Here is a 57,671-nt window from a genome sequence, read left to right on the forward strand (position 1 = left end):
AATTTGAGTTATTCTACAGTCAAATAGAAGTGTTGCACTTTTATCTGGCCAAAAATTACTCATGATGTCACTCCCTTTGGGCAGAGAAAAATCTCCGCATTGGGGGGTGACTCCCCCTCACACAAAGACCACCGTCGTAGTGATTTTAGAGCAATTTTTTTCAACTGACCGCAGTTTTTGTAATTTTCCAGATCAGTATTGAGATTTAGGTAGATTAGTTTAATTTCAGTAGTCATTTCAGCAAAAGGAAAATTATGTCACCTGTAAAGCGTACGATCTTGGTAACGGGAGGGGCTGGATATATCGGTTCTCATGCCGTACTTGCCTTATTACAGGCTGGTTATGAAGTAATAATTCTTGATAATCTCGTATACGGACACCGAGATTTAGTAGAAAAAGTTTTACAAGCGGAACTCATAGTTGGTGATACAAGCGATCGCCCTTTGTTAGATAAGTTATTTCAAAGCTATGACATTGCAGCAGTCATGCATTTTTCTGCCTATGCTTATGTAGGAGAATCGGTTACGAATCCTGCCAAGTACTATCGCAATAATGTTTTGGGAACTCTCACTTTACTAGAAGCGATGTTAGAAGCTTCTGTAAAGAAATTTGTATTTTCTTCTACTTGTGCAACCTATGGAGTTCCACAGACAATACCAATTCCCGAAAACCATCCTCAAGATCCGATTAATCCCTATGGTTTTACCAAGCTGATTGTAGAGAGGATGCTATCTGATTTTGGTCACGCCTATGATTTTAAATCAGTTATTTTCCGCTATTTTAATGCTGCTGGCGCTGATCCTAGTGGCAAGTTAGGAGAAGACCATAATCCGGAAACCCATTTAATTCCTTTAGTACTACAAACAGCTTTGGGTAAACGCGAATCAATTTCTGTTTTTGGTACCGATTATCCCACAGCCGATGGAACTTGTATAAGAGACTATATTCACGTCAGTGATTTAGCAAATGCTCATGTTTTAGGCTTGGAATATTTATTAAGAGGTGGTGACAGCGAAATTTTCAATTTAGGAAATGGTAGCGGTTTCTCTGTCAAAGAAGTCATTGAGGCAGCTAAGTCGATAACAGGTTGTGATATTAAAGTTGTAGAATGCGATCGCCGCCCTGGTGATCCACCTGCTTTGATAGGCAGTAGCGACAAAGCCAGAAAAATCTTAAACTGGCAACCACAATATTCATCCCTAGAACAAATTATCACCCACGCTTGGCAGTGGCATAACCAGAGACACAAGTGAACGGGAATTGGGGATTGGGGAAGGTAGGGGTCCCCTTTGGGGATAAGGGGCAGGTGGGGTCCCCTCTGGGGATAAGGGGTAACGGGGATCGGGAATTGGGGAGAAGGGAGAAGGGAGCAGGGAGCGTGGTAAGAGACTTGTTAAATAATTACCCCTTGTCCTCCTTGTCTCCTTTGTCCCCCGATCTCCTTTCCCCGATCCCTAATCCTTATTGACTCGCTGTAGCACAAACAACAACATACCCATGCTAAAAAAACCTAATGCTGCGATCGCCCAAATGGGTATTGCTTGTTCTGGTTTTTCACTAATATTTTGATTGACGTTTTTCACAACTTGTGCATTTTGTTGTGTCTGTCCTACTCCAACCGCGACAGTAACTCTATACTTCAGCTTAAACGGTTTAAATTTTGAACCTGCTGTTGGTTTTCCAACTAGCAGCAGTTGATAACTACCTGGTCTGGGAAAGCTAATTTCTGCCCCAGGTATTCCTTTATAGCGTTCTGCCGATACTGATTTTAAACTTGGCTCCAGTAGGGGCGGTTCTCCAGAAGCATGTGGTTCGGCATAAATCAGCAATTGACAATCACACTGAGCTAGTGGAATCACCTTACCACCTTTGCGCGTCAGAGCAAACCAGGCTCTTGTGGCTTCTCCAGCACGAGGAGTATCATTTGGTTCGATGTGTAGAGTTGCACCTACGTCTGCTGTTGTTTTGACTTTGTGAGCAAAGGCAGGTTGAATTCCTGAAATAAAATTAACAAAAATAAACAATAATAATAAGTAATTAGACATGACTTAGCGAAAAACAGCAAGAAGCCCGTAGCTCATAGCAAAAGTCGCCTGAAGACAACTTCATAAAACAAATAGTCTGCTTAAGATTTCAATCGCAGGCGGGACAGAAGCATCCCAATTTTTTCAATATACCGCTAAGGATTTACCTTAATGCTGGGGTCCCCTACACCCTTATACCCCTATTCTCCTACACCCTTATACCCCTATTCCCCTACACCCCTAGTTACGGTTTATTTCTCCGTCTTCTTCGTAAAGGTATCACGTCTGCTTCACTACTTTCCCTGGCTACCCTAATTAACAATCCAGCTGCTAGTAAAGTGGCAATCATCGAATTACCACCATAACTAAACATCGGTAATGGTAAACCAGTGGTTGGTAAAGCGCCTGTGGCAACACCAATGTGAAGTAATGATTGTCCTACCATCAAAATTGTTACACCGATCGCCACTAATCGATGTATGGGATGAGTCGTTTTCAGGGCAACTATTAACCCTAAGGTTGCAAATAAACCCAACATTAGTAGCAGCACCATACTACCGACAAAACCAAATTCTTCAGCAAATACAGCAAAGATAAAATCTGTGTCCTGAATTGGCAAATAAAATAATTTTTGTTGAGAAAGTCCAAAACCAGCGCCCCAATTACCACCAGAACCCACTGCGAGTAAACTTTGAACTAGTTGATAACCATCTCCAGTGGCGTCAGCCCAAGGATTAAGGAAGGACATCACACGTTTACGCTGATACTCTTTAATACTAATACTCAGTAATGCCAACAAGAATCCCCCAACTGCTGTTGCTCCCAAATATCTATAAGGTAAGCCAGCAGCTAAAGCAATTAACCAAATAGTCATCCCACATAGTGCAGTTGTACTCAAGTTGGGTTGCGCCAATATCCCTAAAATCACAAGACCGAAAATACCCAACCAAGTCAAACGAACACGCCAACTCAGTTGTTCCCATTGTCCAAAAACCCTAGCACTTTGCAACACCAAAAAGGGTTTAATCAATTCAGAAGGTTGAATAGGAATTGGCCCTAAAGCAATCCAACGAGATGCATCAAAAGCTTTTTTTCCCAATCCTGGTACAAGGGTGAGAAAAATTAACCCTAGTAGCAGGAAAATAAACCAATGGGATACCCCGACAACTTTACGTAAGGGTAAGTTCACAACAATGTTGAACAGTATTAAAGCAACTAATACCCAAACAAGTTGACGTTTGAAGTAATACAATCCATCATCCTGACGAACATCAGCAACAGGATAAGACGCTGAAAACAACATGATTAAGCCTACGAACAGCCAAACCAGTGTCAACCAACGTAACAAACGTGCCTCTAATGCCCACTCAGACACTGAGTCATCAAATAATGGAATTAAACGGCGTAGATTCACGACTTCGATATTTTTAAATAATGTAATTATTTTATAGGTCGAAATCTTGGGACGATGTATCTAAATCAAAACGCCGAGTGTACAGATTCGTCCGTGCAGATGGACTATGTGTAGCGCCGAATTCTATTCGTCATACCATTTTGGATTTTAGATTTTAGATTTTGGATTGGGAAATTCTTTGTGCATAAGAGTTCTATGAATCTATCTGTCGCATTCTTTTTTAAATAGGTGTCAGGTATTTGTGCCAAATCTGATGCTCCCAACACAGAAACACGGTTGTTGATGTATAGCAGGATTTTAAGAAAAGCAATAAAAAAGAGGTCTATTTGACCCCTTCACAACTCCCTACAATCAATCAATAATTTGGTCAATTAGGAATTAAATTAAGCTAAACCTGTATTTGTACCTTGTTTGCCAGTAGCTAATTCTACTTTAACAATTTTGCCACCCATTTTTTGAATACGTTGCTGTTCGCGGAACCAGTTTTCATAAGGAACTAGCTTGGTAAAGTAAGTGTTTTGCAACTCCCGTTGGGTGCGAATTCTAGTTTGGCTGGGAACGCAAGCAGTAATTTTAAACATTCTCATGGTGTTAAATCTCCAGTAGCAAAGGTGAAAACTTTTTTATTTCAAAATTCTGAGTGCAAAACAATGCTTTATTTACTCCAAGTCTGGAAATCAAGCGTCAATACCAGACCTTTAACACTCATCATTCATCAGTTTAGCTTGATAAGCGATTAAACGTCTTAGCACTCACGATCGATCTCCAGACCTTACTGCACCTAAACCATTAAGCGCAAACTAGCTTCTAGCTTAAGCCAGAGCTGATGTAGTCTAAGTAAACACCCATTTCTTTACCAGCGTCTGGACCAACCAAGCTAGCAGTTACTTCTTTGATTGATTGGATAGCTTGTACGGTAGCACCGATGGGTACACCCAAAGAGTTGTAGGTTTCTTTCAAACCATTCAATACGCGCTCGTCAAGAATGGAAGGATCGCCAGCTAACATAGCGTAGGTAGCATAACGCAGGTAGTAATCCAAGTCACGGATACAAGCTGCGTAGCGGCGGGTGGTGTACATGTTACCACCGGGGCGGGTGATATCAGAGTACAACAAAGACTTAGCTACAGCTTCTTTAACGATCGCAGCAGCATTAGCAGCGATGGTGCTAGCAGCACGCACACGTAGTTCACCAGTGGAGAAATAGCCTTTGAGCTTTTCTAGAGCTGCGGTGTCGAGGTACTTACCTTGAACGTCTGCAGAATTAATGACAGCGGTAATAGCGTCTTGAGCCATGTTGTTAATTCCTTATTTCCAACGTTATTGCAATACTTCTGTTTGAGTAGGCAAACAGCTTTAACCTACGCCAAAGCACCGACGACGTAATCGAAGTAAGCGCCAGCTTCAGCAGCGTCTTCAGCAGACAGCAAAGAAGCAGCAACGTTTTTCAAGCCACCAACACCAGCAGCAACAGCATCGATAGGTGTTCCGAGAGACTTGTACATTTCACGGACGCCGACAATACCGATTTCTTCGATCGGAGTAACGTCACCAGCAACTACACCGTAGGTAACGAGACGGAGGTAATAGTCTAAGTCACGCAGACAGGTAGCAGTCAATTCTGTACCGTAAGCGTTACCACCGGGAGAAACAACATCAGGGCGCTTTTGGAACAGTTGATCACCAGCTTGCTTAACAATCCGTTCGCGATTGTCTGTTAGGACTTGAGCAATGCGAAGGCGGCGATCGCCACCTGCAACAAAGCTCTTGATCCGATCCAATTCGCCAGGGCTGAGGTAGCGAGCTTCTGCGTCAGCATTCACGATAGCTTTCGTGACGATACTCATTAATGGATTCCTCCAGTACTAATGAAACCAGAATTTTAGATTACACTGGTGCGACTTTACGCGTTGGTAGTAGCTTTGTTTTCTCGTTTTGCCAGGTTTAGTAATCCCATGAATACTGAAACTGTTTAATTTCGAGTTTGCCTGAGTCATCACACATACTCAAGCTTTGAAACTTAGCTACCTCCCGGATTTATTTTCGGGCATTATGTTGAGCATATATGACTCGTCTTAACAGTTTGTAACATTCCTTTTCATGTTTGCTTCGATTTTCACAATCTGAAAACAATGTTACGAAAGATTGCTTTAGCTCTCCACGCTTTGGAAAACGTAAGCTCATACCACTTTATTGGGCATGGGGCATGTGGCATGGGGCATGGGGCATGGGGCATGGGACATTGGGCATTGGAAAGAGACTTGTGAAATAATTCCCCTTCCATTCCCAATCCCTGATCCCCAATCCCCGATCCCCAATTCCCGATCCCCTCAAGAGTAGAACTTAACCCCCCTGGGTGTAACGCCCGGTGAGTACAGAAGGTGACAAGCTAGACCAAGATTGTTTTACCAAGTCAGCTGCTGCTTTCACGCTACCGAGATAGTTACCCGCAGGTAGGGACGGGAAGCGCTGGTAAGGTACCACATCTTCACCAAAGTAACGGGCATACTCTGGGCTATTGACTATAGCCTCTACAGCCGCTTTCAAACCGCTATCAGCCAGTATTTTGTTGTACTGACGAATTTCAGCTTGAGTTGCTGGCGCACGTCCCAACAGATGACGGAAGAGGAATTCTATGACCTTGGTGTTGGGATAAGGAGTGTAGAAGCGCTTGCGATAAATTTCGCAACTAGCCAATTCACGCACAAACTCGTGTACAGAAATTTCTCCGTTCCGTAGTTTGCTTTCGAGGTCTGTACGCCGGAAGTATTCAGGAATTTGACCGCTAAACACATCCATTACCTGAACGTAGATAGCATTGATTACCTGTTGGATTTCGGCTTGATTTGCCCCTACTGTTAGGCGGTAAATACGTGCTGGTTTGCGGCGACTAGTACCGACACCAACTTCTACAGATTGCCCACGGCCATCGTTGTAGGAACGACCAAGTTCCACAAACAGGGGTTTGCTCTTGTCGATCGCCTTCGCTTGTGCTGCTATGTCTGCGATCGCCTTCGCCATAATTGGCATTTGGGCAACATTCATCCGCGACTTAGTCGGCTCAAAACTTGGGACAACAATATCCTTGCTTTGCTTGGTCAGCTGGTTATACAGTTTTTGACTGTTGGGGAAGTTTGCCGCCGGGAAGGTCGCAAAGCGGTTATAAGGTACTGTATCCTCACCAAAGGCTTGGAGATACTCTTGAGTACTTACCAGCGTTCGGATGAAAGCGCGAATACCTTGAGTTGCCAAAATCTGGTTATACTTCCTGATTTCCGCTTGATCTAAGGGGGCGCGTCCCAGGAAATGCTTAGTTCCCAGTTCAATTACTTTCGTGTTGGGGTATGGTGTATAAAACTCTTTCAGGTATAAGCCAGAACAGCCTAAACCTTCTATGAATTCCTTCACAGTGATTTCACCATTACCCAGCTTGCTTTCCAGGACTTTGAATTCTCTAGAAGAAGCGACGTATGGTGCAACATCCCGCTCAAAAATCTGCCGATAGGCGGCGCTGATCACACTTTGTACAGCGACCTTGTCGTCAGTTCCCGCAACCAACTTGAAGATTTTTCTTTGGTCACGTTTTTTGCTGACACCTTGATTAATCCGGAATTGGATATCAGGTTCAGTCCGCATTTCGGTGACTGTACCCAATTCTACAAACTTAGGTGTTTCTTGCTTCTCGACTTTTGCACCAACATCTTCACGGATGCTACCAACACGCAGTTTCCGCAATGCTACACCACTGGGAGTCAAGTAGCGTTCGTAAGGAACCGTATCTTCACCAAACGCCTGACTGTATTCCTCGGTATCAAGAATCGCGTCAACTACCCCATAGAATCCTTTCTTCGAGGCGATGTCAAAGTATTTGTTATTTTCTTGACGACCGTAGGTGGGACGACCCAACAAGCGACGGTGGATGTACTCGATCGCCTTACAAACATAATAGGGTGTCCAGTAAAGCTTACGGAATAAATCCGACTTCGCTAAAGCCCGAACAAACTCCCGTACCGAAATTTCGCCGTTTTCCAGCTTAATTTCTTGGACTTTTAAGCGCTGACCTTCGTAGACATCTCGACCAAATACTTGTAGGTAAGCTCCACGAATTACAGCTTGAGTAGAACTTTCAGAGAATTTTACACTTGCTCCCTTACCAGTTCCCTTACTCAAGGTTCTGGGAATTTGATCCAAGCGGAAAACTTTTGGTCCGAGAGTTCCAGGAAACTCACCACGCGCAGAAGGATTACCAGTTTGGTTATTAATTCCCGGCCCTTGGTGAATCAAAATACGTCTTGTATCCTTACCAAAAGGAGCAGGACTGCTGCTGGGGTTGCGAGTTTCTTTCGGGAAAATCGCTCCAAATTGAATTTCTAGTGGGTCGTTACCAGAACCATAAACATGCTGGTCGGGTAGCGGCTGGTTATATTTTGCAAAAGTTGTAATAAACTGAGGTACTTTGCGGAAAGGCGCACTGTATTTAAACAGGTCTTGCTGTGGTCCCCAGTTACGACACTCTTGAGCTTCTTGACCCAGACCCCGAATATAGGGTACTGTTTCCTCGCCGAAGTAGTCTGAGTATTCATCAGAATCTACCAGAGCATCAACTAATGCTGATAAACCCCCACGGGAAACAATATCAAAGTACTTTTGTACTTCTTCCCGGCTGCTTGGTCCCCGTCCTAAAATGTGACGGAAAGCAAGTTCTAAAGCGCGGCTATTAATAAATGGTTCGTAAAATTGTTTCCGGTAAAGTGGAGATTTAGCAAGGCGACGGACAAACTCTTTCATTGAGATGTCGCCATTTTTCACCTGAGATTCTAAATTAGATATTGACAAGCTGTAAGCGCGGGTGATATCACGCTCAAAAATTTGCCGATAAGCAGCTTTGACAACTTCGGTTTTCTCAGCAGCAGACAAACCAGGCTTCATGACAAACTTTGGTCGCCGTTCTGCCGCATTAAAGTAAATTTGAGGCAGTTGTAAACCTTGTTGATCACCAGAAGGACGTTGCCGTAGTTTATTAGAAGGACTGGGTGCTTTGAATTCTGTAATCAAAACATCCATATACTGAGACACAATATCTGCTGCTTCAGTGTCTTGACGGAAATAAGAAAGTGCAGCCGCTTTCAATTCCTGTAAAGCCACAATTGTCGCTTCACCGGAGCAAGCGTTTTCAATTATTTCTCGCAAACCGCGTGTGTTGACAGCGATGATGTTAGGATCACCTGCCACGATCGCATAAGTAGCGTAACGCAAGAACCATGATAAGTCCCGCAAGCTCTTCGCCATGTTGGCTGGACCATAACGGGCGATGTTAATTGGTCGGAAACCGGGTGGGATCGGACCACTAGGCGAAGAGTTAAAAATCGAACGTAAGTTTTCTAGGAACCCACCACGAGTTTCCACGTAGGTGACAGTTCCGAGTCTCATTGTATCTCTAACATCCGCAGTGGATGCAGCTGCTGCTACCGCCATTGCCAATTCTGGCTCTCTGGGTTTTTCCAAAAAAGCCATTGGCGAACCACCAACAAAAATTCTGTTGGCAGCTCGAGAAACAATAATTTCGGAATTGTCCGTGAGCGCCTGGGCGATTTCTAAACGTTTTGCACCAGATGCAAAATAACTTGCCAGTTCATTTAATTCTCCGGCTCCCAAAAAGCGGTCTTGCTGCTCCGCTTGGGAAATTGTTGATACAGCTAGGGTTTGATATAGTTGCGGACGCGCAACTGAGCTTCCACCACTTGCCTTAACACTCATCGGATTTGTAAAACTCCCATCATATGCGTTTATGTGTTAAGTCTGGGTTACTTTAGGGCTTGACACTTAGGTATTTTCATGCTGACCCCGTGCCGCCTGCTAAGTTGCCAGAAAAAATTAACCCAGTCAGCTTTTAGATTAGAACGTTTTGGGATTTATCAGGGGATTTATTAAGAAGTATGTAGAAACTGTAGCGTTGATGTCTCGGTTCTTGAATGGCGATGCTTTAGGTTTCTGAGAAAAAATCTAAGTTTTGTATAGATTTGATTACAAAAACACCACATAAACATTTTGCCTGAGAGGCACACAGGAGGTTTATAAGGAAAATGCCGCAGCAATAGGCAGAAAAAGGGTGACGGTAGTTCCTTGTCTTAGCTTACTTTCAATCTGTAGGCTACCTCCTTGCATCTGACAAACTTGGTGGGCGATCGCCAACCCCAAACCTAATCCACCCCTTGGCCGAGCATTATCCCCCCGGTAAAAGCGCTCTGTAACTTGGCCCAACATGTTAGGTGTCATACCCTGCCCAAAGTCCTGCACTTGCAAGGGAAGGTAGTTATGTTCGTTTTTTTGCACAGGCGGGAGGATAGAAACATCGATGAAATTAGTATTGGGGGAGTACTTGATGGCGTTGTCAAGCAAATTAAGAATGACTTGTCCGGTCAGTTCCGGATCAACCCAGATTGTGATTATAGGGGTAGCGACAGATAACTTTAGCTCTATACCTGCTTGCATCGCAGAGGGCTGCATCCGGAAAATACATTCTTGAGCGATCGCCACTGCGGAAACTGCTTGGGGCTGAATTTGGAGTTGACCTGCATGGATTGGATTTGCTTGTTCTGGGACTAACGCCTAATCAGGAGTATGGATTGTATCTCGTAGGTAATGAGCCGCCAGAAATGATTACTGCTTTACGCACCGATGCTAAGGGAAACGGAATGGGACAAGCCACTGGAACACTAAAGGAACGACTTTTGTCTTCAATTTCCTCAAAAGCAAAGTTATCCCAGTTGGTAGTTGCACCCAGAAATGCTCAAAATCCTGTTAAGGAAGCAGTCTTGGTTGTACTTGAGCCTTGCTGTTAATATAGGCATTTTCAGTAAACAAAGGTACACAATCGCTCACATTTAAAGCGGCGGCAATTTCTACATCTGATTCAAACCCACGAGCAATTAACTCTTTTCCAGAACTAGATTTTTTGAAATACGCCAACAAATTTTTGTTAACAGCATGAAAAGCAGACACAGCAATTTCTGCTTCTGGTGAAAAACTACCATGTAAATAGCTAAGAATTGCCCCAGCACCAATCAAATCTTCACATGCAGGTCGTAAAGTCCCATCTTCCCATCTTTCGCCTGCGGGAATAACTGCGATTTTGGAACCATATTTTTGAGCAAATTCCGCCACAGCTTGGTAATTTCGCAAGCAACCAGCTAAAGTTGGTGTTTTCCCAGTTTGCAAAGTCAGGGAAGAACCATTGGGTGATGGTAAAACCAGTTTAGTTTTTGCTGGGATTTTAGTTAGTGATGTGGGTGAGAGAGAATAGCTGTTTTTGGAAGTGCGATCGCCTGCCAATTCTGCCTCTAAAGACTTAGCATAATCAAGGGCTGATTTATTTTTCCATTGGTAGGGAAAAATTATCGCACCGTTGCTAGTGGCAATTTCCACAGAGGTCGAAAAAGACAAAACATCAACTACCACAATCACATCGCTAATGGGAGCAAGTTGAGTGATACCACGATCTCCCCATTCGCAGCGCAGGTCAAATTCCGATTGGTTAAAGATCATACTTTTTGCCATAAACTCAAAAATACTGCCATGAAAGCTTGTTATGTCCGACTCCCAAACTGTTAGTACTGCTGTTGCTAAACTCTACGATACCTATCCTTTTCCGCCAGAACCATTGCTGGATGAACCACCCCCCGGCTACAATTGGCGCTGGAATTGGTTAGCAGCCTACAATTTTTGTACTGGGCAAAAACCCCAAAAACAAGACATCCGGATTTTAGATGCTGGTTGTGGGACAGGAGTAGGAACAGAGTATTTAGTTCACCTTAATCCTCATGCTTCTGTAGTCGGAATTGACCTGAGTGCAGGTGCATTGGAGGTTGCTAAGGAACGCTGTCAACGTTCCGGTGCAAACCGCGTCGAATTTCATCACCTTAGCCTTTACGACGTGGCACAACTTCCGGGTGAGTTTGATTTAATTAATTGTGTAGGGGTACTGCATCACTTAGGCGACCCAATTCGCGGTATTCAAGCCTTGTCCAAGAAATTAGCCCCAGGTGGCTTAATGCACATTTTTGTTTATGGAGAGTTGGGACGCTGGGAAATTCAACTCATGCAAAAAGCGATCGCTCTGATCCAAGGTGAGCAACGCGGTGATTATCGCGATGGGGTCCAAGTTGGGCGACAAATATTTGCATCGCTATCAGAAAAAAACAGAATTGTCAAGAAAGAAAAAGAGCGTTGGTCTTTAGAAAATCAGCGAGATGAATGCTTTGCTGACATGTATGTCCATCCCCAAGAAATTGATTACAATATAGACACGCTGTTTGAACTCATCGACGCTTCCGGATTAGAGTTTATCGGCTTCTCAAATCCTGGTTTCTGGCAATTAGACCGACTTTTGGCTAAAGCGCCGGAATTGATGGTAAGGGCAGGTGAGTTAAGCGATCGCCAGCGTTACCGTCTAATAGAATTATTAGACCCAGAAGTCGCCCACTACGAATTTTTTCTTGGTCGTCTACCCATCACCAAAGCCGACTGGTCAAGCGATGAAGCTTTAATGACAGCGATAGCTGAACGTAATCCCTGTATAGATGGTTTTCCGAGCCAGTGTGTATTCAATTACGATTACCAGATAATACATTTGTCGGCAGCCGAATTAGAATTTCTGCAAGCCTGCGAGGGGAAGAAAACAGTAGCAGAAATTTTGCGGGAGAATGTACAGCTAGAGTTAAAGCAAGTGCGATCGCTCCTAAATCAGCAATTGATGATGTTAACACCAAGCTGAAAAATCAAGGATCGGGGAAAAGGGATCGGGGATCGGGGATCGGGGATCAGGAAATATGTGGGAATTATGGACAGCTAATTTCCTTATTCCCCAATCCCTATTCCCCGATCTCTTTTCCCCAATCCCCGATCCCCGATCCCTTTTCCCCGATCCCCAATGACTAAGTTAATTGTTTTTTTCTAAAGTATTGTTACCTCAGCGTGATATGATTTAGCTGGCTGAATGTGCAGTCAACATAATTAGCTGTACTGGTTTCAAGTCCCGTGAGCTTGTCTGATCAATCAACTGATCCCACACCGACAACACAACAAGATTCAAGCCCTGGTTTTGAGGACACAGAACCAGTAGACTCTATGAAAGAGTTTTATCAACTCTACCAGGAGTTTTTGCTAATCACGCTTGTCTTGACGGGGATTGTTTTTATCTCTGTGTGGATTTTTTATTCCCTAAATATTGCCCTTAATTATCTTCTTGGGGCATTTACGGGTATGCTTTACATGAGGATGTTGGCAAAAGATGTTGAGCGCTTAGGCCCACAAAAACGGCAACTGAATAAAAATCGGTTCGCCCTGTTAGTAGTAATAATTCTGCTGGCATCTCGGTGGAATGAACTGCAAATTTTGCCCATATTTTTGGGATTTTTGACATATAAAGCCACGCTCATTTTCTATGTAGTTAGAGAAGCTTTTATCTCTGGCTTGCCAAATATTCCAAAACCTTAACAAGGCTTAATGTGAGTTTGCCTTCAAGTAAATCCACACCAGGCTTCTAGTTCTTTTTCTCCAGCTTAAGATTGGAGAATTAGTTGATTTGGGAAGAAAATGCTCCATCTCCTGAACTTCTTCAATTCTGTTACTCTTGCCGAATTAGAAGTAGGAAATCATTTCTACTGGCAATTGGGTAATCTCAAAGTACATGGACAAGTTTTTCTTACCTCTTGGTTCGTGATTGCTATTTTAGTAGTGGCTTCAATAGCCGCTACTCGCAATGCCCAAAGAATTCCCAGTGGCATACAGAATTTTATGGAATATGCCCTGGAATTTATTCGGGATTTGACGAAAAACCAACTAGGTGAGAAAGAATATCGTCCTTGGGTGCCTTTTATCGGCACACTGTTCCTGTTTATCTTTGTATCCAATTGGTCGGGCGCTTTAATTCCTTGGAAGCTCATCAAACTCCCATCTGGCGAATTAGCAGCTCCGACGAATGACATCAATACGACAGTAGCACTGGCGTTATTGACTTCTTTAGCTTACTTTTACGCAGGTTTTAGCAAACGCGGTTTGGGTTACTTTAAGAAGTATATCGAGCCAACGCCGGTTCTATTACCAATCGCGATTCTAGAAGATTTCACCAAACCTCTTTCCCTAAGCTTCCGTCTTTTTGGCAACATTTTGGCGGATGAATTAGTGGTGGCGGTACTAGTTCTATTAGTCCCTCTATTTGTTCCTCTTCCTGTAATGGCTCTTGGCTTGTTTACTAGCGCCATTCAAGCCCTGGTTTTTGCTACCCTTGCAGGGGCTTATATTCACGAGGCCATGGAGGGACATGGTGATGAAGGACATGAGGAACATTAGAGTCCTCAGTTGATGTAGTTTTAGATTTTGTCACTGGATATTTGATTCAGTAACAAATCTAAAAAGCAAAATCGCAAACCGTTAGTTTTGTACTCAAGGTAAGGAAAATCAACATGGATCCATTGGTTTCTGCTGCTTCAGTTCTCGCTGCTGCTTTAGCAATTGGTTTAGCTGCAATTGGCCCTGGTATTGGTCAAGGTAACGCCGCAGGTCAAGCAGTAGAAGGTATCGCCCGTCAGCCAGAGGCAGAAGGAAAAATTCGCGGTACATTGCTGTTAACTTTGGCGTTCATGGAATCACTGACAATCTATGGTTTGGTGATTGCACTAGTATTGCTGTTTGCTAACCCATTCTCTTAGAATCTCCAAAACTTTTTCTTTTGAGAGACGTGATGACTCATAGCAATTTTGGATTTTAGATTTGAGATTTTGGATTAAAAGCTTTTCCAAGAAGGCTGTTTAATTCGTTTCAAAATAATCCTAATTATCCTCATTTGGTATCACGTCTCTGAGACAGGATTTAACCTTCATTAAAGGTAAATCAAAATTGCTAGCCACAAAAACTGCTGTTACAGCCAAAGAGGAGAGAAATGTTTGATTTCGATGCTACCTTGCCCTTAATGGCATTGCAGTTCCTGCTGTTGGCAGCTGTTTTAAATGTGATTTTCTACAAGCCATTGACCAAGGTACTAGACGATCGCGATAATTACATCCGAACGAATAACCTTGAAGCTCGCGAACGCTTGGCTAAAGCCGAGCGATTGACCAAGGAATATGAGCAACAGCTAGCAGAAGCACGTAGGCAATCTCAAAATGTCATTGCCCAAGCTCAGACTGAAGCTCAAAAAATTACTGCCGAGAAAATCGCTGAAGCCCAAAAAGAAGCTCAGGCGCAACGAGAACAAGTGGCTCAAGAAATAGAACAGCAAAAGCAGGAAGCTTTACGTTCCTTGGAGCAACAGGTAGATGCCTTCAGCAGGCAGATTCTGGAAAAACTCTTGGGACCTTCTTTAGTCAAATAGTCAAAAATAGTGACTGTTGATAGCTCACAACATCGGTTCCAAAAAGTATTTGCGCTGCGGGGCATTCGTCCGGTGAGCGCTGAATTAAGTGTCACGTATTGACACTTTTTTCCTTTAGGGAAAGTTCTAACTTACGATTCGCAAGGGAGCAGCGCAGTTGTAGATGGGTATTGTAGGAACAGTCTTATTATTAGCCACAGAGGCGGCAGCAGAAGCAGAATCGCCAGGCGGTTTTGGTCTAGACTTCAACATTCTTGAAACCAATATAATTAACCTGGCAATTCTAGTTGGTGTTTTATTTTACTTTGGGCGTAAAGTTATCAGTAACACCCTCAGCGAGCGACGCTCAAATATTGAAACTGCAATTCGGGAAGCTGAAGAGCGTGCTAAAGAAGCAGCAGCCCAACTTTCCGACGTGCAACAAAATTTGACCCAGGCACAAGCAGAAGCGCAACAAATCCGCAAAGCTGCCGAAGAAAATGCTCGTTCAGCTCGTGAAGCAATTTTGGCACGGGCGGCAGAGGAAGTGGAACGAATGAAAGAAACTGCTGCCCGCGATTTAGACACAGAAAGAGAGCGAGCCTTTGCCGAACTGCGGCAACGGGTAGTAGCCATGGCATTGCAAAAAGCCGAATCGGAACTCCGCAGTGGAATTGGCGACGATGCTCAACAAGCATTGATTGATCGTAGTATCGCGCTACTGGGAGGCTAGAAATGACAAGCAATGCAGGATTATCAGAAGTAGCCCTGCCTTATGCAGAGGCTTTAATGTCGGTAGCGCAATCAAATAATTTGACAGAAGAGTTCGGCGAAGACATTCGTGCTTTGCTGAACTTGTTGTCTAACAGTGAGGAACTACAACAGTTTCTCAATAACCCATTTATCCAGACAGAGGATAGAAAAGCAGTTCTCAACCGGATTTTGGGTGAAGGTGCTAACACTTACTTCCGTAATTTTTTAATGCTGTTGGTAGATAGACGACGCATTATGTTATTGGAAGATGTTTGCCGACAATATTTAGCACTGTTGCGGCAACTCAAACAAACAGTGTTAGCAGAAGTAGTTTCTGCTGTTCCTCTGAGCGAAGACCAGTCCGCAGCAGTCAGACAAAAGGTTATCGCCATGACCAATGCTCGCGAAGTAGAGCTGGAAACCAGAATCGACCCTGACATTATTGGTGGTGTCATTATTAAAGTAGGTTCTCAGGTAATTGACGCTAGTTTGCGGGGTCAACTGCGTCGCCTGTCTTTGCGCTTAACGAGCGCCTAAACTAATTTTGGATTACCCTGCGGGAAGCCGCAGAAGCGTCTATGGATTTTGGATTTTGGATTGGTGATTTTTAGTAGTTATTTGTTGGTTAAAGAAAACGATCATTAACTACTAACTCTAAAACCTAAAATTCTTCTTCACTCCTGTTGTCTCACCAAAAAGCAAGATAGACAAATGGCAATTAGCATCAGACCTGACGAAATTAGCAGCATTATTCAGCAACAAATCGAGCAATACGACCAACAAGTCAAAGTTGCTAACGTTGGTACAGTTCTTAGTATCGGTGATGGTATTTCCCGTGTTTATGGTCTAGAAAAGGCCATGGCTGGGGAATTGTTAGAATTTGAAGATGGTACAGTCGGCATCGCCCTCAACTTAGAAGAAGACAATGTTGGTGCGGTGTTGATGGGTGAAGGTCACTCAATTCAAGAAGGTAGCACCGTCACCGCTACCGGTAAAATCGCTCAGATTCCTGTAGGGGAAGACTTGGTTGGACGCGTAGTTGATGCTTTGGGTCGGGCAATTGATGGTAAAGGTGAAATCAAGACATCAGAAAGCCGTTTACTTGAATCTCCTGCACCTGGTATTGTTGCTCGTCGCTCAGTACACGAACCGATGCAAACTGGAATCACCGCTATCGACGCGATGATTCCCATCGGTCGCGGTCAACGGGAATTGATTATTGGCGACCGTCAGACTGGAAAAACAGCGATCGCAATTGACACGATCATCAACCAAAAAGAAGAAGATGTAATTTGTGTTTACGTAGCGATCGGTCAAAAAGCTTCTACTGTTGCCAACGTTGTCCAGACTCTGCAAGAGAAAGGCGCACTAGATTACACCGTCGTTGTTGCTGCTAATGCCAGTGAACCCGCATCTCTACAATACCTGGCTCCTTATACTGGGGCGTCAATTGCTGAGTACTTCATGTACAAGGGCAAAGCTACCCTAGTAATTTACGATGACCTCTCCAAACAAGCCGCAGCTTATCGGCAAATGTCCTTGCTGTTGCGTCGTCCACCCGGACGGGAAGCTTATCCTGGAGACGTATTTTACCTCCACTCCCGCTTGTTGGAACGAGCAGCAAAACTAAGTGACGAATTGGGTAAAGGTAGCATGACCGCCCTCCCAATCATCGAAACTCAAGCCGGTGACGTATCTGCTTACATTCCCACCAATGTGATTTCGATCACTGACGGTCAGATCTTCTTATCTTCTGACTTGTTCAACGCTGGTATTCGTCCGGCTATTAACCCTGGTATTTCCGTATCCCGTGTGGGTTCTGCGGCTCAAACCAAGGCAATGAAGAAAGTTGCTGGTAAGTTGAAGCTAGAATTGGCTCAATTTGACGAATTACAAGCTTTCTCTCAATTTGCTTCTGACCTTGATAAAACCACTCAAGACCAGTTGGCACGAGGTCAGCGTTTACGGGAACTCCTCAAACAGCCCCAAAACTCGCCCTTATCAGTGTACGAGCAAGTAGCCATTCTCTATGCTGGTCTAAATGGTTATTTAGACGACATTCCTACCGATAAAGTTACTACCTTCGCTAAGGGTCTGCGGGAATACCTCAAGACCAGCAAACCTCAGTACGTCCAAGGTGTACAAACACAAAAAGCACTAGGTGACAACGAAGAAGCAGCTTTAAAAGAAGCGATCAACGAATACAAGAAGACCTTCTTGGCAACAGCATAAGTAGTCAAGAGTCAAGAGTCCAGGGTCAAGAGTCAAGACTCTTAACTCTGGACTCTGGACTTTTGACCATTGAGTAATGACTAAGGACAAAGATTATGGCTAATCTCAAAGCAATACGCGATCGCATTCAATCGGTAAAAAATACCAAAAAAATTACAGAAGCCATGCGGCTGGTGGCTGCTGCAAGGGTACGTCGCGCCCAAGAGCAGGTATTAGCCACCCGCCCCTTCGCTGATCGTCTAGCCCAGGTACTCTACGGTTTACAAGCTCGTTTGCAGTTTGAAGACGCTAACTCGCCTTTGTTGAGAAAACGGGAAGTTAAATCAGTAGGACTATTGGTTGTCTCAGGCGATCGCGGTCTTTGTGGCGGTTACAACACCAATGTCATCAAGCGCGCGGAAAATCGGATCAAGGAACTCAAAGCAGAAGGTATCAATTATAAATTAGTACTGGTAGGACGAAAAGCTACACAGTACTTCCAACGTCGTGATCAACCAATTGATGCAACCTACACTGGTTTAGAACAAATCCCGACCGCAGGAGAAGCTTCTAATATTGCCAATGAGTTGCTTTCCCTATTTTTATCAGAAAGCGTAGATCGTGTCGAATTGATTTACACTCGCTTTGTGTCTCTGGTTAGTTCTCGACCTGTAGTGCAAACTTTGCTTCCCCTTGATACCCAAGGTTTAGAAACCGCTGATGACGAAATCTTTCGTTTGACTACTCGTGGTGGTCGATTTGAAGTTGAACGACAAAAAGTAACTACCCAAACTCGCGCTTTACCTCGCGACATGATCTTCGAGCAAGATCCAGCACAAATTTTGGATTCTTTGCTGTCTCTGTATCTTACCAACCAACTGTTACGGGCATTACAAGAATCCTCAGCTAGCGAACTAGCCGCCCGTATGACAGCGATGAGCAATGCTAGCGATAATGCTGGTGAATTGATTAACACTCTGACTCTGTCTTACAACAAAGCACGGCAAGCCGCAATTACTCAAGAAATTCTTGAGGTTGTAGGTGGCGCTCAAGCACTGACCTAAAAAAAGATTTTAGATTTTAGATTTTAGATTTGAGATTGGAATTAGCACAGAATTTTCAATCCAAAATCAAAAATCCGAAATCTAAAATTTTGAGTCGCAAATTGAAAAACTTCCCATTATAATAAGAGTATAGAATACTCATGGGTCCGTACCGGTTTTGACAGGCTGGCGAAAGCTTCTCTGTGATTCAGGTCGAGAGTGAGTCGTCTCTCGCAAATCCAAGGCTCAAAAAAAAGTAAATGCGAACAACATCGTAAAATTTGCTCGTAAGGAAGCTCTTGTAGCTGCCTAATAGCCTCTTATAGGTCCGAGCGCTTCTAGTCTGACTCCGTTAAGGGCTAGAGGCAAACCCCAACGGATGCGCTAACAAGTTCCCTCTGGTGGACTAATTAGCAAAGACTTTACCAGAGCATCCTATTGTTCGGGATAAAGAACTTTCCCCGCCTTAGAGGGTGAAAAAGGCTAAACCTGTGAATGAGTGGAGGGTCAATACCCAGTTTGGACAGCAGTTCGACTCTGCTCGGATCCACTAAATAAAAAGCAAATCCACCTAATTATCTTAGGTGGATTTTGTTTATTCGGTAGTTTGAATGAGTGGTAGGATTGGATGCAATACGGTTCGGATAAGACAAACCGATTGTATTTAAATCCACCAGAGACGCGATAAATCGCGTCTCTACAAGCCCAAAATTATGACGAAAAATTCTTAACCGAACCGTATTGGGATTGGATGTTTTTTATTTGGAATTTAGTGACGTACTCCTACACTGACTGCAAGCAGTACAGTGTAGGTTTCTCAGCGACTCCCGGTATTCCGTCGGACATTACCTGAGCTTTGTTTTGAGTCCACGAGACGCCCCTCCGCAGACTTTGAACAAGTACAAAGTTAGTGAAACATTTTTCAGTAAGGAAAAATGTAGACATGCGTTATGTTGATAGTTGCTTTAATTACGGCACTTCAACTCAATAACCACCCTTTTTCGATCCGAAAAAGAACTATTCTTGATATGGCTTTAAAACCCACGTATCGTTTCAATTTCCACGTTTTGCTCAATTTCTAGCTTAACTTGAGCTTGGACAAATGAAGTGTAAATAGGGATATTAGCTTCTAATGCTTCAAAACTAACAACTAAAGAGTATGGAACTGTAGCATTTGGGTCGTTGTTCCAACCTTCATGTCCAACTACTGCAATGCAAAAAGCTTCTGTGAGTTCAAATGATTTCACAACAGTCCAATCTTTTTGAATAGTTCCTGCACTTCTGGATACTCCCTTGATTATCCCGTCTTTAGTTCTTTTGCTAAGAGTCCATCTAAAACCTTTCTCTCCCTTATCTGAATCTTCGGGAGCATCATACTCTTTCAAAATCTTTTCAAGGAAACGCTCTGGATCTTGTCCTTTTTTACTGCAATCCCAATCAAGCCAAGTAGAAAGATATTTTCTGCGATTTCTGCGGGTTCGACGTGGTTGTGCTTTATAGGACAGGGTAATTTCCACCAGAATATCTAATTCTTGTCCCTGTGAACGCAATTCTTCTGGCAATTTTACTTGGTAAACATGAGCTTGTCTAGCTTTAATCTGACGCTCCCCTTTTGTAATTAAAGTAATACGATTGGGAGAATTATTTAAAGCTCGTTCAAGATTGGGGATACCATAACCTATTTGGCGAATAATCTCAAATTTTTTACTGTTATCCTCTATCATTGCCCATTCTGGCCATCTGGCTGATTGTACTATCAGCGCACGGTACAAAAGGCAACTATCATCGGGTAACTCAGCAGCAATCCGCGCAGCAATATGGCTAACTTTTGGTGCTGCAAATGATGTTCCAACTTTGTCAGAAGCAAGTGCTGGCCCACCACTCAAAGTTGATCGCACTAGTTCAGGACAAACATTTTTAGGGAAGGTAATGTTAGGTGGCACACCCTCATCTTTTACGAGATCACCACCATATTCAACTACTTCCGGTTTTATAGTCTCCCAAATTCCTAATCCAGAGCATGAAAATGCTGAAGGTTTATCTTTTTGTGAGATCGAAGAATAAGGCGGTGCATAATAAGAAGCTGGAGAAATCGAGCCAACAGTTAATGCTTGAAAACTTTGTGCAGGATTAGCTATTCTACATGAATTTTCTAACAGATAATCTGGGCATGATCGATTTTTTGAAAGATGATTGCTGACAGATAATCTTGTAGAGCCGATGTTGCCATTTAAGGGTAAATTACCAGCTGCCACAATAAAAAGAATATCTTTTTCCCATGTCAAATTATCAATAGCTGCTGCCCAAGCACTCATATATTGCATTCGGCAGGGAACAACCCCAGTGATAGAGTGGTTGAAAATCTTTGTCCCTTTTGAAGCAGGATGATAAAACTCGACAACATCACCCATTAGAGTAGGTGGAAATAGCTGTTTAGGCAGTTTGCAATTAGCATCAAGAACCCTCGCATTTTGAATCCAGCAAACAGCTTTGTCATTGCCAGTGCGAGGTATAGTCCTTGGGTAAAGCACTGCACCAGCCACTCTAGTTCCGTGTCCACCGTTGTTAACATAATCGGCAGTTTTATCAGTTTCTCCTGGAACCCAAGACCTTGAATTTGGTGAGTCAATTGCTGCTTTCAGAAGAGAATGTCTTTCTTGAATTCCACTCTTCTAACTCGGCGATGACCTCGATACCATATTTTCTCAAATTCTCTGCATCGAACGCTGTGGGATCAACCTGTAAGATGATAGGTATTGCTGTTTCAGGCAATGGTGGTTTTTGCTCTTCCTCTCGTTTTTGTTGAGTATCTTGCCAACTAGAGATTAAATAATCTAGGGAAATCTTTAGTTTATTTCCATGTCCTTGTCGATTACCAGCATTTGCAACTGTTATTGGATTCTTTTTTCCTCCTCCTGTTGGAGGTACAGCAATTCCTTCTTTTGCAAGCCTAAGCTGGATATGCGGTAACCGCTCAGAACGCTCAACCATTTAGTTCTCCAGACGCCAAAAATTAATTCCAGGAAACTTTGATTTCTTTAATAGCCTCTTCTAAGTGTTCCTGAATGACTAGCTCCTCCCGCTCTAAAATAGCTCGTTTAGCAGCATCTTGTGCAACTCTTACAGCTTGAGCAGCAGAAAAATTACTCATTTGCTCAATGATTCCCGACCAATTTATAGAGCCTACTTCAATTGCAGATAGTGTATCTTTTAGTATAAATTCTAGCTCTTGTTTTCTTGGCTTGGGTACTTCAATCAAGTCATCAAATCTTCGCCAAAGGGCATTATCAAGAAATTTGTTAAGGTTTGTAGCTGCAATCAAAAGACCGGAGGAAGGTTCATACTCATCCAAAATTTGAAGAAATGTATTTACTACTCGCTTGATTTCTCCTACTTCTTGATAGTCTTCTCGTGATTTAGCAATAGAGTCACATTCATCCAGAAACAACAAACATGGATTTTTTGACGCTTCTTCAAATACAAGTCTTAAATTGCTTGCAGTTTCGCCCAAAAAAGACGAGACCATTGCATCAAATCGAACTTTTACGAGTGGTAAACCTGTATTCCAAGCTAAACGCTCTGCTCCCAATGTCTTTCCACAGCCAGGGAAACCATATAGTAAAATTTTTTGCCTATAACGCAATCCATAATGAGCAAGTCTATCTCTTGCCGCATACTCACACTCAATGCGACGGAAACGTTTTTCAATATTCTGAGGCAATACCATATGATGGCGCAGTTTTTCCCTCGGTATGATAGTGACTAAGGGAATATTGAATCGCTTACTCGTTGGTAGTTCACTTAAAGCCTGTAAATCCTCTGATACTGAGGAAGTTGGCTTGCTGCGGTCTGTAGGCTTTTCTTTCTGGCTCTTTTTAGTAATATTTTCTAATTGGTCAGCTAGGAGCGTGTGTCCTTTGCTCCGCTCTTCCTCAATTACTAGGTGCGTGAGCTTATCAATCGCCTGTTGGTCTGAACTAGCGATCGCCTTGAATAGTCTCTTGAGAAGCTCTGCTTTCATATCGCCTCTCAGTGTAAATAGTAACTTTTCACTGCAAATATAGTATTATTGTACTAAAAAGTGGAAGTACAAACTTAAAATAAATACTCAAAAATATTAGGCATATCAAAGTCATTGTAGACGAGTATTACAAATAAACAAAAAAAAGGGCAGGATTTCACCCACCCTTGCTAGAAATTATTCAAAAATTATCCTGTTGCAAATTAACCCAACAATTCTTTTGCCTTTGCGACTACATTATCAACGGTGTAGCCGAATTTCTCCATGATTGTACCACCAGGTGCAGAAACACCAAAGCGATCAACACTAATCATTGCGCCTTCGTCACCCACGTAACGACACCAACCGAAACTAGAAGCAGCTTCAACAGCTAAACGTTTTTTAACTGCTTTGGGTAACACTGATTCGCGGTAGTCTTGACTTTGAGCATCGAATAGTTCCCAAGAAGGCATGGAAACAACACGAACTTTCTTACCTTCAGCGCGGAGTTTAGTAGCAGCATCAACGCACAGAGGTACTTCGCTACCTGTACCGATGAGGATGATGTCGGGTGTTCCTTCGCTATCAGAAAGAATGTAAGCGCCTTTAGTAACACCTTCAATGCTGCTTCCTTCTAATTGAGGCAGGTTTTGCCGCGACAATGCTAGCAGGGTAGGGCGGTGTTGATTGGCATTTTCAATGGCAACTTTGTAAGCACCAGAGGTTTCGGTACCGTCGGCGGGACGAATCACTGTCAGGTTGGGAATCACCCGCAGAGAAGCAATGGTTTCTACTGGTTGGTGGGTAGGGCCATCTTCACCCAAACCGATGGAGTCGTGAGTCATAACGTAAATGACTCCGGCTTGGGACAATGCCGAAAGGCGAATTGCAGCCCGCATGTAGTCGGCAAAAACCAAGAAGGTAGCGCAGTAAGGAATTAACCCGGAACCGTGTAAAGCAATACCATTACAAATCGAACCCATACCATGTTCGCGTACACCGAAACGCAGGTTACGATTTTGGTACTGTCCTTTTTGGAAGTCACCTGCTCCCTTGAGTTCTGTGAGGTTGGAGTGGGTGAGGTCAGCAGAACCACCGATCATTTCTGGTAGCACAGGTGCTAGGGCATTGAGGGTCATTTCGGAAGTTTTGCGAGTGGCGATCGCTTTACTTCCTGGTTCGTAGGTGGGTAGTGCTTTTTCCCAGCCTTCGGGTAATTTGCCACTAATTTGCCGCTCTAACTCAGCCGCTTCTTGGGGGTATTTAGCTTTGTAATCAGCAAAAACTTTATTCCACTGGCTTTCGTACTCAGCACCCCGTTCTACAGCCTTGCGGAAGTGCTTGAGGGCATCTTCTGGGATGTCAAATGGTTCGTGTTCCCAACCCAAGTTATTGCGAGTAGCTGTCACTTCATCACCACCAAGAGCCGCACCATGAACACCTGCGGTGTTCGCCTTGTTCGGAGAACCGTAACCAATTGTGGTACGAACTTTAATCAAAGATGGCTTGTCGGTGACGGCTTTCGCAGCTGCGATCGCTTTGTCAATTGCTTCTAAGTTGGTGTCGCCATCGCTGACAACTTGTACATGCCAACCGTATGCTTCAAAACGCTTACCTACATCTTCTGTGAAGGAAATGTCGGTAGAACCGTCGATAGAGATGTGGTTGTCATCGTACAGAGCAATTAATTTACCCAAGCCCAAGTGTCCTGCTAAAGAACAGGCTTCACCAGATACACCTTCCATGTTGCAACCATCACCCAGGATCACATAGGTGTAGTGGTCAACAATTTTGGCATCGGGTTTATTGAACTTCGCAGCGATATGGGCTTCTGCCATCGCTAAACCGACCGCATTGGCAATTCCTTGTCCTAAAGGCCCAGTGGTTACTTCAACACCTGGTGTTTCAAAATTTTCTGGATGACCAGGAGTTTTTGAACCCCATTGACGGAATTGTTTGATATCCTCTAGCTGAACGCTGTCGTAACCAGTCAAGTGCAGTAGGGCATATTGCAACATACAGCCATGACCAGCAGACAAAACAAAGCGATCGCGGTTGAACCAATAAGGGTTTTTGGGGTTAAACCGCATAAATCGATCCCACAGCACAAATGCCATTGGTGCAGCGCCCATTGGCAGTCCTGGGTGACCAGACTTGGCTTTTTCTACGGCATCAATTGCCAAAAAGCGGATCGAGTTGATACAAAGTTCTTCAAGGGTTTGGGTTGCAACAGCCATAATTTAAGATTGTTTTTAACGACGGGTTAGCACTCTTGTAAGCTTCTTTCGCCTGCTGGGGATCAAAATTCCCCACGATAGTATCATCATCCCATTGGTGCTTGTTGACAAACAAGCCGTAGAATTGAGGATTTTTTATTTGGGATTTTAGGATTATTCTAGGAAGGATTAGCTTTAATATTCAGTTGTTAAAGGGACGGAATGATTTGAGCAGGGTGTAAGAGACAATACGTCTTTTCTGGGGATCGGGGATTGGGGATCGGGGACAAGGGAGCAGGGAGTAAGAAGCAGGCAGCAGGCAGCAAGGAGCTTGGCAAGAAACTTGTTAAATAATTCCCCCTTGTCTGTTTTGTCCCTCGATCCCCTTTCCCCGATCCCTTTTAATTCCTAAACAAATTTTTTAAATGCTAGCGTTACATTATGACCACCAAAACCGAAAGAATTGGATAGTGCTACCTCAACGCGCGCAGTACGACTGACATTTGCTATGTAATCCAAATCACATTCTGGATCTGGGTTTTCCAGGTTAATTGTGGGTGGGAGTCGGTCATTGGCGATCGCTAGTACTGTTGCTACTGCTTCAATGCCACCAGAACCACCCAATAAGTGACCCGTCATAGATTTAGTAGAACTAATTGCTACTTTGTAGGCATGATCACCTAAAGCTTTTTTGATAGCTGCGGTTTCGTTGGGGTCGTTGACTGGAGTGCTAGTGCCGTGCGCGTTGATGTAGTTAACCATTTCTGGAGTTAATCGTGCATCCTTAAGTGCTAATTGGATGGCGCGTGACGCTCCTACTCCACCTGGTTCAATAGAAGTCATGTGATAAGCATCACAGGTCATACCATAACCGACGATTTCGGCATAAATTCTCGCACCACGACTGATGGCGTGTTGCATTTCTTCCAGAACTAAGATTCCTGATCCTTCGCCCATGACAAATCCATCACGGTCTTGATCAAAAGGACGGCTGGCGTGAGCGGGGTCATCATTACGAAACGAAAGTGCTTTACAGGCAGCAAACCCAGCAAAAGATAGAGGTGTAATAGCTGCTTCTGCTCCTCCGCAAATCATTGCCTGGGCATATCCACCTTGAATCAGGCGAAAAGCGTCTCCAATGGAGTTAGAACCAGCGGCACAGGCTGTTACTGAGCAAGAATTAGGCCCTTTGGCACCAATGTGAATTGCTGTGAATCCCGCAGCCATATTGGCAATCATCATGGGAATCATGAACGGGCTACAGCGGTCTGGACCACGGTTAAGGTAAACCGTTTGCTGCTCTTCCATTACCTTTAGACCACCAATACCAGAACCGATGATCACACCTATTTGTTCAGCATTAAGGTCGTTAATAGTTAACCGTGCATCCGCTAGAGCCTGTTTGGCTGCTGAAACGGCAAATTGAGAAAACCTATCCATGCGCTTGGCTTCTTTACGATCCATATAATCGTGTGGATCGTAATTCTTTACCTCACCAGCAATACGGCAAGCGTGGTGCGAAGCATCAAACAAAGTAATTTCGCCAATGCCATTACGTCCGCTTACCAATCCTTCCCAATATTCGACTGGTGTATTACCTATCGGTGTAATCGCGCCAACACCAGTTACAACAACGCGTTTACGTATCAAATCTGTCATGACTAAGTTACAAGTGGCTCTCCGGTAGAACAAAACAGGGATTGGGCATAGGGCATTAGGAATTGCAAATCGGGCATTGGGAATTAAGAGTTGGGAGTTGGGAATTGGGCTTTATTTTGATATCTATTCGCCCTAGAAGGGCGAGGCTGTAAACCCAAATTCTTGGTAATTTTTACAATGCCCTATGCCCTATGCCCTATGCTCTCTATGCGGATGTAGCAACTTCTTTGTCGATGTAGTCCAGTGCTTCTTGAACTGTGGTAATTTTTTCGGCAGCTTCATCAGGAATTTCGATATCAAATTCTTCTTCTAAAGCCATTACTAGCTCAACAGTATCTAGGGAATCCGCGCCTAGATCATTTGCAAAATTAGCTTGTGGTGTAACCTGTTCGGGTTCAACACCCAGTTGCTCAACGACGATTTCCTTAACTTTTTCAAAAATGTCCGCTTGGCTCATAGATTTAATTCCTCAACCAGTTGCTATAGTCCGCTCTTTATGGTTTATGTGGTTTTGAGCATATACATCTTAATCCGAAAGGGCGATCACATACACCCTTTAAACAATTCTGTTTTGCAATTCTTAGTGAAGTACCTACACGCTCCTTGAAGGTCAATGTAGGCTTCCTGTCTCACGCTTCAGCACCAAATGTTTTGTAACCAAAACTAATCAGTGATGAGCAAAGCGATAATAAAACAGTTATTGTCGAGGGATGATACCTCATAATTTACAATTTCTATGCTATCCCATACGTTGAAATACGCTTACTACCCAGGTTGTGTTGCTCAAGGGGCTTGTCGGGAACTTCATCAATCCACAGTTGCTTTAAGTAAAGCATTGGGAATTGAACTCATTGAACTCAAAAAAGCTGCTTGCTGCGGTTCTGGTACTTTTAAGGAAGATTCTCAACTTTTAGAAGATACTGTCAATGCTCGAAATATCTCTTTGGCAGAAGAATTAAATTTACCTTTACTGACTCATTGTAGTACTTGTCAAGGTGTAATTGGTCGTGTTGATGAACAACTTAAAGAATGTCACAAGACAAATCCGGCTTATGTTGGACAAGTTAACAGTTTGCTTCAAAAAGAAGGCTGTTCACCTTATCGGGGAACCACAGAAGTCAAACATTTGCTTTATGCTCTCGCCAAAGATTATGGCTTAGAGGAAATTCAACAACGAGTTAGCCGTAAATTAACGGGACTCAAATGTGCTGCTTTTTACGGTTGCTATCTTTTGCGCGCCCAAAAATTTATGCCTTATGATGATCCCTTCCAGCCAGAAACAATGGAAGATGTATTTCGAGCAGTAGGGGCTACACCGATTTATTACAGAGGTCGTACACAATGCTGCGGTTGGCCTCTAGCTAGTTATGCTACTACCGAGTCCTTCAAAATGGCTGGTAAGCATATTCAAGAAGCCATAGAAGCGGGTGCTGATTGTATGGTGACACCCTGTCCTTTATGTCACCTCAACTTAGATTCTCGTCAACCAGAAGTAGAAAAGGTGATTGGACACAAACTGAGTCTACCAGTTTTACACTTACCACAGTTAGTTGCCTTAGCGATCGGCATTAGTCCGAAAGAACTGGGTTTGGAAAGACACATAGTTTCTACTCAGCCCATCTTGGAAAAGTTAGGGGTGTAGGTAGTTCACGCGCTCAGATTATACTTTTTCATGAAAAACCCCGGTAATTAGATGGCTACCGGGGGAGGAGGTTTTCGCAATTTGCTAAAGGACGGCATATGTTTACAATGTACTTATCAGAATTAGGGAAAGTTGCCAAAATGGCAGATAAATTAATTTGGTGAAGTACTAGTGGTTAATAAATGCCAACATTCCTTTGCAATTGCCCAATCTTCTTGAGTTTGGATCACTAAAACGCGAACACTAGAATCTGCTGTTGCAATATCTTGGTCTTTGGGTGAACCTTGATTTTTAGTTTCATCAAGTTTGAGACCCAAAAATGCAAAAGCTTCACACGCAGCAGTTCGCGTTAAAGAATGATTTTCTCCAATTCCCCCAGTAAATACTATCGCGTCTAATCCAGAGAGTGTAGCCAACATTGAACCAATGTGCGATCGCAATCTATGAATATACATATCAAAGGCTAACTTCGCGCGGGTATTACCTTCACTAATAGCTGTTTGAATCGTTCGCATATCAGCAGAGATACCAGAAATACCTTTCAATCCAGAGTTGTGATTGAGAATATCATCTAATTTGTCCGCATCTATTCCTTGCTGACGGAGAAGGTAAATTAAAATACCAGGATCGAGAGAACCACAACGAGTCCCCATCATTAATCCATCCAAGGGCGTAAATCCCATTGTAGTATCAATACTTTTACCATTTTTAATTGCTGTCAAAGAGCAACCATTACCTAAATGACATGTAATCAGGCGCAAGGAATTTAAGTCTTTACCTAGTAATTGTGCTGCTCGTTGGCTACAATATTGGTGACTAATACCGTGAAAACCGTAACGACGAATATTTTCTTGCTCATACCATGCGTATGGGCCAGGATAAACAGCCGCAGGTAGAGGGATTTGGCTATGAAAGCCTGTATCAAATACTGCAACTTGAGGAGCATCAGGAAATATCTTTTGCGCTGCTGTTATTCCCTCCAGGTTAGCTGGATTGTGAATTGGAGCAAAACTTGCTAAACGTTTGATGGCTGCTTTGACTTCTTGTGTCACCACAGTTGGCTGATGGTATTCCTGTCCGCCATGTACTACCCGATGACCGACTACATCAATTTCTTGAGCTTCTTTGATCACCTTTGTTTCACCCTCAAGCAGAGTCTGCAATAAATGCTCAGTTGCAGATGCATGAGAATCAGCCTGAATTTTTTCATTTAAAACTGCGTCATTAGCAGTTTTAACTTCGAGTTCAGCAAATCCTTGATGATGAGTCCAGTCTACACTAGCTTTCCAAAGCGGCTGTGGTGGATGGTCTGGTAAGCGATCGTCAACAATTTCATATAAACGACTTTTCTGACTACTAGACCCGGCGTTAAGTACGAGGATTTTCATAATATGTCATTAATGTCATTGGTTATTGGTCATTAGTCATTAGTCATTGGTCATTGGGCATGGGGCATGGGGCATTGGGAAAAGACTTGTCAAATAATTCTCCCCACACTTCCCACACTCCCCCCACTCCCTTATCCCCAATCCCCGATCCCCTACGTCCCTGGTCGTGAGCGCAATTCTTCTGTCATGTAATTGCGATCGCCTAATACTTGCAGCATGGGGCCATGAATATCAAATTTAACAATACTGACAGAGGTTGCTGGCATATCGATGCGATCGCGATAGCGTCCTAAATCAATGCCTAATAGGTTGCAAAGTATAATCCGAATGGTGGCTTTGTGAGAAACAACTAAAACGTTACCTTCTGGGTGTTTTTCTGTAATTTCTGTGATCACAAGAGAAGCACGACTAGCAATCTGCACTGCTGTTTCTCCTCCTGTAGGTGGGTTCCAAGCTGGTTCGGCTAACCAACGCAAGTAATCATCAAGATAGTACTGCTTGACAAAATCGACGTCTTGACCTTCCCATTTGCCATAGTTGATTTCTTTAAGTCCGTCTCGCAGCTCCATTTTCATGCCTATAGCGTCACACAATGCCTTGGCTGTGGCAATAGTTCGTTTTTTGGGACTAACATAAATTGCTGTCCAAGGTATGGAACTATATGCTTCGGCGAATGCTTTAGCCATGAGTGTCCCTTCTGGTGTTAACTCCGGATCTAGTTCTCCACAGTATCCCCCAGTCTGGCTGTAAATTGTTTCACCGTGTCGCAGCAAATGTAGTTTTAAAGCCATAAAATATCTCTGAGCACTCTTATTAAGTTAATAGTGTTATAGCTGTTGTGTAAAAAATTTTTTTAGACTTATATTTGCTTTTTTCTTTTCTCGACCAAAACTCACTTCATATTACTCAATACGAATCCGGCTCACAGGGTTATGATAACTTTCAAATAAACTAAGGTTGTGGGGGTTGATGGTTGGTGTCAAAGATGCTTTGTGTCATTCACTGAAATGGTAAAGTAGCAAAAATCAAAAGTATGAAACCTCCCTCGCAACGAATGAAAGAAGCACATTTTTCTGAGAGTTCTAAAACCCGCTACCAAAGATTTCATGATTGCAGCCAAAAACAGCAATTCACTTTTTTTGGAATTTGTCGGTAAATCCCCACGGATAGAATCTTTGGGTAACGTTCCCGCAAAAGGGGGATTATCAAACATCACCTTATAGCGACGGCGCAAATCATCTTCTGTCAGTCCCCCCATATCTGACAACACATTTGCTACCTTCAGCTTGGCGTTGCGAATTCCATGCAGCACCAAATTCATCATCGAAATTCGCATCATCTGGCGGGAGACATCAAAGCCATAAATCGACTCTTCCAAAAGTTTCCAGTCAGGTAATCTATCCCCATTTCCTTTGCGATAAGTCTGGAGATTGGGGATTTGCTGTTTTGCTTGGGCCAAAGTCAGTCCCCGTTTTTCCAGCCAATCTTCACCGTAAATCGGCACTTCTATGGGATTTTCGCTGTACTTAGCCAAAATATACTCAATACTATCAATTAAAAATCCTGCTGTTCCACAAGCCAAATCACAGATAGTATCCCCCAAATCTGGGTCAACCATCTCCACCATAAACGCCCGTATCTGTCGGGGAGTACGGAATTGACCATTAAGCGCAGATTGACCTAAATGGGTTAACAGGTACTCAAAAATATCACCTTTGACATCCTGACCCATTTTGAGGAAATCCAAGGTATCCAGTTCATCAACTACCAACTTGAGAACATTCGGGTCATTAATTTCTAAAACCGCATCCCGGAAATATTCTGCCACTTTTGGCTCATCTTTCAGCAAAGAATTCGCCATATACGGGAAAACCTCATCCCGCAGAAAGTCGCGCAGTTCAGTACCACTTTTGAAACGCCATTTTGACCAGCGATAGCGTTCTGCTTGCTGGGGAAATAGTAATTTAGCATTACCATTATTACCCGTCAGACGGGCGCGTAACTCCCGATTTGCTTCTTCTTCATCCAACAACTTTAGGTATATGAGGTAAGAAATCTGCTCAATGTAAGTGACAGGATTTGTTACCCCACCAGCCCATAAAGTATCAGTAATATGCTTGAGTTTGCGACGAATTTCTTGATCCATATTGTTCTTTTAACCCTCTGTACCTGTAGCATCCACCGTAAACACAGAGCGGTTTAGTTCATCAAAAATATCCCGCAATCCCTGCTCACCAAACAGTTCTATACCTAAACCAGCAGCATTGAGAACTGAGAGGGGTGGCAAGAATAAATCATCTATGGTTAGCTGACCTTTGGCAATACCCCGATTTTTCAACAAAGAAAGATACTGAGCTTGCGCTGGTGCGAAAGAGTGAGAAACTAACCAAGCTCTAAAGTTTTCTTCCAGTAATTCTTCGTGGCTTTTAATCTTTAATGTTCCCAATGCTGCCCGAATAAAATCAATCAGGCTACCATTATAATTTCGGTAAGCTCGTCGCAGGTTCTCTTCATTAAAGTAATATCGGGGCATATTCAAACGCCGCACCAGTTCCGTTTCTTCGGTTTCCGTCAACAATTCTCCATCTCGAATTTTCTGGAGTGTTGGATCATTATTAACAGCAGATTGAATAGTTTGCTCCCAATTAGTGACATAATCCCGCTTATCAACCCGCTCCCCTTCTGTACCTACTTCTACATAACTGACATATTGCTGCCATCTATCCCTAAGCCCTAATTCAATTAATTCTGACCGAAGACGGGATTGTTGCTGGTTGCTTCTAGTTGATACATGACCTCGACCAGTTTCAGCATAAATATCAGTATCGCTGTCATTAAAATATTGGTGATTTCCGAAGAAATCATAAATAACAAACTTGCGTTTATCAATATGTGGCGCAGTCCTTGTCCCCCGTCCACGAATCTGTTGATAAAGAATTGGACTCCGCACTGTTCGACACATAACTAAATGCAAAACTTCCCGGCAATCAAAGCCAGTATTGAGCATATCAACACTGACTGCAACTTGGGGGTAATCCTCATATTTGAACTGACGAATTAAGTCATCAGCATTATAGACATCACTGGTAATTACCTCAGCGTAACGACCCTTACATTCTGGATGTAATTCGTTAAGATATCTTGTCAACCGTGCCGCATGATTTTTTGTCAAAGCAAATACTATTGATTTACCAGGCCCAATCTTTTGTCCTGGTGCTAATTCTTGATAATTCTCCCAAGCCAATCTATCAAATTCCTGCATCATTAGGCGGTTACTCGCCTCATTAGTCCATTTGCGTTCAAAGGCTGCTGGGTCATAATAAACCTCATCAACTTCAGCACCTTCAGCAATAATTTCAGTGATGCCAGTGGCAAACCGATAGGGAACAAGATACTTTTGCTCAAATGCTGTTTGGATAGAGTAAGTAAAATCTGGCTGCTCATTCCGGCAGCTGTAGAAATCAAAAGTGTTACGTTCAATGTAAGCTGCTGGCGTAGCAGTTAAACCAATATGAAACGCATCAAAATGTGTAAGTGCAGTCTGCCAAACACCATAAATCGAACGGTGACATTCATCAGCCACAACAACATCAAAATAGCCACTAGTAAACTCCCGATAACGGCTAATCATTGTTTGGAGTAAGCAAACTGTAATTTGCTGCTCTTGCCGGATCACACTCGGCTTGAGCCAGTAGCTACCATACTGATTTAAAACATCTTGAATTGCTTCTAATGCCTGTTTTGCTAATTGCTCCCTATCTACTAAAAACAGAATTTTTTCTGCATATCCTGATTGAATTAGGCGTTTTAATTGCAGACAAATTAAATCAGTTTTCCCTGTCCCAGTTGGCAGTTCGAGTAAAAATCGCCGTTTGCCCAATTCAACCGCATGGTCAATAGCTTGCATAGTTTCCCTTTGATAGGGACGAACTAAGCGAATTTCACCCTGTCGAGTGTAATATTCAGGAATTTCAATAGTAGCTAGGGGTTGACGGGTTGAGCGCATTTCCAGCAATCGCTCTAAATCTCGCCGTGAGAAAAAAGAATTAACAATCCGCGCATCATCGTTTTGATAGTCCCAGAAATAAATCAGTTCGCCATTACTGAGGAAAATAAATGGTGCTTCCAGCTTCCGAGCATAGGGAAGTGCTTGATTTTTAGCAACATAAGGCTCAATCGCACGCTTTTTAGCTTCAATCACAGCCAAGGGACGACCTCTTTGGTCAAGCAGTACATAATCGGCTCTACCTCTCCTACCATCTGCCATTTGAGCCGAAACCTCAGTCATTACCTGAGATTTATCAGCCGGGTTCCATCCTGCTTGGCGGAGAAGATCATCAATATTAATACGTGCGTCTGTCTCTTTGCTAAAGTCGCTCATCAAATCACTCCTGTCTTACCAAAGTTAGCACGAAGCTCTCAGCGTAAACACCATTTTTGCTTTATCTCAGAAGTTTTAACTTTTTCCCAACTTCAGCGCCAACTTTTGATAAATTTGGTCCAGCCAAACGGGAATCACAGGTTTACCTTCATCCAAAGATGCGATCACCTTTTTTCTGTCAAACTCCACAAGCTCAAGCGATACCTTCTCTTCTCCTGTCGGAAACGCTGCGCGAACGAGAGGCTCCGCCAACGGTACGCCTAACGGCGATCGCTCCTGTGTTTCTGACAACAATATAAAGCGTCTACCTGTACCTGAAGTAAATAACTCTGGCTCTTGGTCTTTCTGCTTTTTCAAGGTTTCACAGGTCAACCAGGAAGATTTTACACGAGTGCGATCGCCACAGTGAATTACATCTACAAATCTTGGTTTGGGTTGATGAAGCGATCGCAGTCCCAACTCGAAGGCAAAATTTGCTGGTGGGAAATGGTTAAAAACGGCTGCAAAATCAAATTACGTGAGGGTTTCAATACCCCTCACAGCTAGAGGCGGGTTGAAAGTTCAACAAAATATAGTTTTCTAGCCAAGAGCTAGATGAGACTAACTGTATCTGCAATGTTTCAAAGTTTATAGAAAGTTTATAAGTGGGTTGAAAGGAATAAGCTGCTACGCAGCTTGATTGTATAATATAAGATTTAGTAACAAGCGCGATCGCCAGCCACGTATGCCAGCAAAAAACCATCTTTCTCAAGAGCAGAAGGAACGGCTATTGAAAACGTTAAAAGAGCATGAAAATCCCTATGTAAGAGAGAAGATTTTAATTTTATTGTTGATGAATGATGGAAAAACTTACCAAGAGATTAGTAATTTTTTAGATATTGCATATCCAACAGTAGCGTATTGGGCGGTTCACGGCGACCCAGAAACAAGTGAAAGTTTCTTAGATGGAAGAAGAGAAGGAAATTTCCGTAAAGTTACTAAAGAATATGAGGATTTGTTATTAGAAGTTGTTGAACAAGACCCAGGAGAATATGGGTATGAATTTGGTCGATGGACAGCAGCAAGACTAGCAACATATCTAGAAAAAGTAACAGGAATTAAGTTAAGTGGTTCTCAAGTCAGGAGAATATTAGAGCGAAAAAAGTACGTTTACCTCTGGGCAAAGTACAGCCTGGAGGACAAACAGAATCCGGAAAAACGTAAGGCGTTTAAAGAAAAATTATCAGAATATCTAAGAATAACTAAGGAATCTCCAGAACGTTTACAGGTATGGTTTTGGGACGAAAGTGGATTTAGTTTAAGAGTGATAAGAAGAAAAAATTGGGGTAAGAAAGGTACAAGAAAAAAAGTTACAGGACAAAGGAGAAGAGGAAGGGTAAATATTATGGGAGGGTTACGTTATCATGACAAAAAGAGAATGAATTTTGTGATTAAAAAAGGAAATGCAGATGTATTTTATGAGCAGATTAAATTATTGAACAATTTTCTCTTGCAAGAATGGTTAGAGCAAGGAAAACCAATTGAAGAATTTAAAGATGGTTCGGCGAAAATAGTTATTATCCTAGATAATGCTAGTTTCCATAAAAGAAAAGATATTTTAGATAAAATTGAGTCAGAAATGCCAAATATGATTCTAGAATTTTTACCACCGTATAGTCCAGATTTCAATTTAATTGAACTAGTTTGGCATTCGGCAAAAGAATATATAGCTCATAGATTATTCGAGTCAGTATCACAGTTAGAAGAGTTGTTAAATAAATTGCTAAATGAAGGAGGTCTTATTATTAAATGGGAGCGCAAGATTAAAAATAAAGGAAATGCTGTTTATTAAATTTAGCTGCGTAGCAGCTTATCACCTTCCCAATTTCTATTATTCTAGAAATTCAATCAAAACTGAGGTTTTATAGAATCAAGTTCCGCATAATAGAATAAAGGGAAGATTGTTGTTGAAAAGGACAGCAATTTGGCAAACGACAACAGTTAAAGCGGGTGATGGGACTCGAACCCACGACGTTCACCTTGGGAAGGTGACATTCTACCACTGAATTACACCCGCAAAAGGATTTAGCATAAATCAAGCTAAAGGCTATTATACTACTAGTTTTTTATTTTTAAGCACTAAAGTGCTTACTACAAGCACCTACTCCCAAAGCCAACTAAACTGCAACTTCAATAATTCTTTGTCCCAAGACTTGTGGTGCTTCTACATTCAAAGTCATGCGATCGCACCGAAACGTCACAAAAGGCTGACCCAAACCTATCTCTGCAAAAGGACTTTCAGCAGGAACTTCTAATTTAGAACCAACTAAACTCAAACGCGATTCTAATTCAGCAGAAAATAAAAGCAAATCTGAATTCATCATACTAAAACTAGACCCGCTAAATTTCTGCGGCCATGCAAACCAAGGTTGATTAGATTTAAAAGAACATAGCGTCCTATCCCCTTGAAGGACAATAGCAGAGCTATTATTTTCCCAGGTAAAATTAGCTAACTCTTTTGGTAGTCCCCAAATTTCCCGACCACCAGCTACAGAATCGGGATTATCTACATAAATATGGGAAACCCAGCCACCAATTTTGCCTTGATAACTTACAGTTGCGGATACAACAATTAGCTCACTATACTCTAATACTGACTCTGAACTGTAATAAGAGAGATACACAGCACCCAACGTTCTACCAGGCCAAACAGTCTTAATTTCTAACTCTTTGGGAATTAAATGGCGAACACGGTTAACATCTAGTAAATGCGAAGTTAGTAGAGCATAGCCTTTTAAGATCCAAGGTGCTGCTGGATATGACATTTTAATCTCCTGTAATGGAAGGGAACAGAGACAACACAAGGGGAACATAGTACCTATCATCCAAGCATCCAACAAAAAAATGACCACCCAAAGACATATCTTGAGTGGTCATTGTTAATAAATATTTGTTGTTTGTTAATAGTTACTTATTGGTGGTTGTTCCCAACAATGAACAACCAACAATCAACATTACTTAGACTCTGTGAAATCAGCGTCAATCACATCATCACCAGTACCACCAGTGGAGGAAGCACCACCATCTGTAGTACCAGCAGCATCAGTAGGCGCACCACCACCAGCTTGCTGATAGATGTTGCTACCAACAGCAAACAACGCTTGTTGCAATTCTGGCATTAATTTCTTGATTTGCTCATCGTCATCTTTGGTGATTGCATCGCGCAGGTCTTTGACCAAACCTTCAACTTTGGTCTTATCAGCTTCTGGAACTTTATCGCCCAACTCTTGCAATTGTTTTTCAGCTTGGTATGCTAAGGAGTCAGCTTGGTTCTTGCGATCGATTTTTTCACGACGATCTTTGTCAGTAGAAGCGTTTTGTTCAGCTTCACGTACCATCCGTTCAACGTCGGATTTATCTAGAGTCGAAGCACCAGTAATGCTAATAGACTGTTCCTTACCTGTACCCTTGTCTTTAGCAGTTACGTTCAAGATACCGTTGGCGTCAATATCGAACACAACTTCGATTTGAGGTACACCACGGGGTGCAGGAGGAATACCATCAAGACGGAAGGTTCCCAAGCTCTTATTATCGCCTGCCATTTCCCGTTCGCCTTGGAGGACGTGAATTTCAACGTTGGTTTGACCATCCACCGCGGTAGAGAAGACTTCTGACTTCTTGGTAGGAATAGTGGTGTTGCGAGGAATAATCTTGGTCATAACACCGCCCAAGGTTTCTACACCCAGAGACAAAGGTGTTACATCTAACAGTAATATACCTGTAACATCACCAGCAAGGACACCAGCTTGAATTGCAGCACCAACTGCTACCACTTCATCAGGGTTAACGCTTTGGTTTGGATCTTTACCTAGAATCCGTTTGACTACGTCTTGAACAGCGGGGATACGAGTAGAACCACCCACTAACACAACTTCATCAATATCGTTCTTGCTTAACTTCGCATCGCGTAGGGCGTTTTCTACAGGGATACGACAACGGTCAATTAAGTCAGAACAAAGTTCTTCAAACTTAGCCCGTGTCAGAGTCATATCCAAGTGTTTGGGGCCGTCTTGAGTAGCAGTGATAAATGGTAGGTTAATTTCGGCTTGGGTAACGCTAGAAAGTTCAATCTTGGCTTTTTCCGCTGCTTCTGTCAGACGTTGTAAAGCTTGTCTGTCTTTACGTAAATCAATACCTTCGTCTTTTCTGAATGCTTCTGCTAAGTAGTCAACAATTTTCTTATCAAAGTCGTCACCACCAAGGTGGGTATCACCAGAAGTAGCGAGTACTTCAAATACGCCGTCGCCTACTTCCAAGATGGATACGTCGAATGTACCACCACCAAGGTCAAATACGAGGATTGTTTCGTTGCTCTTCTTATCAAAACCGTATGCTAGAGAAGCGGCGGTAGGTTCGTTGATAATCCGTAATACTTCAATACCTGCAATCTTACCAGCGTCTTTGGTCGCTTGGCGTTGGGAGTCGTTGAAGTAAGCAGGAACAGTAATAACAGCTTGGGTTACAGTTTCACCGATATATTTGCTGGCGTCTTCTACCAGCTTACGCAGAACTTTAGCAGAAATTTCTTCTGGTGCAAACGCTTTTCCGGCTTGGGGACAATCTAATTTAACGTTTCCACCGCTTTGGATAACTTTATAAGAAACTTCTGTTGCTTCGTTTGTAACTTCTTCGTAGCGGCGACCGATAAATCGTTTTACAGAATAAAAAGTATTTTCGGGGTTCATCACCGCTTGGCGCTTGGCGATTTGACCAACCAAGGTATCGCCATTTTTGGCAAACGCCACAACTGACGGTGTTGTCCGAAAACCTTCAGCGTTAGCAATAACTGTAGGTTTACCACCTTCCATTACTGCTACGCAGGAGTTTGTCGTACCTAAGTCAATTCCAACTACTTTTGCCATTTTAGGTGCTGGCTCCGTATAACTACAAATGAATGAATGGGATATAAAGGACTAATTTTTGAACTAACTGGTTTATTGAAAGCAGCTAGTTCAGCATCAATACCTTTGGTTTGTACTTGGGCAAAACCCAATATTATGCTGATATATATACTGAGCCTGTGTAGCCAGTCGATGAAGGGTGGTTTTCCGAACCTTAACAAGGGCGGTTATGCTTCATGTTTCCAGTTGGCTCATATATTTATTGCTTTCACTTTGTCTAATGTATGAGAATTAATACTTCCTGAGATTCGGGTGAACCGTAATCTGATGGTCGTGTTTGCCGTCTTTTAGTAAACTCTAGAGACACAGGAGAACCAAAAAGAGGCATATCAGCAGCTACAAAGTTCAGTTTGTCTGTGCTTGCTGCATTCATTCAACTACACATTACTTTATCGAGTGCAGTGGAAAATTCACCAAACCTCTTGCCAAGAAAAAAGAGGTAAACATCAAATTATGAATGCACTCAAAATTGGTTTTTGCATAACAATCTACGTACTTTATGTTATTATTTATATATATAACTAATTCTTATTTAACATAATGAATATACAAATGATAGAAAAAGGTGCTATTAGTGGCAGACCCTTTGATCCGTCAAAAGCAGGAGGTAAAATACTCGATCTTTCTTATACCAAGGTCAAGATAACTAACAAGGGTATCGATATTGTAAAAGCTCATGTCTATAGATTTAATCCTATTGGTGATGATGAGAGAAAAATGATAGAGCGACTAATCAAAATTGCAGCAGGTGAACTCTTAGCCGAACCGGTTGATAAGCGCTTCTATAGCCATGAACTACGTGAATATCTGAGGTATAAAAAACTCGGTTTCCAAACTGGACAGCCGAATAATCCGGACGATGCTTATGAACTCTGGAATAATGCCCACACAGCAACATTAGAAGATTATCGTCTCAAAGAGGGACTTGGCGTTTTATTTAAAGTTGATTTATAAGCGGTTAGGATTAAAGAAAATTAATTAAGTGGGCAAAATCATTGAATAGATATTTATCAAGCTTTTGTCCACTCCATGAAAAGTAAAGTTGTTAAATTTAAAATTGATAAAATCCTCTTTATAAAGGAGGAAGAACCATGAAAGACTCAATCAAACTAACTCAACTTGAATTAGTGCTTCTGAAATTAGTAGCTAAAGGTGAAGGAAATTGGAGCTGGTATGAAATAGCGAGTTCACTTTCTCGTCTAGACGTACCTAGAGAACCCGACATGATGATTGTGTTAAAAAATTTGGCTGCTGAGGGTTTACTTCGACGATATGTGGAGCAAGGGTCGCCTCGCGATCGCTGGGAATTAACATCAGCAGGAAATAAAATCCTTATGGAAATATCTTGAATGAGATGGCAAATCTTACCTAGACCTCTAAATCATAAAGTGTATGGTTGCCCTATCTCCTAGTTTGCAAGCAAAACTTACTACATCTCTTTTGATTGGAAACCTAACTGTGAACAGTCGGGTTTTGCAGTCGCCTCTTTCTGGGGTGACTGATTTGGTGTTTCGTCGCTTGGTACGTCGCTATGCACCAGATTCGATGATGTATACGGAAATGGTGAGTGCGACGGAGTTACACCATGTCAAAAAATTACCCAAAATCATGGAGGTAGACGCTAACGAACGACCAATTAGCATCCAATTATTTGACTGTCGCCCTGATTTTTTGGCAGAAGCAGCGCAGAAAGCAGTAGCAGAAGGTGCGGATACAATTGATATTAATATGGGTTGCCCTGTAAATAAAATTACTAAAAAGGGTGGTGGATCTTCCCTGCTGCGACAACCACAAGTAGCTGAGGCAATAGTCCGGGAAGTCGTCAATGCTGTCGATGTACCTGTAACAATTAAAACTCGCATTGGTTGGAACGATGAGGAAATTACGATCCTTGATTTTGCCAAACGAATGCAGGATGCAGGCGCACAAATGATTACAGTCCATGCCCGGACTCGCGCTCAAGGATACAATGGTAACGCGCGTTGGGAATGGATTGGTCGTGTGAAACAGGTGCTTTCTATTCCCGTAATTGCCAATGGTGATATTTTTTCGGTAGAGTCAGCGGTGCAATGTTTACAGGAAACAGGGGCTGATGGGGTGATGTGTTCCCGCGGAACATTGGGTTATCCGTTTTTGGTGGGAGAAATAGATTACTTTCTCAAAACTGGGGAGAAATTACCGCCACCAACACCGATACAGCGTTTAGAATGTGCTAGAGAACACTTACAGGCACTTTGGGAATATAAAGGCGATCGCGGAATTTTACAAGCGCGTAAGCACATGACTTGGTATGCAAAAGGTTTTGTTGGTGCGGCGGAGTTACGCGCAGAGTTAAGTTTAATCGAAACTGTACAGCAGGGTCTAAATTTAATTGATAGAACGCTTGAGCAGTTAAATTAACCTGAGTTCGATGGATTTGATCAGCTAAGGGTTTAAACCCTTAGCTAATAGCACAAGTCGTCTTCAGACGACTTAAATAAATCAACTAGTCTGCTTAAGCAGAGACTGCGATTTCAATTGCAGGCGGGATTTTTGAACATTTGGGATGCTCTGTTTGCGGGCGAGTTGATTGTTTAGCCTGAATAAATATTATCGAATTCAGGTTGATTTACACTTTCTGCAACCATTCAGTTTCTTGTGGTTCTTGGAAAAGTGATGTACTCAAGTAGCGTTCACCAAAACTAGGTTGAATCATCACAATTAATTTACCTTCATTTTCTGGACGCTTCGCCACTTGAATCGCTGCATACAAAGCTGCACCAGCAGAAATACCTGATAACAAGCCTTCTTCTCTGGCTAAACGACGACCATAGGAAATTGACTGCTCATCTGTGACTTGAATTACTTCATTCACGAAGTCTGGACGGTAGATATCTGGAACAAATCCTGCACCGATACCTTGAATTTTATGGGGGCCGGGTAAACCCCCAGTTAATACAGGACTGCTAGCTGGTTCCACTGCGATCGCTTGAAAACTTGGTTTACGTTGTTTGATGACTTCCGCTACACCAGTGATTGTTCCACCAGTACCAACTCCCGCCACTACAATATCTACCTGTCCATCAGTATCTTGCCAAATTTCTTCAGCTGTGGTTTCTCGATGCACTTTGGGATTGGCAGGATTGCGAAACTGCTGTAACATGCGGGCATTAGGCGTTTGTGTCACTATCTGTTCAGCACGAGCGATCGCACCCCGCATTCCTTCTATTCCTGGTGTTAACACCAATTTTGCACCATAAGCTCTCAGCATAGCTTGTCTTTCTTTACTCATGGTGTCAGGCATTGTCAAAATTAAATCATAGCCCTTAGCGGCTGCCACCATCGCCAAAGCAATACCCGTATTCCCAGAAGTCGGTTCAACTAAAACATTCTCTCCTGGTTTGATCCAGTCTGCTGCTTCCGCAGCTTCCACCATACTCACTCCAATTCTGTCTTTAACAGATGCAGCTGGATTCATACTTTCTAACTTCACCACAATCTGGGCTACTGCTCCCGAACTTTGGGGAATTCTATTTAACCGAACTAAAGGAGTTCTTCCCACTAATCTTGTAATATCGTCAGCAATCCGCATCTAAAATTTTCCTTTTTAGTTATCTAAAGTCTGTATTCAATATACTACTGTTAGTCGGTAGACTTTTAGCTTTTTATTCATAAACCAAAATTAAATAAGTTAGTGGTCATTTGTCATTTGTTATTTGTTATTTGTTATTGCTCAAAAAACTCTTGACTTTGGACAATGGACTATTGACTATATAATTATGAAATTTGTATCTGATCCAGCGATCGCTGATAAAATTCGTAAAATGAATCAACGGGTAAAGTGGCAAAATCCGTTGATTGTACAACGTAGTATAGACCAAACCCGGCTAGTACTAAACGACGACCGAGCCGAGGAACCAGAATTTTCATTCTTAGTGGTGGGTGATAGTGGTTCCGGGTCACATTACACACACAATCCTCAACGCCAAGTTGCAGAATTAATGCTTCCCCATCGTCAAGAATGCCGTTTTCTGCTGCATACAGGGGATGTAATTTATTTAGTCGGGTCAAGCGAGTACTATCAAAAAAACTTCATTGAACCTTACCGGGAATTTATCTGTGGAGGTGAGCAACCCCAAAGTATTGCTTACGACCAGATGATTTTTGAGTTTCCCATTTTACCTGTACCGGGGAATCACGATTACTATGATTTGCCGCTTGTGTATGGATTAGTTTCTTTAGTCACTCAGCCTCTACGTAAAATTCTGAGTAAAAAATTGGATTTGGATGTTGGTTGGCATGGCTCTAGACAAGGTGAAGCTTATGCACGAGCTTTCCTAGACTATTTAAAAGTTTTCATGCTTCCATCAGACCTAGAGCGTCATTTGGATACACATTACACAGCCAAAACTGAAACTGGCCGATGTCTGCATTACGAACCGGGAGTTTTTACCCGTCTACCAAATCGTTACTACACTTTCCGGTATTCTGGCATAGATTTCTTTGCTTTAGATACTAATACATTCAACGATCCATCACCACTGCCCGCAACACAACAAGGAGAACTCGATCGCCAAATTTTGGAAAAGCGCCGTGTCGAGATGGAACAACAAAAGCAGGAAATTATGGAAACCTCGAACCAACTAGATCCCAGTGATCCTAGTGAGGCGGAACATCTGGATGATTTGCGAGCAAAATTGTCACAAATAGAAGAGATTGTTGTTGATATCGACAAGCAACTTGCTGCTGACCACAAAACGGTAGTAGATACTGAACAACTAGATTGGCTAAAGCAGAGACTAATAGAATCCTGGCATACCAAAGAAGTACGAGGAAGAGTAATTTATTTTCATCACCCCCCTTACGTGACTGAAGCGACAAAATGGAATCAGGCACAAACTTTGGCTGTGCGCGATCGCCTGCGTAATGTGTTGAATGGAGTAGCAGCAAAGGTCGGTTCTTTAGCTGAGGGTCGTCCTCTGGTAGATTTGGTATTGAACGGTCACGCCCACTGTTTAGAACATTTACAAACAATGGATACAGGCCACGCTGACAGCAATATTAACTGGATTGTTTGTGGTGGTAGTGGTTACAGTTTGCGACGCCAACGGACTGAGGGAACAGATTTATTAGAAGATCAAAAATTAATAGCGCGATCGCATTTATTCGTAGGTCGCGCGGGACAAGGTTCCCAAAAACGCCGACCATATTCGTGTTTGCGTATCGATGTCAAAGCTGGTTGTCCTCCCAAGTTTGTTGTTCGTCCTTTGGTTGTCGAACGTTATCAGCGTCAGTGGCGCGATCGTCAAGTTCAACCATTTACTATTTGAATCCAACAAAAAAAGCGATGATTGAGAAAATTTTCAATCATCGCATTTAAATTCCCAACTTAACAACCCTAAAAAAACTAAATTACACCAGGACCTCTACCCCGTTGGTCGCCTTCCATTGTTAATTCGCCTTGCTTATCTTCGTTAATTTCTGTTAATTCTTCAACACGGTTTTCTGTATCTTCTTCTGCTTCTTGACGTGCATCACCTGGTACTTCGTAGTACATTTCTGGTTCAACCGCATAATTATTTAATAGACCTTCTTTGTCTACAGTGTAGCCATCTGTGGTACGTATACTTTCACCAGGATGAGTTTGATCATCTGTAGATGCACTAGCTTCTTTTTCTTCTGTAGGTTTTGTTTTAAACAAGTCTCCTTCTCTTTCTTGACGTGCGGCTGTTTCAGCGGGGACAATATGTGGATCGTATTTATTTTCGCGAACGCGATCAGATGTATCTGCTCCTTTTTTATAAGCTTCATTAGCCATAATTTATGTACTCCTTTAATTAATCTGTTTTAATCATTCAATCATTCAATCCAAGGACTATATTAGTTTTTAAATCAAACAAGTAAAACTACCTAAAGAAGTGTTTAGAAAAGGCAAAAAAATAATTTTATCTGCCTAAGGATATATATATTAAATATCTTGCACAAATATTTTTGAAAGTGAGTTCGATGGATTTTATTAGCTCAACATCCCGCCCCTAATAAATTTGGGTATCATAGCAAAAACCCACTCGCTCAAAGTGGGTTGAAGAAGTTATTGATTGAGTTTAAGATAAGAATTTATTTATTGCCCACTATTAATTATGGTGCAATTTTCAATTTATTTGGATGAAACTACTTAAACTAACCCAAAAATTGCTTTTTAACAGAATCAATTTCTACTGCTAATTCTTGGCGAGTAGATTCTTTGATGAGATAGCGGAAAACAAACCAAGTGGTGTAAATAATTCCAATTAACTCTAATACTGGTTGTGCTAAGGGAACATCATTAATTGCATCCAGTATAGCCAGGATAATCTTAGCAGTCACAACTGCTGCTAGGAACCAAGCCAGAATGATAAATATCTGCTTGTATGCTTGAAAAAACTTATTGAAGTTTTGGGAAAATTCTTGCCAGAAACTCTCTAATTCTCTAGTAATTAGCTCAAATTGGCTTTCGGGTTTTTGGGCTGGAGGTAACTTTGGTAAGTTTTGAGTATCTGAACCTTCGATTGCTGCCACAGCTGCTGCTGAGGTAACATCATTGTATTGTTTTTGTTGTACTTCGGTTTCCATAGGTTGATGAGATAATTTTGTTGGAATGGAAAAGTATGATTGCAGTATCTCCTAATATAAATTGTGCAGTTTCATCCTAATTTTTCATCAAACTTTTGACAGACTTGTTTTTTCTTTCGTGAGAAGGAAGAGTTAGCTATTGAATTAGTCTAAAGTCAATAGTTTTTTGACCCTAGACTAATGACCATTGACCATTGACCAACTTAAAAATCTACTCCCCGCTTCAGTTCCACACCTTGATTAGCATAATGTTTATGACAATACACTTCAGAGTGAATGCTAGCTAGGTCAAAATAGGCTGGTTGATTTTGGCAGCGACCAGTGATGATAATTTCGGTATGGCGAGGTTTGCGGAGTAAAGCTTGAACAATGGGTTCTACAGGTAGTAATTCCAAGTCAACTGTAGGGTTGAGTTCATCTAAGATGATAGTTTTATAAAGCCCAGATGCGATCGCAGTCTTAGCAATTTCCCAACCTCGTTCTGCTTCGACATAATCTAATTCTTGGCGAGAATTACGCCAAACGATCGCATCTCTTCCGCAGCGTTGATGATCCATCACATCTGGATATGACTGTTGCAAAGCTGCTAATGCTGCGTCTTCAGTATAACCACTACCTCCTTTAAGCCACTGCATAATTAATACACGGGTAGAGCCAGGATGATTAATACCTCGACCGATTGCTTGTAGGGCTTTCCCCAAAGCGCTAGTAGACTTCCCTTTACCAGCACCTGTGTAAATTTCAATACCTTCAAGGAAGAGTGCGCTTGCAGTTGGGTGGTGATGGGGTTTCATTTCGGAGTGCAAATCCGCAATATCTAGCAACTTTTGTGGCGCTCCACGACCAGTTGCAATAATTTCTAACTCTTCAGGTTTGGATGTGAGGGTTCGTACCACCTCATCCACTGATAATAAACCCAAATCCAAGACAGGGTTAATTTCATCCAAGACCACAACTGAATATAAACCAGAAGCGATCGCACCTTTTGCAACGTCCCAACCCCGCGCAGCTTCATATCGGTCAAAGGATGTAATTTCATCTGGGCCAAAAAATTCTGCTCTTCCGGTGCGAACTTGATCGATTAAATGAGGAAATCCGCGTTGCAAAGCTGCGATCGCCCCATCTTCATCATAATCTCGTTCTGGCCCTTTTAAAAACCGCAGCAGCAAGACGCGGTTGGAATTACTAGGTGTATTGATTCCCAAGCCAATTGAGCGTAAAACGACTCCTAAAGCTGCTTGGGATTTACCTTTACCTGCACCATCATAAACGTGAATTTGCCCTGTAACTCTTTGTTGACGCACTTGTGCTGTGCGAATTCCAATCCCGTTCCTTGTCATCTCACTCAAAGCTCTAAGTGGCAGTTTTTTATCTTACCCAAGGTTTTGTGTCAGAAGGTAGGGGAAAATATACCGTCTTGAAAATGGGTGTGGGGGTCTAAGGGTGTAGGGGTGTAGGAGAAGTTGTATTTTCATACCCAATCATCCTCATTATTTGACTATGTTACGGCTATACTTTCTTAAGTCATTCGAGAGAGGGGTAAAAGAGTGAGCAAATAAAGGTATGAGAGAGAAAATTCCCAGACCATAACTTCAGATTAAAACTCTTTAATCTGAAAAGTATTGCTTCTAAAGCCTGATACTCTTATAACCATAGTTAAATCTAGCAACTATCTGTTTCTGCTTATGTTTGATTTACCTTTGCTTCCCAAAGTAGTACCCCTTGGTGCAATTTTGTTTAGTTTTTTATTTTTGTTGATTTCTATTCCGTTAGAAGCTTATATTTTAAATTCCGTTCTCAAATTTGATAAAAAAACCTCTAGCTTTTATGCCATTTGCATGAATTTATTCTCCAATGTAGTTGGTTGGATAGTCTTTTTTTGGATAGAGCCATTCCTGTCTGTCAGGTTGAGAACAAGCTTAATGAATTTGATTTTCTTTGATCAAATACTGCCTAGTATGATAAATTTAATGATTTTGACTGCTTTTATCGTTTTTTTTGGGACTTTTGTGGTCAAATCATTTATTTTAAGAATTGCGTTGATTTCGCTGACTGATTTTTGGAAAAAACAAGATGAATCTGATATTCAAAATGTTTTATCTCGTCGGCAATTTAAGATGAGACTACAAACCAAAAATATATTTACTAGTGTATTAATAGCTAATGCACTCAGTTACACTGCTGTTGTTCTGATTCTATTTTTGATTATCAGAATTGTTTAAATTATAATCCAACAAACAAATGATTGAGAAAGTGAATTCAAAGTAGATCATAATTAGTGAGGTAAATTGAAAGTATAAATTTTTATTCATTAGGGGTTTGCTATCAAAAATCATCACTTAAAGACTAATGATCCTAATAAAAAATTAACTAGTAATCTAAAGGTTGCAATATGGAGTTAATCAAAGATTTTTTAGGTATTTTCGGTTTTATTGGGGATATTTACGACAATATTAAAGATTTTTTCCTTCCCAAAAGAGCTTTTGCTTGGCAAACTTTAATATATTTAAGTATTTTTTCTTGGTTAATGTCTTCTTTATCTACAGGTTTAATAAAATCGGCAATAGCTTTTTGTGGTTGGGCATTATTAATTGCAGGAACTGCTTGGTATACAACTGAAAATCCTGTAGTGATTCCTGGTACTAATATGCCTGTTGGAGCATTAGTAACCGGATTTTTAGTCAGTGCTTTTGCTTTTAGAGAGTCAGGACAAGAAATTACAACCAGAACAATTGTTTTCTGGCCAACAATTTCCGCACTAATTACAGCAATACCAGAATTTTTTGAAGGAACAGGAACAGAGTTTAGCACTCAGGTTCCTAAAATAGAAGAACGGCAAAAAATTATTATTTTGGTTGCTGTTTCTATGGTGATCAGTTGTTGGTTGCAGCTCGGATTCGTAGTCAATAATTGGTTAGAAGAATTTCCGAGCTTACAGACAGACAACATTAAGCGTACTTTTGTAATTAGAACAGAACCACAATTCAGTAAAAATCCAAGAAATGGTGGTTTAATTCTGAATAAGCTTGAGCCAATAGTGAAAGCACAAATAGCTAATAGACCTTGGTCTGAAGTCGAACAGTGGTTAAAAAGTGGGAATGCGAGAGTCAATAGTTTAGGTAGAGAAGTAATAGAAACAAGCTTACGTGAATTTGACGAAAAGTCTTTATGGCGCACGGAAGCACGTATATCTAGTCTCGATCAGAAAAATCCTGACATCTATAAATTGGATTTACTAAGTGTGTGGAGTGGTCCCACTTCTACTGGACGTGAGTATTTTCTGAGAAAAACTTGTCGGGTAGAACCAATTAACGTTTCTAGCAGATCTGATCAAGTATTGAGAGTCGCAGAAATTGCATGTGGTCGCAGTAGCAGTCGCTTTATAGGTTCACCACCCGCGTTGTGAAGAGGAGAAGGGAAGGGGGACAAGGAAGACAAGGGGACAAGGGGGACAAAAAAGTAATTTTTCTCCTCACACTTCCCACACTCTTCATTCCCCGTTCCCTCTGTTCACTAATAAATATTATTTTGCTTAATTACTGAAATAACATGAATTTTGGCAGACTTTACGTTATAGCAACAAATGTGTTTCGAGAAGTAGTGCGCGATCGCATTTTGTTTATGATCGGCTTTTACATTATTATCCTTTCTATTGCTATCTACTTTCTTCCTCAATTTGCTGCTACCACAGAAGATAAAATTTTTCTTGATTTTGCTTTGGCGATGATGAATCTTCTTGGTTTGGTTGTCACCGTATTTGTTGGTACAGGATTAATTAACAAAGAAATTGAGAAACGTACTGTTTTGGTGTTAATTGCTAAACCTATCAGTCGTGGTGAATTGATAGTTGGTAAATATTTGGGATTATTGATATTGTTAGCAGTTTTACTTACTGCTATGACAGCGATCACTCTTGTGTTTTTGCTATTTGGTCAAGTTACCTACTCAATACCCAGTATTCTAATTGCGATATTTTTTCTATTTTTGCAGCTGTCTTTAATCACTGCTGTTGCTATTACCTTGGGTGTGTTTACTAGTTCATTATTAGCAACAGTTTTAACATTTGCTGTGTATTTGATGGGGAATATAAGTCAAGACGTATTAAAACTAGGTCGTCTCGCTTCCAAACATGAAATTGAAACATTCACTCAAGCTTTGTATCTGATATTACCGGATTTATCGAGATTAGACGTAAAAAATGATGCTATTTATGGTCTGGCTGCATTACCAAACTCACTGACACTAATTAGTAACATTGGTTATGGCTTACTGTATATTCTCATGCTATTAGCGATCGCTATCCTCATTTTTTCCCAACGAGAGTTTTAGGAGCGGGGATTGGGGATTGGGGATTGGGGATCGGGGAAAGGGAGACAAGGGGGACAAGGGAGACAAGGAAGACAAGGAAGTAATTTTTCTCCCCACACTTCCTTTTCCCCTTTCCCCTTTCCCCTTTCCCCGTTCCCTATCTTCTAAGATCTACTCGAATCGTTCCGTCGGGCATAATTGTTTCATAAAGTTTTGCATTTTTGAAGTTGGCATTTTCAAGATTAGCTTCACTTAAATTTGTTGCCATAAGATTAGCCCATTTTAGATCTGTACCTGTTAAGTTGGCTTGATTAAAATTAGCTTCTATTAAAATAGCTCCACATAACTTTGCTTCTGTGAGATCCGCTCTGACTAAATTAGCTTCAACTAAAGATGCTTCTATTAATTGGGCTGAACTCAAATTAGCTTCTCTTAAGTCAACATTGCACAGAGAAGCATTCCATAATTTACTACCATTTAATTTTGCTCGCCATAAACAAGCGCCACACAAATTTGCTTGGCTTAAATCAGCTTGACTTAAATCAGCATTAGAAAAATTTACTTGTTGTAGATTTGCTTCTCTGAGATTTGCACCAATAAGTATAGCTCCACTGAGATTTGCGCTACGTAAGTCTGCTCCTCTAAAGTTAATTCTGCTTAAATCAATTCCTCTGAGGTCAATTCCACTTAAGTCACATCCACTAAAGTCTCTAGCTTCAATATTTTTATCTGTGATTTGACTTAAAACTTCCTCTTGCTTGTCAGCATGATTTTTCATGTTATTTACCCCTTATTGTGCCTAGATGTAGTAGTAGGGGCGAAGCATTTGCTGATAAATATTTTTATAAAACAAATTAATAGTCATCTCAATGCTTCGTCCGTAAAGTCCTGCAAAATTTTTTACTAAGAATCAATATTCCAAGTAATTCTGTATTCCGAATCATGAATTCCAAATTGAAGTGGTTTCACAACTTATATCTTGCACCTGGTCCGAAATTAAAATTTGGGCTGAAAGCTAAAGTCAGTTAAAAACTAACTGGCTCAGGTTTAAACCCATTTAAATGGGTTTAAGCTTTGAGCCGAAAATTTATTTTACGGCTGATTGCAACTGCTGCAAGATGTCAGATAAGCTTGTTCGGAATAAGTGTTCCATTTTGCCCTGATGACATATGTATTTTGAGATTACACCCGAAAAGTTGACAAAATAGCTAGTAAATCAAGAGAAAATCCAAAAAAATCTCTGAGCAATCGTGAAAACCATAATAGTACGTTCTGAATAGGAATTTTCTGTCAAAATACCCTGATAAAAATCAGGGAATGTTCATAAATTAGAACTTTTACTTTCATGCGATCGCTAGTATTGATACATGTTTATGGTGTTCGCATTGGTAATGGTTTCCAATTAGAATATTCCCCCAGATGATTCCAGTATGTAATATAACCAACAAAAGCAAAAATTAGGGCAGCAATTACTAACAAAATTGCACCAAACAAGCGCCACTTACGATTTGTTTTCAGATATAGAGTTGGTGCTGCACAAACTCCAGCTAATCCCGTTAAAATAAATCCAATTCCTGAGAGGAGTGGATTCCGTGTCAAATTCAAATCAATGATGCGTACCCCAATTACAATTGCAGCAAGTCCAGCAAAAAATCCATAAATTGTTACTGTGAGCAAATCCCATCCTAAAGCTAAGGCTAAGGAAGTAGACAAAAATAAAATACCAAACAATACTGTCATTTCACCATAAGCAATGTTGAATACTCCTCGTACTGGCCAGGTAAAAGTCATGTGTAAACCGGTAACTAGTGCGATCGCTCCTGTCATCCCAAATCCAGGAATCCAACGTTTTTGATAAGCGTGATCTAGGCCAAAATACACATAGCCAGCTAAAAGAAATAGTCCGGCTACCATATTAATCAACATCAAGGTGATATAGTTAACAAACATTAATCTAGATCTAGATATACTATTTAAGTTTTATTGGAATATAAAATTACCTGATTTAAAATCTATAGCTAGAAGCATTTTTTCAAACATTTGATGCTAAGTAAGCAGATGCATTCACATTACCGACCACCTCAGAATAAATTCTGAGCCTAATAGCAAAAGTCGTTTCAAGACGACTGACAAAGTTTTGAATCCGATTGAGTCTACTTAACTCTCATCATTCCAAGTTTGGAGCTGCAAATACACCAGAACCAGCGTCACTGCAAATAATACCGTTGCGGCGGCGGCTGCATAACCAAAATCAAATTGAGCAAAAGCCTCTTGGTAAATGTAATAAACCATTAAATTAGTAGAATTTAGAGGCCCCCCGCCAGTCATCACATAAACTTGCTCAAAACTGCGTAATGTGAAAATCATGGTGGTAACGATCGCAAAAATTATAGTTGATTGCAAACCGGGTAAGGTAATATACCAAAACTTTTGCCAACTATTAGCGCCATCAAGGTCTGCTGCTTCGTATCGACTCACGGGAATGGTTTGCAATCCTGCTAAAAACACCACCATATTGAAGCCGATTTGTTTCCAAATACTCAAGATAATCAGTACCGGCATTGCCCATACAGTACTACTTAACCAGGGAATAGCTTTTAGACCAATAATATCCAATAAGGCGTTAATCGTGCCATCATTTTGAAATAACCAGCGAAATCCTAAACCAGCAGCAACTAGAGAGATCATTGAGGGTAAAAAATAAAGGCTGCGGATAAACCCCCCTAAAGGTAAAGCCTGGTTTAACAATAGTGCTATTCCTAAAGGAATCACCAGACTAGGAATCACAGTAGCAAGAGTAAAATAAATAGTGTTAAAAATAACTTGCCAAAAATCTGAGTCAGATAACAGACGCCAGTAATTTTTCAAACCTACCCAGTGTGTACCACCAGAACTGAAAATACCAGTAGTAAAACTGAGGTAAAACAAATAGGCAATTGGCCACAGAATAAAAATACCTAATAAAATCAGTGCTGGAGTCAAAAAAAACCAAGCAGCAACGCTATCATTATCCAACCATGACTGACTGGATTTACTATATATTTTTGCCATCTATAAAATTAACCTGTCGTTATGACACTCCGCCCTGATTCTACCTTTAGCCTGGTTTCTCCTCAAATTCAAGACGCATTTAATCAACACAAGCCGATAAAATTGGGAATCATGGCTTCAGGAAGTGGTAGTAACTTTGAAGCGATCGCCCAAGCCATTAAAGACGGGCAACTCAATGCCCAAATTCAAGTTTTAATTTACAATAACCCAGATGCCTATGCCGCAGTCCGGTCTGCTAATTGGGGTGTACCTGCTGTACTTCTCAATCATCGTGATTATAGTAGCCGTGAAGAGTTTGATCGGCAAATTGTCCAAGTTCTACAACAGTATGATGTGGAATGGGTAATTATGGCTGGTTGGATGCGATTAGTAACGCAAGTATTAATTGATGCTTTTCTAGACAAGATAATTAATATTCATCCCAGCCTGTTACCTAGTTTTAAAGGTTCTCGCGCCATAGAACAAGCAATAACTACTGGTGTTAAAATTACTGGCTGTACAGTGCATTTAGTTTGTTTGGAAATGGACAGTGGGCCGATTTTAATGCAAGCGGCGGTTCCTGTTTTAGCTGATGACACACCTGAAACTCTCCACGCCAGAATTCAAGTACAGGAACACAAAATATTACCACAAGCGATCGCCCTCGCAGCACAACAAGCACAGATTGAAACAAAAGCTGGTGCTGGGTAAGTCCTGCGTTATTTGGTTGATTTTACTAGCTGTATCTATGGACGGGTTAGTAGTTCTAAATTATGACCGTCGGGATCATAGAAATAGAAACCACGTCCCCCATTCCTATGATTAATTTGGTTTTTATTTTGGTGCATGGGGTCGCTAGTATATTCCAAACCCGCTGTTTTAACTCGCTCAAAAATTGCATCAAAATCTTCATCACTCACATGAAATGCATAATGATGCGACTCAAATTCCTCTCTATCTGCAAAGTCAAGCGTCAGAGTGTCATTGACATGTACAGCAGCAAAGTAACCAATAGAAGGTTCAACTTTCAAACCAAAAATTTGTGCAAAAAACTGCGCTGCTGCTTCTTTGTTATGTGCAGGTACGATTGTGTGATTCAAAGTAATTGTCATATTACACCTCCAAAGAAGAGTGTGGGAAGTGTGGGAAATAATGTAGAGACGCGATTCATCGCGTCTAGGAGTGTGGGGAGAAAAATTACTTTTTTGTCCCCCTTCCCTTGTCCCCCTTCCCTTATCCCTCGTTCCCTAACTTATTCTAACTGCTTAACAATTACACAGCTTGGTCGGAAGGATTTAGAGTCGAACGTCCATTCAACGACAGCATCACACGAGAAACACCAGTGAACAGAACACTAGCACCAACCAGTGTTCCAAGCAACCAAGGTGCATTGAAAGGCCACTGGAACCAGATCATTGCACCTAAAATAAGAGTAATAATGCCGTCAGTGAGTACCCAAGTCCAGTTTTGTTGGGGACGCAATTTGAATGCTAGGATTAGCTCGAAAACACCTTCAGTTAATAAGAAGCTACCCAGTAATAGAGTTAGTGTCAAAATACCTGTGCGTGGATAAATAAACAGCATTACACCTGTAGCGATGTAAAGACCACTCAATAAAATTTTCCAAACAAACCCGCCTTGCTCACGGGTATTATACGCATAGAATAACTTGGCAAACCCAGCAGAAATCAGGATGACTGCAACCCAAGTTTCAGCAAAAATAGTCGAGACAACAGGTAGTGCGATCGCAATTATTCCCAAAACAATCAGGATAATACCCATCCATAGCGATCGATTGTCATTTTTGTTGATGTTATCAGAAATGTTGGTTGTCATATAAAATTTTTCCTTAACTGAGAATAAACCTAACAATCAGGCTAGAAAATTTCTCAGCAAGTAGGGAATCACCCTAAGATAGACTCTGGGTGACTTTTGGTACTATCTTTAACTCTACTTTTGACGTAGATGACACAATAAATAACCTCTGAGGAACTAATTTTAAGAACAAAGCCATATAATGAAAAGCTTTCAACCCTGTTCCCTGCTGTAACAGTTACAACCCTAGCAAACTTCTTACTTTGATCACTAGCTGATTGGAAACTTCAGGTAGGTAATTTCTGGCGTCTGTTACTAATTGGTCAAGATTTTGAGGTAGGTAATTTCTGGCGTTTGTTAATAGTTGGGTAAAAGTTTGAGGAAGGTTAATGACTTCTTTCATAAAGTCTTGGGGAGCATAACCAAACAGCATCAACACAATAAAAATTACCAAAACAATAGCTGTTGTGCTAACAACTATCTTCAATACATTAAACAAGGCTTTCAGAACAAACCATGCAAGAATTAATGCAGCGATGGGAATAATTATACTAGTAGCCATAATTTTGTTTTGCTTATAAAAAACAAATATTTTTCAATACTGCAAGGGATAGAATTTTTCGTCATAATTTTGGGGTTGTATCAGACGCGATATATCGCGTCTCTACATAATTTAAATATTAATTAATTTGTCTTATCCGAGCAGTATTGAAATATTTCTAATTTTTAATTTTTTATTTTTAATTTCTAATTGTTAATATCTTCCTACTTTCCACAAATAACTAGAAATAATATTTGTAAACACATGAGCAATAATTGGCACTAACAAATTACCACTGAGGAGGGTGCTATATCCTAATATTAATCCAACAATACTTGCCCAAACCACATACGGCCATTGTTGGGAACCACTCAAATGCAAAACCCCAAAACAAAGACTGGATACGATCACAGCAGCAGCATCTAATCCAAAAGCTGGCAACATTACACCACGAAATAATAATTCTTCACTCAATCCTGGTAATAATCCCAACCAAATTAAATCAGGTAAAGCTAAGGGTTTGAGAACTATTTCTAAGTAATAATTAGCACTTTGACGATAAGGAGGGCAAAGTTGATAAGCTAAACCACTCAAACCAGTAATACTCAAGCCTAAACCTACGCCCAAAAGTAAATCTCTGAAATTCCACACTAAAGGTATCAGGGTAAAACTGCCAAAATGCAACCATAGTTTGGCAATAATCCATAAAACGACAGCAGTTACTCCCATCGCCACTAGTACTTGGGTGCGTGTCAGGTATGGTATTTCTGGTTCTTGTTTTTCTGGTTGAGTCATCCGATTTTGGATTTTAGATTTTGGATTTTGGATTGACCCTCAAGATTTATCCGAGGGCTATTCGATTTTAGATTTTGGATTTTGGATTTTAGATTTTGGATTTGCTCCACAGATAAATCTGCTTTCTCTGTACCATGCTCGGAATTATTGGTCACTGATTTATAGCCAATTACTAATTATTTAAACAACGTAATGGCGAGATATCAGGAGTAAGAGCATAAGGGTTAATGCCAGCTTTATGGGCAACTAATACGCCTACTGCTTCTAAATATGAGTTTACCTCTATTGATTTTATCCCTAAAGGTTGGGGAAGAACTTGAAGCAGAGTATGATTTTCTCGAACTGTGACTATCAGGGATTGTGTTTGGCTGAGATTTAGTAAGGCGCTACTCCCACATGCGGTTGCTGGTACTATTACAGCGTCTACTTGATTAGCCCAAATGTCTTTTGGTTCAAGTATTTGCTCTGTTCCCCTGACGATAAATTGGGGGGCGCGGCTTAAACCAACAAGAACACATGGTAAAAAAGTATAACCTAATTCTTCGGCAGCCGAACGGGGAGATAAATCGGGATCTAGGGATGGAGGTAAAAAGGCTGGCGCATGGGCGCAAGGAATCTGAAACTGTCGCACTACTAAATGGCTAATCACAGCTTCAGCCCCAGCAATTGGATCTACACCTTTGCCGTGACGGTAGTTTTGATCTGCTTGTTCATCAATATTATCGGGGAAACGAGCTACAACTGCGATCGCTTCTGCACCAGCTTTGTTAATTAATATTTCTGCTGCCCGCAGTAAACTATCTGGATTACCGATAGTTCCCCAACTTGCACCAGACTCAGATGTACGTAGTTCTACATTTAGTGGTGCATCGGTAACTACATAATCTGTTAAAGACAATCCTAAGGTTGCTCTAGCTGCGTCTGCTGCTTGCAGGTTTCGCAGGCGCAATTCTGGTTCTATTCCTTGGTCTAAAAGCAAACCAATCCGATTTTGATGGACGGGACGCAAACCCCAGCATCCAGCAGCAAACTTGTCAAGCCCATAACCTTCAACATAGAAAGCATTGGGGAGATTCCAATATAAAGTCGCACCATTCATGACATTGGGGTGAGTGATCAGGCGATCGCAAACCTGAGCGATAGTTTTTGCAACGGGTAATGCATCGCCTGCATAACCACCAATTGCTGCTCCAATGCCAGTAGGTACTATTAAAATAACAGTGTATGGACGCACAAACAATTAAAAAGTAAAAAGTAAAAAGAAACAAATGGCTAATTCTTATATTGGTAAATCTTAAGTAGGGTGTGTTGTCGCACAGCGCAACGCACCCTACAGTGACTTTATTTTTACTTTATAAATAACCTATTAGCCATCAACAATTAAGCATCAGTAGTGACGACAGCTTCCACAGTTGCTTTTTGTTGGGGAACATCCACAGAAGTAATTGCCCAACGTAAAGGTTCGCCTTGTTTTTTGAGTTCTGCTGCAATTGTTTTTTCTAATTCTGTAGGAGTTTCTTGGAGGTTAATTTCTGCGGTAATAAAATGAGTTGTCATTGTATTTGTTGGT

The 57,671-nt window shown here is 41.6% G+C and carries 57 protein-coding genes, 1 tRNA gene and 1 other RNA gene (1 of these 59 running past the window's edge); 22 read left to right on the forward strand and 37 right to left on the reverse strand.

What is annotated here, in order from left to right; translation table 11 throughout:
* A protein-coding gene (locus B4U84_RS31965) for a hypothetical protein (RefSeq protein ID WP_278248347.1) crosses the window boundary here: on the reverse strand, positions 1-63 show its 5' end (the start). 63 nt of this gene lie to the left of the window's left edge; 63 of the gene's 126 nt are visible here — the first part of the coding sequence; its start codon is at positions 61-63; its stop codon lies off the left edge, out of view.
* A gap of 191 nt (positions 64-254) precedes the next feature.
* Here B4U84_RS31965 and galE point away from each other — a divergent pair, with 191 nt between their 5' ends.
* Positions 255-1,253 carry a UDP-glucose 4-epimerase GalE gene (gene galE, locus B4U84_RS21145; protein ID WP_131120476.1) on the forward strand — a complete coding sequence of 333 codons (999 nt, stop codon included), beginning with the start codon at positions 255-257 and terminating at the stop codon, positions 1,251-1,253.
* Between the two features lie 201 nt (positions 1,254-1,454).
* Here galE and B4U84_RS21150 read toward each other — a convergent pair whose 3' ends face one another.
* The 7 genes from B4U84_RS21150 to B4U84_RS21180 all read right to left on the reverse strand — a co-directional run bounded on the left by B4U84_RS21150 (position 1,455) and on the right by B4U84_RS21180 (position 9,975).
* On the reverse strand, positions 1,455-2,045 hold the full coding sequence (locus B4U84_RS21150; protein WP_131120477.1) for a hypothetical protein: 591 nt from the start codon (positions 2,043-2,045) through the stop codon (positions 1,455-1,457).
* 223 nt (positions 2,046-2,268) lie between these two features.
* Positions 2,269-3,438, reverse strand: a complete 1,170-nt coding sequence (locus B4U84_RS21155; RefSeq protein WP_017311134.1) for an FtsW/RodA/SpoVE family cell cycle protein — start codon at positions 3,436-3,438, stop codon at positions 2,269-2,271.
* A 383-nt stretch (positions 3,439-3,821) separates the two neighbouring features.
* On the reverse strand, positions 3,822-4,025 hold the full coding sequence (locus B4U84_RS21160) for a phycobilisome linker polypeptide (protein WP_035114929.1): 204 nt from the start codon (positions 4,023-4,025) through the stop codon (positions 3,822-3,824).
* A 220-nt stretch (positions 4,026-4,245) separates the two neighbouring features.
* Positions 4,246-4,734, reverse strand: a complete 489-nt coding sequence (apcB, locus tag B4U84_RS21165) for an allophycocyanin subunit beta (protein WP_016863337.1) — start codon at positions 4,732-4,734, stop codon at positions 4,246-4,248.
* 65 nt (positions 4,735-4,799) lie between these two features.
* A complete protein-coding gene (gene apcA, locus B4U84_RS21170) occupies positions 4,800-5,285 on the reverse strand; it encodes an allophycocyanin subunit alpha (protein ID WP_016863338.1) in 486 nt (161 codons plus the stop codon).
* 496 nt (positions 5,286-5,781) lie between these two features.
* Complete coding sequence (locus B4U84_RS21175) at positions 5,782-9,195, reverse strand: phycobilisome rod-core linker polypeptide (protein ID WP_131120478.1); 3,414 nt, start codon at positions 9,193-9,195, stop codon at positions 5,782-5,784.
* Positions 9,196-9,510: 315 nt separating this feature from the next.
* Complete coding sequence (locus B4U84_RS21180; protein ID WP_242677676.1) at positions 9,511-9,975, reverse strand: sensor histidine kinase; 465 nt, start codon at positions 9,973-9,975, stop codon at positions 9,511-9,513.
* 44 nt (positions 9,976-10,019) lie between these two features.
* On the opposite strand from B4U84_RS21180, the gene B4U84_RS21185 reads away from it, so the two are divergent.
* The gene (locus B4U84_RS21185; protein WP_207390971.1) at positions 10,020-10,280 is read left to right on the forward strand and encodes a hypothetical protein; all 261 of its coding nucleotides are present in this window, start codon (positions 10,020-10,022) and stop codon (positions 10,278-10,280) included.
* Here B4U84_RS21185 and B4U84_RS21190 read toward each other — a convergent pair.
* Positions 10,240-10,995, reverse strand: a complete 756-nt coding sequence (locus B4U84_RS21190; RefSeq protein WP_242677677.1) for a 2-phosphosulfolactate phosphatase — start codon at positions 10,993-10,995, stop codon at positions 10,240-10,242. The two genes, B4U84_RS21185 and B4U84_RS21190, sit on opposite strands and share 41 nt — an antisense overlap.
* Positions 10,996-11,026: 31 nt before the next feature.
* On the opposite strand from B4U84_RS21190, the gene B4U84_RS21195 reads away from it, so the two are divergent.
* From B4U84_RS21195 to ssrA, 10 genes are all read left to right on the forward strand, one after another.
* Positions 11,027-12,211, forward strand: coding sequence for a class I SAM-dependent methyltransferase (locus B4U84_RS21195; RefSeq protein WP_131120480.1), 1,185 nt, complete (start codon positions 11,027-11,029; stop codon positions 12,209-12,211).
* Positions 12,212-12,474: 263 nt separating this feature from the next.
* On the forward strand, positions 12,475-12,933 hold the full coding sequence (locus B4U84_RS21200; RefSeq protein WP_017311142.1) for an ATP synthase subunit I: 459 nt from the start codon (positions 12,475-12,477) through the stop codon (positions 12,931-12,933).
* Between the two features lie 99 nt (positions 12,934-13,032).
* Entirely contained in the window at positions 13,033-13,788 is a 756-nt protein-coding gene (gene atpB, locus B4U84_RS21205) for a F0F1 ATP synthase subunit A (protein WP_016863342.1), read from the forward strand.
* A gap of 113 nt (positions 13,789-13,901) precedes the next feature.
* Positions 13,902-14,147 (forward strand): ATP synthase F0 subunit C, encoded by a 246-nt coding sequence (gene atpE, locus B4U84_RS21210; RefSeq protein WP_008233924.1) that lies wholly within the window; start codon positions 13,902-13,904, stop codon positions 14,145-14,147.
* Between the two features lie 230 nt (positions 14,148-14,377).
* Positions 14,378-14,809 (forward strand): F0F1 ATP synthase subunit B', encoded by a 432-nt coding sequence (locus B4U84_RS21215; RefSeq protein ID WP_017311143.1) that lies wholly within the window; start codon positions 14,378-14,380, stop codon positions 14,807-14,809.
* A 163-nt stretch (positions 14,810-14,972) separates the two neighbouring features.
* On the forward strand, positions 14,973-15,521 hold the full coding sequence (locus B4U84_RS21220) for a F0F1 ATP synthase subunit B (protein ID WP_017311144.1): 549 nt from the start codon (positions 14,973-14,975) through the stop codon (positions 15,519-15,521).
* Between the two features lie 2 nt (positions 15,522-15,523).
* Positions 15,524-16,078 carry an ATP synthase F1 subunit delta gene (gene atpH, locus B4U84_RS21225; RefSeq protein ID WP_131120481.1) on the forward strand — a complete coding sequence of 185 codons (555 nt, stop codon included), beginning with the start codon at positions 15,524-15,526 and terminating at the stop codon, positions 16,076-16,078.
* 174 nt (positions 16,079-16,252) lie between these two features.
* The gene (gene atpA / locus B4U84_RS21230) at positions 16,253-17,773 is read left to right on the forward strand and encodes a F0F1 ATP synthase subunit alpha (protein WP_131120482.1); all 1,521 of its coding nucleotides are present in this window, start codon (positions 16,253-16,255) and stop codon (positions 17,771-17,773) included.
* Positions 17,774-17,868: 95 nt separating this feature from the next.
* A complete protein-coding gene (locus tag B4U84_RS21235; protein WP_131120483.1) occupies positions 17,869-18,816 on the forward strand; it encodes a F0F1 ATP synthase subunit gamma in 948 nt (315 codons plus the stop codon).
* 142 nt (positions 18,817-18,958) lie between these two features.
* Positions 18,959-19,348: a transfer-messenger RNA gene (gene ssrA, locus B4U84_RS21240) on the forward strand.
* 481 nt (positions 19,349-19,829) lie between these two features.
* Here the strand turns inward: ssrA and B4U84_RS21245 are convergent.
* The 6 genes from B4U84_RS21245 to acpP form a co-directional block, all read right to left on the reverse strand.
* Positions 19,830-21,458, reverse strand: a complete 1,629-nt coding sequence (locus B4U84_RS21245; RefSeq protein ID WP_207391001.1) for a S8 family peptidase — start codon at positions 21,456-21,458, stop codon at positions 19,830-19,832.
* A complete protein-coding gene (locus B4U84_RS31245) occupies positions 21,421-21,786 on the reverse strand; it encodes a hypothetical protein (RefSeq protein ID WP_207390972.1) in 366 nt (121 codons plus the stop codon). Before B4U84_RS31245 ends, B4U84_RS21245 begins: the two co-directional genes overlap by 38 nt.
* A 22-nt stretch (positions 21,787-21,808) precedes the next feature.
* A complete protein-coding gene (locus B4U84_RS21250; protein ID WP_131120484.1) occupies positions 21,809-22,816 on the reverse strand; it encodes an ATP-binding protein in 1,008 nt (335 codons plus the stop codon).
* A gap of 203 nt (positions 22,817-23,019) precedes the next feature.
* Positions 23,020-25,032: a transketolase gene (gene tkt / locus B4U84_RS21255; protein ID WP_131120485.1), complete on the reverse strand. Its 2,013-nt coding sequence runs from the start codon at positions 25,030-25,032 to the stop codon at positions 23,020-23,022.
* A 387-nt stretch (positions 25,033-25,419) separates the two neighbouring features.
* Positions 25,420-26,670 (reverse strand): beta-ketoacyl-ACP synthase II, encoded by a 1,251-nt coding sequence (gene fabF, locus B4U84_RS21260; RefSeq protein ID WP_131120486.1) that lies wholly within the window; start codon positions 26,668-26,670, stop codon positions 25,420-25,422.
* Positions 26,671-26,875: 205 nt separating this feature from the next.
* The gene (gene acpP, locus B4U84_RS21265) at positions 26,876-27,127 is read right to left on the reverse strand and encodes an acyl carrier protein (protein WP_017311151.1); all 252 of its coding nucleotides are present in this window, start codon (positions 27,125-27,127) and stop codon (positions 26,876-26,878) included.
* A 279-nt stretch (positions 27,128-27,406) separates the two neighbouring features.
* Here acpP and B4U84_RS21270 point away from each other — a divergent pair, with 279 nt between their 5' ends.
* Positions 27,407-28,312 (forward strand): CoB--CoM heterodisulfide reductase iron-sulfur subunit B family protein, encoded by a 906-nt coding sequence (locus B4U84_RS21270; protein ID WP_017311152.1) that lies wholly within the window; start codon positions 27,407-27,409, stop codon positions 28,310-28,312.
* A gap of 152 nt (positions 28,313-28,464) precedes the next feature.
* Here B4U84_RS21270 and B4U84_RS21275 read toward each other — a convergent pair whose 3' ends face one another.
* From B4U84_RS21275 to B4U84_RS21295, 5 genes are all read right to left on the reverse strand, one after another.
* Positions 28,465-29,700 carry an acetate/propionate family kinase gene (locus tag B4U84_RS21275; RefSeq protein WP_131120487.1) on the reverse strand — a complete coding sequence of 412 codons (1,236 nt, stop codon included), beginning with the start codon at positions 29,698-29,700 and terminating at the stop codon, positions 28,465-28,467.
* Positions 29,701-29,852: 152 nt separating this feature from the next.
* Positions 29,853-30,491 (reverse strand): histidine phosphatase family protein, encoded by a 639-nt coding sequence (locus B4U84_RS21280; protein WP_131120488.1) that lies wholly within the window; start codon positions 30,489-30,491, stop codon positions 29,853-29,855.
* 188 nt (positions 30,492-30,679) lie between these two features.
* Positions 30,680-31,846, reverse strand: coding sequence for an N-6 DNA methylase (locus tag B4U84_RS21285; protein WP_242677678.1), 1,167 nt, complete (start codon positions 31,844-31,846; stop codon positions 30,680-30,682).
* Between the two features lie 9 nt (positions 31,847-31,855).
* Positions 31,856-34,081 carry a type I restriction endonuclease subunit R gene (locus tag B4U84_RS21290; RefSeq protein WP_131120489.1) on the reverse strand — a complete coding sequence of 742 codons (2,226 nt, stop codon included), beginning with the start codon at positions 34,079-34,081 and terminating at the stop codon, positions 31,856-31,858.
* A gap of 75 nt (positions 34,082-34,156) precedes the next feature.
* On the reverse strand, positions 34,157-34,540 hold the full coding sequence (locus B4U84_RS21295) for a hypothetical protein (protein WP_207390973.1): 384 nt from the start codon (positions 34,538-34,540) through the stop codon (positions 34,157-34,159).
* A 265-nt stretch (positions 34,541-34,805) separates the two neighbouring features.
* Between B4U84_RS21295 and B4U84_RS21305 the strand changes: the two genes are divergently transcribed.
* Positions 34,806-35,912 carry an IS630 family transposase gene (locus B4U84_RS21305; protein ID WP_131120491.1) on the forward strand — a complete coding sequence of 369 codons (1,107 nt, stop codon included), beginning with the start codon at positions 34,806-34,808 and terminating at the stop codon, positions 35,910-35,912.
* 153 nt (positions 35,913-36,065) lie between these two features.
* Here the strand turns inward: B4U84_RS21305 and B4U84_RS21310 are convergent.
* From B4U84_RS21310 to B4U84_RS30745, 4 genes are all read right to left on the reverse strand, one after another.
* A tRNA-Gly gene (locus B4U84_RS21310) sits at positions 36,066-36,137 on the reverse strand.
* A gap of 100 nt (positions 36,138-36,237) precedes the next feature.
* Entirely contained in the window at positions 36,238-36,885 is a 648-nt protein-coding gene (locus tag B4U84_RS21315) for an acetoacetate decarboxylase family protein (RefSeq protein WP_017311164.1), read from the reverse strand.
* A 189-nt stretch (positions 36,886-37,074) separates the two neighbouring features.
* Positions 37,075-38,982: a molecular chaperone DnaK gene (gene dnaK, locus B4U84_RS21320; protein ID WP_017311165.1), complete on the reverse strand. Its 1,908-nt coding sequence runs from the start codon at positions 38,980-38,982 to the stop codon at positions 37,075-37,077.
* A gap of 256 nt (positions 38,983-39,238) precedes the next feature.
* A complete protein-coding gene (locus B4U84_RS30745) occupies positions 39,239-39,394 on the reverse strand; it encodes a hypothetical protein (RefSeq protein ID WP_017311167.1) in 156 nt (51 codons plus the stop codon).
* Positions 39,395-39,573: 179 nt separating this feature from the next.
* Here B4U84_RS30745 and B4U84_RS21325 point away from each other — a divergent pair, with 179 nt between their 5' ends.
* From B4U84_RS21325 to dusB, 3 genes are all read left to right on the forward strand, one after another.
* Positions 39,574-39,975, forward strand: a complete 402-nt coding sequence (locus B4U84_RS21325; protein ID WP_017311168.1) for a hypothetical protein — start codon at positions 39,574-39,576, stop codon at positions 39,973-39,975.
* Between the two features lie 137 nt (positions 39,976-40,112).
* Entirely contained in the window at positions 40,113-40,370 is a 258-nt protein-coding gene (locus B4U84_RS21330; RefSeq protein ID WP_017311169.1) for a hypothetical protein, read from the forward strand.
* A 43-nt stretch (positions 40,371-40,413) separates the two neighbouring features.
* The gene (dusB, locus tag B4U84_RS21335; protein WP_131120492.1) at positions 40,414-41,421 is read left to right on the forward strand and encodes a tRNA dihydrouridine synthase DusB; all 1,008 of its coding nucleotides are present in this window, start codon (positions 40,414-40,416) and stop codon (positions 41,419-41,421) included.
* A 208-nt stretch (positions 41,422-41,629) separates the two neighbouring features.
* Here the strand turns inward: dusB and cysK are convergent, their stop codons facing one another.
* Positions 41,630-42,592 (reverse strand): cysteine synthase A, encoded by a 963-nt coding sequence (cysK, locus tag B4U84_RS21340; RefSeq protein ID WP_131120493.1) that lies wholly within the window; start codon positions 42,590-42,592, stop codon positions 41,630-41,632.
* 187 nt (positions 42,593-42,779) lie between these two features.
* Between cysK and B4U84_RS21345 the strand changes: the two genes are divergently transcribed.
* Positions 42,780-44,330 (forward strand): metallophosphoesterase family protein, encoded by a 1,551-nt coding sequence (locus tag B4U84_RS21345; protein ID WP_131120494.1) that lies wholly within the window; start codon positions 42,780-42,782, stop codon positions 44,328-44,330.
* 77 nt (positions 44,331-44,407) lie between these two features.
* On the opposite strand, the gene B4U84_RS21350 is transcribed toward B4U84_RS21345, so the two are convergent.
* From B4U84_RS21350 to B4U84_RS21360, 3 genes are all read right to left on the reverse strand, one after another.
* Positions 44,408-44,818 carry a hypothetical protein gene (locus tag B4U84_RS21350; protein WP_016861929.1) on the reverse strand — a complete coding sequence of 137 codons (411 nt, stop codon included), beginning with the start codon at positions 44,816-44,818 and terminating at the stop codon, positions 44,408-44,410.
* A 362-nt stretch (positions 44,819-45,180) separates the two neighbouring features.
* A complete protein-coding gene (locus B4U84_RS21355) occupies positions 45,181-45,612 on the reverse strand; it encodes a CAAD domain-containing protein (RefSeq protein WP_044452588.1) in 432 nt (143 codons plus the stop codon).
* Positions 45,613-45,815: 203 nt separating this feature from the next.
* Positions 45,816-46,952, reverse strand: coding sequence for a cob(I)yrinic acid a,c-diamide adenosyltransferase (locus B4U84_RS21360; RefSeq protein WP_131120495.1), 1,137 nt, complete (start codon positions 46,950-46,952; stop codon positions 45,816-45,818).
* A gap of 345 nt (positions 46,953-47,297) precedes the next feature.
* On the opposite strand from B4U84_RS21360, the gene fraC reads away from it, so the two are divergent.
* From fraC to B4U84_RS21375, 3 genes are all read left to right on the forward strand, one after another.
* Positions 47,298-47,834: a filament integrity protein FraC gene (fraC, locus tag B4U84_RS21365; RefSeq protein WP_131120496.1), complete on the forward strand. Its 537-nt coding sequence runs from the start codon at positions 47,298-47,300 to the stop codon at positions 47,832-47,834.
* A gap of 170 nt (positions 47,835-48,004) precedes the next feature.
* On the forward strand, positions 48,005-49,018 hold the full coding sequence (gene fraD / locus B4U84_RS21370) for a septal junction protein FraD (protein WP_131120497.1): 1,014 nt from the start codon (positions 48,005-48,007) through the stop codon (positions 49,016-49,018).
* A 143-nt stretch (positions 49,019-49,161) separates the two neighbouring features.
* Entirely contained in the window at positions 49,162-49,941 is a 780-nt protein-coding gene (locus B4U84_RS21375) for an ABC transporter permease (protein WP_131120498.1), read from the forward strand.
* Between the two features lie 136 nt (positions 49,942-50,077).
* Here B4U84_RS21375 and B4U84_RS21385 read toward each other — a convergent pair whose 3' ends face one another.
* The 3 genes from B4U84_RS21385 to B4U84_RS21395 all read right to left on the reverse strand — a co-directional run bounded on the left by B4U84_RS21385 (position 50,078) and on the right by B4U84_RS21395 (position 52,971).
* Positions 50,078-50,698 carry a pentapeptide repeat-containing protein gene (locus B4U84_RS21385; RefSeq protein ID WP_131120500.1) on the reverse strand — a complete coding sequence of 207 codons (621 nt, stop codon included), beginning with the start codon at positions 50,696-50,698 and terminating at the stop codon, positions 50,078-50,080.
* Between the two features lie 593 nt (positions 50,699-51,291).
* Entirely contained in the window at positions 51,292-51,870 is a 579-nt protein-coding gene (locus B4U84_RS21390; protein ID WP_131120501.1) for a DUF981 family protein, read from the reverse strand.
* Between the two features lie 207 nt (positions 51,871-52,077).
* Complete coding sequence (locus B4U84_RS21395) at positions 52,078-52,971, reverse strand: carbohydrate ABC transporter permease (protein WP_131120502.1); 894 nt, start codon at positions 52,969-52,971, stop codon at positions 52,078-52,080.
* Between the two features lie 21 nt (positions 52,972-52,992).
* Here B4U84_RS21395 and purN point away from each other — a divergent pair, with 21 nt between their 5' ends.
* Positions 52,993-53,661: a phosphoribosylglycinamide formyltransferase gene (purN, locus tag B4U84_RS21400; RefSeq protein WP_131120503.1), complete on the forward strand. Its 669-nt coding sequence runs from the start codon at positions 52,993-52,995 to the stop codon at positions 53,659-53,661.
* Between the two features lie 35 nt (positions 53,662-53,696).
* Here purN and B4U84_RS21405 read toward each other — a convergent pair whose 3' ends face one another.
* The 6 genes from B4U84_RS21405 to B4U84_RS30750 all read right to left on the reverse strand — a co-directional run bounded on the left by B4U84_RS21405 (position 53,697) and on the right by B4U84_RS30750 (position 57,658).
* On the reverse strand, positions 53,697-54,062 hold the full coding sequence (locus B4U84_RS21405) for a VOC family protein (RefSeq protein ID WP_131120504.1): 366 nt from the start codon (positions 54,060-54,062) through the stop codon (positions 53,697-53,699).
* A 160-nt stretch (positions 54,063-54,222) separates the two neighbouring features.
* The gene (locus B4U84_RS21410; RefSeq protein WP_044452593.1) at positions 54,223-54,786 is read right to left on the reverse strand and encodes an HdeD family acid-resistance protein; all 564 of its coding nucleotides are present in this window, start codon (positions 54,784-54,786) and stop codon (positions 54,223-54,225) included.
* Positions 54,787-55,003: 217 nt separating this feature from the next.
* Positions 55,004-55,327 (reverse strand): hypothetical protein, encoded by a 324-nt coding sequence (locus B4U84_RS21415; RefSeq protein WP_131120505.1) that lies wholly within the window; start codon positions 55,325-55,327, stop codon positions 55,004-55,006.
* Between the two features lie 192 nt (positions 55,328-55,519).
* Positions 55,520-56,101 (reverse strand): CPBP family intramembrane glutamic endopeptidase, encoded by a 582-nt coding sequence (locus B4U84_RS21420; RefSeq protein ID WP_017311188.1) that lies wholly within the window; start codon positions 56,099-56,101, stop codon positions 55,520-55,522.
* Positions 56,102-56,273: 172 nt separating this feature from the next.
* Positions 56,274-57,335, reverse strand: a complete 1,062-nt coding sequence (locus B4U84_RS21430) for a DUF3326 domain-containing protein (protein WP_131120506.1) — start codon at positions 57,333-57,335, stop codon at positions 56,274-56,276.
* 146 nt (positions 57,336-57,481) lie between these two features.
* Positions 57,482-57,658, reverse strand: coding sequence for a DUF8621 family protein (locus tag B4U84_RS30750; protein WP_017311190.1), 177 nt, complete (start codon positions 57,656-57,658; stop codon positions 57,482-57,484).
* Positions 57,659-57,671: the final 13 nt, after the last annotated feature.

The organism is Westiellopsis prolifica IICB1 (assembly GCF_004323185.1).
Classification (GTDB): Bacteria; Cyanobacteriota; Cyanobacteriia; order Cyanobacteriales; family Nostocaceae; genus Pelatocladus; species Pelatocladus prolificus_A.

Bases quoted from the DNA above. Each gene is read 5' to 3' on its own strand.
- galE (WP_131120476.1), top strand. From the start codon at position 255: ATGTCACCTGTAAAGCGTACGATCTTGGTAACGGGAGGGGCTGGATAT.
- B4U84_RS21150 (WP_131120477.1), bottom strand. From the start codon at position 2,045: ATGTCTAATTACTTATTATTATTGTTTATTTTTGTTAATTTTATTTCA.
- B4U84_RS21160 (WP_035114929.1), bottom strand. From the start codon at position 4,025: ATGAGAATGTTTAAAATTACTGCTTGCGTTCCCAGCCAAACTAGAATT.
- apcB (WP_016863337.1), bottom strand. From the start codon at position 4,734: ATGGCTCAAGACGCTATTACCGCTGTCATTAATTCTGCAGACGTTCAA.
- apcA (WP_016863338.1), bottom strand. From the start codon at position 5,285: ATGAGTATCGTCACGAAAGCTATCGTGAATGCTGACGCAGAAGCTCGC.
- B4U84_RS21175 (WP_131120478.1), bottom strand. From the start codon at position 9,195: ATGAGTGTTAAGGCAAGTGGTGGAAGCTCAGTTGCGCGTCCGCAACTA.
- B4U84_RS21190 (WP_242677677.1), bottom strand. From the start codon at position 10,995: ATGGCAAAAAGTATGATCTTTAACCAATCGGAATTTGACCTGCGCTGC.
- B4U84_RS21195 (WP_131120480.1), top strand. From the start codon at position 11,027: ATGTCCGACTCCCAAACTGTTAGTACTGCTGTTGCTAAACTCTACGAT.
- atpB (WP_016863342.1), top strand. From the start codon at position 13,033: ATGCTCCATCTCCTGAACTTCTTCAATTCTGTTACTCTTGCCGAATTA.
- atpE (WP_008233924.1), top strand. From the start codon at position 13,902: ATGGATCCATTGGTTTCTGCTGCTTCAGTTCTCGCTGCTGCTTTAGCA.
- B4U84_RS21215 (WP_017311143.1), top strand. From the start codon at position 14,378: ATGTTTGATTTCGATGCTACCTTGCCCTTAATGGCATTGCAGTTCCTG.
- B4U84_RS21220 (WP_017311144.1), top strand. From the start codon at position 14,973: ATGGGTATTGTAGGAACAGTCTTATTATTAGCCACAGAGGCGGCAGCA.
- atpH (WP_131120481.1), top strand. From the start codon at position 15,524: ATGACAAGCAATGCAGGATTATCAGAAGTAGCCCTGCCTTATGCAGAG.
- atpA (WP_131120482.1), top strand. From the start codon at position 16,253: ATGGCAATTAGCATCAGACCTGACGAAATTAGCAGCATTATTCAGCAA.
- B4U84_RS21235 (WP_131120483.1), top strand. From the start codon at position 17,869: ATGGCTAATCTCAAAGCAATACGCGATCGCATTCAATCGGTAAAAAAT.
- B4U84_RS31245 (WP_207390972.1), bottom strand. From the start codon at position 21,786: ATGGTTGAGCGTTCTGAGCGGTTACCGCATATCCAGCTTAGGCTTGCA.
- B4U84_RS21250 (WP_131120484.1), bottom strand. From the start codon at position 22,816: ATGAAAGCAGAGCTTCTCAAGAGACTATTCAAGGCGATCGCTAGTTCA.
- tkt (WP_131120485.1), bottom strand. From the start codon at position 25,032: ATGGCTGTTGCAACCCAAACCCTTGAAGAACTTTGTATCAACTCGATC.
- fabF (WP_131120486.1), bottom strand. From the start codon at position 26,670: ATGACAGATTTGATACGTAAACGCGTTGTTGTAACTGGTGTTGGCGCG.
- acpP (WP_017311151.1), bottom strand. From the start codon at position 27,127: ATGAGCCAAGCGGACATTTTTGAAAAAGTTAAGGAAATCGTCGTTGAG.
- B4U84_RS21270 (WP_017311152.1), top strand. From the start codon at position 27,407: ATGCTATCCCATACGTTGAAATACGCTTACTACCCAGGTTGTGTTGCT.
- B4U84_RS21275 (WP_131120487.1), bottom strand. From the start codon at position 29,700: ATGAAAATCCTCGTACTTAACGCCGGGTCTAGTAGTCAGAAAAGTCGT.
- B4U84_RS21280 (WP_131120488.1), bottom strand. From the start codon at position 30,491: ATGGCTTTAAAACTACATTTGCTGCGACACGGTGAAACAATTTACAGC.
- B4U84_RS21285 (WP_242677678.1), bottom strand. From the start codon at position 31,846: ATGGATCAAGAAATTCGTCGCAAACTCAAGCATATTACTGATACTTTA.
- B4U84_RS21290 (WP_131120489.1), bottom strand. From the start codon at position 34,081: ATGAGCGACTTTAGCAAAGAGACAGACGCACGTATTAATATTGATGAT.
- B4U84_RS21305 (WP_131120491.1), top strand. From the start codon at position 34,806: ATGCCAGCAAAAAACCATCTTTCTCAAGAGCAGAAGGAACGGCTATTG.
- B4U84_RS21315 (WP_017311164.1), bottom strand. From the start codon at position 36,885: ATGTCATATCCAGCAGCACCTTGGATCTTAAAAGGCTATGCTCTACTA.
- dnaK (WP_017311165.1), bottom strand. From the start codon at position 38,982: ATGGCAAAAGTAGTTGGAATTGACTTAGGTACGACAAACTCCTGCGTA.
- B4U84_RS30745 (WP_017311167.1), bottom strand. From the start codon at position 39,394: ATGAATGCAGCAAGCACAGACAAACTGAACTTTGTAGCTGCTGATATG.
- B4U84_RS21325 (WP_017311168.1), top strand. From the start codon at position 39,574: ATGATAGAAAAAGGTGCTATTAGTGGCAGACCCTTTGATCCGTCAAAA.
- B4U84_RS21330 (WP_017311169.1), top strand. From the start codon at position 40,113: ATGAAAGACTCAATCAAACTAACTCAACTTGAATTAGTGCTTCTGAAA.
- dusB (WP_131120492.1), top strand. From the start codon at position 40,414: ATGGTTGCCCTATCTCCTAGTTTGCAAGCAAAACTTACTACATCTCTT.
- cysK (WP_131120493.1), bottom strand. From the start codon at position 42,592: ATGCGGATTGCTGACGATATTACAAGATTAGTGGGAAGAACTCCTTTA.
- B4U84_RS21345 (WP_131120494.1), top strand. From the start codon at position 42,780: ATGAAATTTGTATCTGATCCAGCGATCGCTGATAAAATTCGTAAAATG.
- B4U84_RS21350 (WP_016861929.1), bottom strand. From the start codon at position 44,818: ATGGCTAATGAAGCTTATAAAAAAGGAGCAGATACATCTGATCGCGTT.
- B4U84_RS21355 (WP_044452588.1), bottom strand. From the start codon at position 45,612: ATGGAAACCGAAGTACAACAAAAACAATACAATGATGTTACCTCAGCA.
- B4U84_RS21360 (WP_131120495.1), bottom strand. From the start codon at position 46,952: ATGACAAGGAACGGGATTGGAATTCGCACAGCACAAGTGCGTCAACAA.
- fraC (WP_131120496.1), top strand. From the start codon at position 47,298: ATGTTTGATTTACCTTTGCTTCCCAAAGTAGTACCCCTTGGTGCAATT.
- fraD (WP_131120497.1), top strand. From the start codon at position 48,005: ATGGAGTTAATCAAAGATTTTTTAGGTATTTTCGGTTTTATTGGGGAT.
- B4U84_RS21375 (WP_131120498.1), top strand. From the start codon at position 49,162: ATGAATTTTGGCAGACTTTACGTTATAGCAACAAATGTGTTTCGAGAA.
- B4U84_RS21385 (WP_131120500.1), bottom strand. From the start codon at position 50,698: ATGAAAAATCATGCTGACAAGCAAGAGGAAGTTTTAAGTCAAATCACA.
- B4U84_RS21390 (WP_131120501.1), bottom strand. From the start codon at position 51,870: ATGTTTGTTAACTATATCACCTTGATGTTGATTAATATGGTAGCCGGA.
- B4U84_RS21395 (WP_131120502.1), bottom strand. From the start codon at position 52,971: ATGGCAAAAATATATAGTAAATCCAGTCAGTCATGGTTGGATAATGAT.
- purN (WP_131120503.1), top strand. From the start codon at position 52,993: ATGACACTCCGCCCTGATTCTACCTTTAGCCTGGTTTCTCCTCAAATT.
- B4U84_RS21405 (WP_131120504.1), bottom strand. From the start codon at position 54,062: ATGACAATTACTTTGAATCACACAATCGTACCTGCACATAACAAAGAA.
- B4U84_RS21410 (WP_044452593.1), bottom strand. From the start codon at position 54,786: ATGACAACCAACATTTCTGATAACATCAACAAAAATGACAATCGATCG.
- B4U84_RS21415 (WP_131120505.1), bottom strand. From the start codon at position 55,327: ATGGCTACTAGTATAATTATTCCCATCGCTGCATTAATTCTTGCATGG.
- B4U84_RS21420 (WP_017311188.1), bottom strand. From the start codon at position 56,101: ATGACTCAACCAGAAAAACAAGAACCAGAAATACCATACCTGACACGC.
- B4U84_RS30750 (WP_017311190.1), bottom strand. From the start codon at position 57,658: ATGACAACTCATTTTATTACCGCAGAAATTAACCTCCAAGAAACTCCT.